The sequence below is a fragment of the Kitasatospora sp. NPDC050543 genome, assembly GCF_044457565.1.
Classification (GTDB): domain Bacteria; phylum Actinomycetota; class Actinomycetes; order Streptomycetales; family Streptomycetaceae; genus Kitasatospora.
Map to the genome: position 1 here is coordinate 114,864 of NZ_JBITGZ010000006.1, position 55,324 is coordinate 170,187.

Sequence of the window (55,324 nt, forward strand, 5' to 3'; positions counted from 1 at the left end):
TAGACGGCTTCGACGGTGATGTGGGAACCGTCCTGGTGGGTGGCCTTCACCGTGACGTGGACGTCGTCGATGAGGCTGTCGGTGCGGGCCTTCCACCCCGCGATCTCCTGGCGGCCGTGGAATGTGACGCCCACGCCCTGGTCGGTGTAGGTGCTGTCCGCGGTGAACAGGGTGCCGAGCGCCTGGGAGTCGGCGCCGTTCCATGCGGCGGCCCATGCGGCGACGGCCTTCGGCAGGCTCTGTGCGGCGGGCTGTGCGGCAGCGGCGGTGGCGCCGAGTACGGCGCAGGCGGCCGTGGCGCTGATCAGTGCGGTCAGGGTGCGGCGCGGGCTGGACTTCATGGTGGGGCTCCTTCAGGTAGTGGTGGGTCTATAGGTGGGTCCGTGAGATGGGCGCGCGTCAGGGGGTCAGGACGACCTTGCCGGAGACGGTGCCCGACTCGGCCAGGCGCAGGGCCTCGGCGGCCTCGGCGAGCGGCAGTTGGGCGGCGATGCGGGCGGTGACCTCGCCGCGGCGGACGGCGGCGAAGACCTCGGTGAGGTCGGCGCGCAGCCGGGCCCGGAAGCGGTCCTTGTTCAGCGCGCGGCCGGCCCAGATGTTGTAGAAGTGGGCGCGGCGTCCGTTGGGCAGGGTGTTCCAGAGCCAGGTACGGGCGAGGATCTTCAGGACGGGCCACTGCTTGGAGCCGGAGTCGTCGCGGGTGGAGGCGCTGCCGTAGGAGATGAGGGTGCCGCCGGGGGCGAGCAGGTGCCAGGAGTCGACGACGCTCCGGCCGCCGACGTGGTCGAAGACGGCGTCCACTCCGCCGGGTGCCAGTTCGCGGACCTGGGCGGGCACGTCACCGGCTCGGTAGTCGACCGGGAGGACGCCCAGGTCCCGCAGGGCGTCGTGGTGCCGGGCGGAGGCCGTGCCGATCACCTTCACGCCCGCCGCGCGGGCGAGTTGGACCAGGACCGAGCCGACGCCGCCGCCGGCGCCGTGCACCAGGACGGTCTGTCCGGCGCACACCCGGGCCTTGCGGTGCAGCATCTGCCAGGCCGTGATGCCGTTGACCACGACGGTCTCGGCCTCCGCCGCCGTGAGGCTCTCCGGGACTCGGACCGCGTCGTCGGCGTCGACGACGACGTGGCTGGCCCACCCGCCGACCTTCACCAGCGCGGCCACCCGCCGCCCGGCCAAGGCCGGGTCGACACCCGCGCCGGTGGCCAGCACCCGGCCGACCAGGTCGTAGCCGGGCACGAATGGGAAGGCCGGCTGGTCGTAGTACCGCCCGCGGCGCATCTGCTGCTCGGCGAACGAGACGCCGGTCGCCTCCATGGCGACCACGATCTGCCCCCGGCCCGCCTCCGGAACGGCGCTCTCGCGGATCTCCAGGCCCTCCGGCGCCACGATGCCCGGCAGGACGACCTCGATGCGACGTTCGGTGCTCATGATCGCCTCTTTCTCGTAGATGCTTTCGTGTTCGTTAGAAGTTATAGCGCTATCGGAATGTGAGAGTCAAGAGCGATAGTGATAGCCTCTAGCTAACAGTGGCTGGAGAGAGGAAGGCGGGTCATGGGCGAACCGGGTACGAGGACACCGAGGGGGCGCTACCGGGCGCAGGTGCAGGAGGAGATCAAGCAGCACGCCTGGGGGCAGATCGCCACCGCAGGGGCCTCCGCGTTGTCCCTCAACGCCATCGCCAAGCAGATGGGCATGAGCGGGCCGGCCCTCTACCGGTACTTCGCCAACCGCGACCAGCTGATCACCGAGCTCGTCAAGGACGCCTACCGCAGCCTGGCCGACACCTTCGCCGCCCGCACCGAGGCCGGCACCGACCTCGAAGGCCTGGCGCAGGCGCTGCGCCGGTGGGCCCTGGACGATCCCCAGCGGTACTTCCTCGTCTACGGCACTCCCGTGCCCGGGTACGAAGCGCCCGAGGACACCACGCGCATCGCCGCCGAGATCATGGCGCACCTCCTCGACGCCTGCGCCGCCGGGCAGCCGCCCGCCACGCCGCGCCCGCTCGACAGCCACCTCGCCGAGAACCGGGCCTGGGCCGGAGAACACCCGGCCCCGTCATCGGTGCTCCGCCGGGCCCTCACCTTCTGGACCCGCCTGCACGGCGTCCTCTCGCTCGAACTCGCCGGGCACTTCACCGGCATGGGATTCGACCCTGCTGAGCTCTACATCGACGAGGTGCGAGCGCTCGGGGCCAGTGGGGCTGACGCCGCGCTGCTGGCAGAGGAGAAGTAGCACCACGCCGGCGCCGACGGCGGCCGCCTTCGGAAGACGGCCTCATTCGCCTGGGAGGACCGGCTTGCGGCTCGTCGCCCCGGGAGGCGCTCTATGGGCTACCTACGACTGGTCGTGACCGTCGAGGGCGGTCGAGCCGTCAGCTCGGTGAATGCGACGCTCGGCGCGAGTCCGATTCTCGTCGCCCGCTCCATATGTAAAGGCCCAGCTGAGGGGCGTGATCCCCGAGCTGGGCCTTTTGCGTTTTGCTGGATCGGCACAATGGGCGGATGGACTTCGAGGGGGATCGCCCGGTTGCGCCGCGGTTGCTGTTGGTCGAGCGTGTCGAGTGGTTTCGGTTGGAACGGCCGGCCTTGATCGGGGCCGGCTGGCGGTTCTGGGTGGAGGGGCGGGTTCTGGTGGTCGAGGGGCCCGGGGGTGGGCAGTGCAGGTATGCCGGGGAGACCTGTCGATAGAGCCTGCGGTGGCCGTGCCGGTGGGGGCAACGGGGGTTCGGGTGTGGTGGGTTGGGGCGGGTCGGTCAGGCCGGGGTGGGGGTGAGGGGGGTGACGGCGCGTAGGGCCAGGTGGGTGCGGGTGAGGGCGGGTTTGCCGCAGCTGGGGGCGGTGGGCCGGGGGGCGGGGTGCTCGTCGACGTCCACCTGCCAGTGGCGGCCGTCGCGGTGGGCGACGGTGACCCGGGTGGTGTCCGGCCGTGCGGGCGCGCAGGAGAGCACGGTGAGGGCGTCGGCGTCGTACTCGTCGGCGTGGGTGCGGACGGCGGCCTCGGCGAGCTGGCCGGCGGGGGTCCAGGTCGAGCGGCCCCGGTAGCCGTCGATCGACACCTGCCCCTGCTCGGCCGCGCGGAGTGCCGCCAGTGCGGACGCCTCGTTCAGTGCGCCGTGCACCAGCCCGTACGGGAGCAGCAGCGTGGTGGGGGCGAACCGGTGACCGCCGAGGTGGGTGCACTCCCAGACCTCGGCGGTCGGTGCGTCCGCCGTCAGTGCAGCGGCGAGCGCGCGCCCGTCGATGGCGCAGCACCGATCCCGCCGGCCGTGCGCGCACACCAGCAACACCGTGCCGGGGTCCGGTTCGCCGAGCGGGCCCGGGGTCGGCCCGCGCAGTGCGGCGAGGTCCAGTTCCAGCAGCTGTTCGGGGTCGGTGAAGCGGATCCGGGTCAGCCAGCCGGCGCCGGGTGCGGTCGAGGCCAGCAGGGCGGTGCGGTGTGCCGCCGGTGCGCCGCCGGCTCGGCCGGGCCGGCGGATCAGCACCACCCGGGCGCCGAACTGTGCGGCCCGGCGCAGCAGTTCGGTGGGCAGACCGGGGACTTGCTTGGGCGCCACCGGGCCCCATGGCCCGGGGTGTTCGACGGCGATCCAGGCGGCGGCGGTGGGTGCCGTGCCGATGAGCGGTTCGGCGGCCGCGCGGGCCTGGAGCGAACAGCGCTCGGTCGGCGGTTCCGACGTCACCGCTGCTCCTGGTGGAAGCAGCAGCCGACGGCCGCGCCGTTGCCCATGCTGACCACGCCGACCTCCGGGTCGGCGGTGCCGCGCACCATGGCGCCGCCGAAGCCGTCGGTTCCGGTGGCAGCGGCGTCGACGAGGAAGACCCCCCAGTTGAGGACGAGGTCGCGGATCTGCGGACGGTCCAGGGCGGGGAACGGCTCGGCGAGCGGCCGGACCCGCTGCTGGAGGACGAACGGGCCGTCCAGGGCGTCGGACAGCCGGGCCGACCACTCCTGCGGGGAGACGGTCCAGCCCGGCACGACGCCGATGCCGCCGTGCATCAGGGTGGGCTTCAGTACGAGGTCGTCCTGGTGCTGCTCGGCGTGCCGGAGCAGGTCCACCTGCTCGCCGCCCGGGGCGGTGGCGGTGCGGCGGACATGGCGGGTCCAGGGCAGGAAGCGGTCGATGAAGTCGAGTTCGGCGGTGGTGAACGAAGCCCGGTGGCGGTCGTCGGAGAGCAGCGCCAGCGTCCCCTTGTTGCCGTAGAGCTCGGAGTCCATCGGGGCGAACAGCGCGACCGTGCCGCGCTCCGCCGCTGCCAGCACCGGTTCGACCAGCGCGGGGGCGTCCGGTCCGTCGATCAGGTCCTCGATCAGGAAGAAGCGGTACACGATGTCGACCGGGCGGCCGTGGATCTCCAGCCGGCCGCCCCGCTCGTGCAGTTCACCGACGTGGCAGGGCACCGCGTCGACACCCATGTCGGCCATCAGGTCGGCCATGAACCTCAGCCGGGGTTCCAGGGTTTCGTAGCTGCTGGGCCAGTCGGCGAGGGCGACCACCGGGCGCTCCGCGGTCACCTGCGGGCAGGCGGCGAGCATGGTGGCGACGAAGCCGCGCAGGGTGTCGGTGAAGGAGAGCTGCTCCTCGTCCGCGAAGTCCTGGAGCTCGGGCCGGGTGAGCATGGCGCGGTTGAGCTCGGCGTTCTCGAAGCCGCCGAGGGCGCTGCCCATGTTGAACTCCAGCAGCCGGAATCCCGTCCGGGTGCGGTAGAGGTCGGCGCGGGCGATCCTGACGGGCGCGGGGCCGGAGCTCCGCCCGACCGCCGCGACCTGGGCCGGGGCCATGCCGACCGCGCGGGCCAGGTCGGACCGGCTGCCGTCGAACAGCCGCTCGGGCAGTGAGGCGAGCAGGTCGTGGAGCAGGTTGAGGTCGGTCGCGAGCTGCGTGCGGTCGGCCGCGTCGAGGAAGACCGGGCGGGGCAGGAAGCGGTCGCCGTAGGCGGTGGTGAGCAGCTGGGAGCGACGCGATGCCTCCACCAGCACCGGTGGCGGGGTGCCCAGTTCGGAGAGCCGGGCCAGGTAGCGCTCGGCGTGGGTGCCGGTGGGGCGGTGGCCGGCCTGGGCCTCGGGCAGCGGGCTGCGGGTCTCAACAGACATGGCGGTGGTTGCTCCAGTGTGCAGGGCTGGGAACGGGGTGCGGGTGGGGATCTGGGTGCGGGGCGGGGAACGCGGGTCGTGACGCGGTGGTCAGGGTGACGTGAGCGGCGGGGGTGACAGGGGTGCGACGTCGGCCCGTACCCGCCGGGCGGCGGTGTCGGCCGCGGCCGTGCAGGAGGCGGCGTCGGGGCCGGTGACGACGAGCGCGGCCAGCCGGGGCAGCAGCCCGCGCGGAGGCAGCAGCAGCTGGTCGCCGGGCGCGGCGAGGGCGAAGGCGGCCTCCACCCCGGGAGTGCGCGTGGCCGCGGTGAGGTCGAGGGAACGGACGACCCCGTCGTGCTCGGGGTAGACGAACCTGATCTCCGCACACCGGTCCTGCGTCGCCGTCAGGTCGGGGGTGCGGCCCAGCGCGACCTCGGCCGCCGCGGCGACCAGGTCGATCCCGGTGGCGAGGTGGCCCAGCCGCGGGATGAGGTCGCCGCCGAGCCGGCCGTTCAGTTCGACCAGCCGCGGGCCGTCCGGGGTGAGCCGGAGTTCGGCGTGGGTGACACCGGTCTCGACTCCCAGCGCGGCATGCGCCCGGGTCACGGCGTCCACGACCGCGTCCGCCCAGGGTTCGTGCCGCCACGGGGAGACCAGGTGACCGACCTCCTCGAAGTACGGGGCGAAGCCCAAGCGCTTGCGGGCGACGTTCACACACCTCACGGCGCCACCGACGACCACGCTGTCGACACTGATCTCGGGGCCCCGCAGGAACTCCTCGATGATCACGCCCTCCCGCGCGTCGAGGCCGGGGAAGCTGGCCTGACCGGCGCGGGCGAACGCCTCGGCCAGCTCGGCCGGGTCCGCGGCCAGGGCGACCCCCAGGCTCCCGGCCAGCGAGCGGGGCTTGACCACGACGGGGTAGCCGATCGCGGCAGCCGCCGCCCGGGCCTGCGCGAGGTTGCGGACATGCCGGTACCGGGCGGAGGGCACTCCCGCCGCGGACAGCAGCCGCCGGGTCGCCAGCTTGTCGCGGCAGTTGGCGGCGGCGAGGGCCGACAGGTGCGGCGCCCCGAGGAGTTCGGCGGCTCGGGCGGTGACCTCCAGCGCCGTCTCGTCCCAGGTGAGCACGCCGGACGGGCCCGGAGCGGTGCCCAGCCACGCGTCGGCCGCCCGGGCGAGGGCCTGCGGATCGCGCGTGTCGATCTGGCGGGACTCGCGCAGGTGGGCGCGCTGCCAGTCGGCCTCGGCGGAGTGCAGCAGCAGGACGTCGGCCCGCCGGGCGAGCGAGGCGAAGGCGTACTCGCGGTACGGCCGGCCGCCGCTGCCGACCACGACGAGGCGGGGTCGGGCGGCCGGGTCCAGCGGGACGCAGTCGAGCCTGAACCGCTCGGCGGTGGCCCGCACCGCCGCCTCCACCTCGGCGCTGCTGCGGCCACGGAAGCGGAACCGGGCCCCGACGTGTTCATAGCCCCCCGCCGCCGCGACGATCCGCCCGGGCGCGGGCAGCACCTCGGCGTACGGGCCGGCGGGGAGCCCGAGCTGGGTGGGGGCGGAGCGTACCCGGGCCGGGCGGGTGGCCGGCGCCGGCACCAGGAGCCAGCCGCCGACCTCGCCGGGTCGTTCGGCGACGGTGCCCGCGGGCGGCGCCGCCGCCTCGGCTGCCCGGGGCAGCCCGGGCAGGCCGTCCAGCTGGAGGGCGCACGCGTGCGCCATCAGGTCCGTGCCGTGCACCTCGCGCCAGAGGAACGGGATCTCCGCGCCGCCGGTGCGTGCCGCCACCTCCAGGAAGACCAGCTCCGGTTCACGGCCTTCGCGCTCGTGCAGGAAGACTTCGAGGTGGAACACCCAGGGCCCGTCGGACATGGCCCGGGCCACCCGGTCGGTGAAGGCGCCGATCCGCTCGCCGAGGGCGTCGTCGTCGATCTCCACCGAGCCCAGCGTGCTTCCCCCGGTGAACTCCAGGCAGGTGCTCAGGTACCGCGAGGCCCGCCACGGGCCGAGGGCCGAGCCGGTCGCGACCCCGTCCACGTGCAGCACCGGGTGCGGGAGGTAGGGCTGGACCAGCATGGGCACGCCCGGCGGGAACACGTAGTGGTCCAGGTCCGCCGGCGAGTCCAGCCTGCTGACATGGGCGCTGGCGAACCCCGAACGGGGCTTGAGGATCAGTGGCCAGCCGTGCTGCGCGGCGAACTCGCGCACCGCGGCGTGGTCGGACGCCGCTCCGGTGGCCGGTACGGGGATGCCGGCGGCGGCCACCCGCCGGGCCATCGCCAGCTTGTCGCGGAACGGCCGCAGGTCGTCCGGCCGCTGACCGGGCAGGCCGAGCTCCACCCGCAGCTGCGCCGCCGCGTCGAGGTCGCCCTCGTGCAGGGCGACCAGCCGGGCGGGCGCGCCGTGCTCGCGGATCAGAGCGGCGGTCGCGGCGCGCAGCTGTGCCAGGTCGTCGGTGGTCTCCACCAGGGCGTGCCCGGCGGCCTTCGCCGGGACCGCCCGGTGTCCGCGACGGGTCGTCACGTAGGAGACGGTGAACGCGGCGTGGTCGAGGTAGGCCGCGTAGTCCGCGTAGCCGTCGGACCACCGGTTGATGACGATCACATGCTCGGTCACGGCTGCACCACGTCCTCGGGGGTGGAATCCGCCGGGCGGGAGAGCCCGTGGGAGAGCCCGTGAGAGAGCTCGGGGGCTAGCCCGGCGGAGAGCCCGGGGAGGCGCTCGCGGCCGAGCCCGAGGAAGCCGTGCAGCGCCCGCCGGCAGGCTTCGAGCGAGGCCCGGTCGACGACCTCGTACGGGCTGTGCGCCAGCTCGGGATCGCCCGGACCGAAGTTGACGGCCGGGATGCCGTGGCCGGCGAACCGTCCCACGTCGGTCCAGCCGAGCTTGGGGCGTACCGCGAGACCGGCCGGGTCGCGCAGCCGGCGCAGCAGCGGGTGGCCCAGCTCGGGCCGGGCCGGAGGGGAGGACAGCAGCGTACGGACCGCGGACGCCTCGGGGGCCAGGGCGGTGATCTCGGCGGTGGCCTGCTCGGTGCTGGTGCCGGGCGCGTGGCGGTAGTTGACGCGGATCACGCAGCGGTCCGGGACGACGTTGCCCTGCACGCCCCCCTCGACCTTCACCACCGAGAACGCCTGGCGGTAGGAGAGGCCGTCGATCAGCTGCGGCTGCGGCTGGAACGCCACGAGCCGGCCGAGCGACTCGGTGGCCAGGTGGATGGCGTTCTGCCCGCGCCAGGGGCGCGCGGTGTGGGCCCGGGCGCCGGAGAATTCGAGCTCCAACACCAGGTTGCCCTGGCAGCCGGCCTCCAGCAGGCCGCCGGTGGGTTCGAGCACGACGGCGAAGTCTCCGGCCATCAGCTCGCGGTGGTCGGCGAACAGGGTGTTCATCCCGCTCCGCCGGGAGCCGACCTCCTCCTGGTCGTAGAAGACGAACGTGCAGTCGCTGCGGCTGCGGTGCGCCTCCTCGGCGAGCAGCAGCATCAGGGCGATCCCGCCCTTCATGTCCACCGCGCCGAGCCCGTGGACCTCGTCCGCCGTGGCGCGGCGCAGGGGGTGCGCGGCGTCAGGCGCGAGCGGGACGGTGTCGAGGTGGCCGGCCAGCAGGACCCGCTGCGCCGCGCCGGCCTCGGTGCGGGCCACCACGTTGTTGCCGATGCGGTGGATCTTCAGGTGCGGCGCGCGCAGGCGCAGCCGCTGCTCGACCAGGTCGGCCAGCAGGCGCTCGTTGCCGCTGACCGACTCCGTCGCGACCAGGTGCCTGGTCAGGGTGAGCGGATCGGTCGCGGTGATCACACCGGAGGTGGCGTCCGTGGCGTCCGTGGGGTCCGGGACGTCCGGGGCGTTCGGGGCGTCCGGGACGGTGGCGGGGGCACCGGCGGTGCCGGCCGGTTCGGGTGTGCTGGTCATGCCTGGCCCTTCGCTGCCGTGGTGGACCGGGGGTCGAGAAGGTCGTCGGCTCCGGCGGTGGCCGGGTCGGCGATGGCGGCGGGCGCCTCGGTGGCGGTGGCAGAGGCTCCGGCGGGGGCGGGAGCCCCCGCGGTGGCCGGGTCCGCGGTGGTGATCCAGCGGCTCCGGGCGCCCGCGATCATCCGCAGCCCGACCAGCGTCATGACCACCGCGCCGAGGGCGTACACCGTCGGAGTGCCGTACGAGTGCGCGAGCGCCCCCGCGAGGCTGGCGCCGACCGGGATGCACCCCCAGGCGACCAGCCGGTACACGCTGTTGACCCGGCCCTGCAGGCCGTCCGGGATGAGCGTCTGGCGCAGGGCGACGACGACGATGTCCCAGCCGCACGACGCCGCTGCGCCCAGCGCCAGCGCGGCTCCCGCCAGCCAGGCCGATTCGGCCTGCCAGAGCACCAGGTTGACGATGATCTGGGCGCCCGCGACGGCGACCAGCGCCCACTCCCGGCCGATCCGGCGCACCAGCAGCGGCGCCGCCCGCGAGGCGAGGACGGCTCCCACCGCCTCGCACGCGAGCAGGACGCCGAAGCCGCGGTTGCCCAGGCCCAGCCGGTCGTGGGCGTACACGACCAGGACGGCCATCGCGCCGGCCCCGACGAGGTTGGTCAGGCCGGCGCCCAGCGCGAGGTTGCGCAGCAGCCGGTGCCGCGCGAGCCACTTCACGCCGGTGGCCATGTCCGCGCCGAGACCGCTGAGCAGGCGCGGGCGCTCGCCGCCGGCCCCACCCGGGCTCGGCACGGCCGGGGGCCGGGCGATCCGCAGACCGAACAGCATCACCGCCGAGAGCGCGAAGGTCAGTGCGTCGATACCGAACGGCAGGGTGGGCGCGAGGGCGAACAGCGCGGCCCCGCCGAGCGGGCCGACGAACTGGTTGGCCGCGGTCTGCGCGCCGATCAGCCGCCCGTTCGCCTCCACCAGCGACTCCCGCGGTACCACCGCGGGGACCAGGGACTGCGAGGCGTTGCGGAAGAAGGTCTCGCAGGTGCCGATGGCGAAGAAGCAGGCGTAGAGCGCCCACAGGCCGGCGTGTCCCAGCAGGAGCAGCAGGGTGAACGCCCCCACCAGGGCCGCCCGGAAGAGGTCGACCCAGGCCATCGCCCGGCGCCGGTCCACCCGGTCCACCAGCACGCCGGCCGGGATCCCGAAGAGTACGTAGGGCAGGGTCAGGGCGATGCTCACGCCGGCGATCAGCCGGGGGTCGTCGGTCAGCGCGGCGGCCATCAGCGGGGCGGCCGTGACGGCGAGCCCGTCCCCGATGGCGGAGGCGGTGGCGCCGGTCCACAGCTTGCCGAACTCCCGCCCGAGGCCGGCCCGGTCCGACCCGGCGGGGCGGCCCGACCGGACCGGACCTGGGGAGGGTGCGGTCATCGCTGCGCCGATCGCCGGAACGCGACCTTGTTGTAGCCGGCCCGGGAGCGCGCCTCGCGCAGCGGCACTCCGGCCAGCATCATCGTCAGTACCTGCTCCTCCATGACCGTGATCTGCTCGGCCGTGGCGGCGACGTCCGCCGCCACCGCCGACGGGACGACCACGACCCCGGACGCGTCGGCGCACACCAGGTCGCCGGGGTGGACGGTGGTGCCGCAGACCTCGACCGGCACCTGTACCGCCGCCAGCCGGACCCGGTTCTTGCCCGACTTCATGTAGCCGCCGCGGGCCCAGAGCGGGTAACCGCAGGCGGCGCTCTCGTCCAGATCCCGGCAGACTCCGTCGATCACGGTGCCGGCGAGGCCCCGTCCGGCCGCGAAGCGGGACAGCAGACCGCCCCACACCGTGCAGTGCAGGCGCCCGGCGTTGGCGATGACCACCACCGAGCCGGCCGGTACGTCGTCGATGAACTCCGCCGCCGGGGCCGGGTCTCCGGGCTCCACCTCGACGAACTGCAGGGTGAAGGCGGGACCGCTGACGGAGCGCTCCACCGTCACCGGGCGCAGGCCCTGCAGGCCACCGTCGATGCCGAGCAGGTCGAGGGCGTCGCTGGTCGCTCCGGTGCCGAAGCGGGCGAGCAGCCGGGACGGATCGGTGGGGTTCATGCCTGCTCTCCGGAGGTCGGGCCTGAAGGGGTGCGCCCTGAGGGCGCGGGAGCCGACGGTGTCGGGCCCGCGGGGGTGGGGCGGGCCCCGCCCAGCACCCGGACGGCGAGCTTCTGCCCGCCGGCGAACACGTTGACCTTGGCGTTCAGGCTGGCCTTCGAGCCGAAGCCCACCACCCGGCCGTCGAACACGAAGGTGTCCAGGCTCACCGGCATCGGCACCAGCCCGGTGCCGTCCTCGCGGAGCACGGGGTAGCTGGTCGGCCGGACGTACCGCTGCACCAGGTGGTGCTCGGCGCAGCCGCGCTCGACCGCCTCCTCCCACGTGCGGCGGTCGACCGCATGGCCGATGGTCACCCCGTCACCGCGGATGTCGTACTGCTCCTTGAGGACGTAGGAGTTCTGCCGGGCCAGCAGCTCCTCGCGCAGCGTCACCTCGCCGCCCTCGCGCTCGCCGCCGCCCTCGCCGCCCGGGCGTTCGGCCAGGGCGGTGGGCGACAGCCGGCGCGACCAGGGCGCCAGCTCCCGGGAGAGTTCGCGTTCCGCCGGGGTGAAGAGGTCGGCCAGCGCCGGCTCCTGCGGCAGGGCCATGGTGAGCTTGTTCTCCGCCACGTAGCGGGCCGAGAACGGGTTGACGTGCAGCAGCCCGCAGCGGCCGACCGCCGCGGCCCAGCGCGGGGCGAGCTCGGGGTCGGCGTCCAGCAGGTCCTGCCAGGCGGCGTTGTTGATCTTGTTCCAGCAGAGGTCGGGCACCCCGCGGCCGACCTCGACGGCACCGTCCCGAAAGCGCAGCGCCCTGGGGTCGGCCAGCCAGGCGTCGACCCCGCGGGTGCGCAGCTGCGCGACCAGCTCCTCGCTCTCCCGGTTGGCCCGGCCCTCGATCTGCAGCACGCAGACGCGGACCGGGCCGGGGCCGGTGGGCCGCGGCAGGTAGCCGAGGAGCAGGTCGGGGAACTCCTGACCGGACGCGAAGGCGGGCTCGGTCAGCTGCGCGCGGTAGCCCAGGGCCAGGCTGTCGGCGATGCCGTCGACGGCACGGTTGAGCCGCGGGGTGAACAGGGTGCCCGCCGGGGCGTCGGCGTTGTTCTCCAGGATCCGCAGCTTCTCGCTGCCCTGCTCCAGGTAGCCGTCGAGCCGGCAGACCCGCACCGCGCGGGAGCCGCCGGAGTCGGCGTCCGCGAGTATCGCCGCGTCGCCGCGCAGCCCGTAGTAGTCCCGCACCCGCGGCTCCGCGCGGTGCAGGCGGACCACCTTCTCCAGCAGCTCGACGTACTCCTCCAGGCGCCGGACGACCGGCGTGACCTGCTCGGCGTCGATCAGCAGCGGCAGCGGTGAGAGCGGGAAGTCGCGGTTGCGGAACACGGGCAGGCCCGGATCCGCGCCGGTCCTGGTGGTCAGGGCCGGGTCGGCCAGCAGCAGGGCGGCGTCCGTGGCGGCCGCCTTCCAGGAGATCACTGCGGTACCACTGATCCTTCCGGTTCGGGGCGCGCCGGGAGGCTGCGGACCTCCCGGAAGTAGGCGGCTGTCAGGGAGCGCGTCACCGGGCGGGTCTCCCAGCTGGTGCACTCACTCCCGTCGAACGAGCGGATCGGGGCGAACTCGATCCCGGTGCCGCAGAGGAACGCCTCCTGCGCGGCGGCCGTCTCGGCGGTCTCGACGGGTCGCTCGGACACCGGGATCCCCAGGGTCCGCGCCCGGTCGAGCACCCACTGCCGGGTGATGCTGGGCAGCACGTCCTCGTCCAGCGACGGGGTGACCAGCTCGCCGTCCAGCACCAGGAAGACGGCCGCGGTCGGCGCCTCCGCCAGCCGGCCCGCCCGGTTGACCAGCACGCAGCCGTCGAAGCCCGCCTCCAGCGCGGCGATCTGGGCCAGTCGCGGGCCGGCGTAGTTGGAGATGTTCTTGGCGGCCGGCGGGAACACCCGGGCGTCGGCGCGCTCCTGGCCGCTGACCGTGAGCGCCATCCCGATGTCCGAGGCGAGCCAGCGCTTGCGGCCCATGGCCGCGGCGGTGACGGTCAGCTGCGGGATGATCGCGTCGGTCAGGCCGCCCGGGTTGGCGGCGTTGACCGCGATGCGCAGATACGCGTCGTCGGTGATCTCGTTGCGCCGGACCAGCTCGTCGACGATCTCCGGCAGCCGGGCGAGACCGGGGTCGGGGACCATGGTCATGGCCAGCGAGCGCCGCAGCCGGTCGATGTGATCGGGGAGCAGGAAGGGGAGCGAGGGGCCGCCCCCCGACTGCCGGTACGCGCGGACGCCCTCGAACAGGGACACCCCGTACCTGGCCGTGATGCTGGACGTGTGCAGGACAGCGCCCTCCCACGTCGTCCACCCACCAGCGTGGTGGACGACGGGGAAGGATGCCAGCGGACGGATCACTGCTCGCCCTGGTAGCGGAACACCGGCTCGGACGGGTCGTAGTAGTCCCGCATCAGAGCGTCGAAGTGACGGTGGCGCAGCTCGATCGAGTGGGCCAGCGAGGTGCGCGCCAGGTCCCTGAGCTCCGGCGTGGTGCAGAACTCGCGCAGGATGGTGCGCACCGCCGCGGAGTGCTCGTCCTCCAGCTCGCTGACCGCCGCCTCGCTCGCGTCGGAGGACGCGTGGTGGACGAAGAAGTCGTAGCCCCAGTCCGGCAGGAGGTACTCGTCGCGCATCACCTTGAGCATGCTCTCGCCGGCCGCGTTGACGATCGGCGGCTGGCCCTCCATCAGCAGCAGCACGCCCGCGGCGCCCGCGGTGAAGTGCAGGTCGCTGTTGCACAGCCGCAGGTTGTTGTCGTGCAGCTCCTGGGTCTCCGGCAGGAACGGGGTGTTCTCCAGCTCCTCGCGGGTGACGCCCACGGAGCGCGCGAAGTCGGCGAACGACTCCACGTGCCGGCGGGAGTCGGAGAGCCGGCCGGTCTCCTCCTCGAACGCGTTCTCCACGAAGAGCACGCGCATGCGGTGGTCCTCCAGGCGGTGCGCGACGCCGAGGAGGTGACGCACCCACAGGTTCTTGATCGGCCAGCGGTGGATGGCGAAGCCCTGGAGCAGGCGCTGGGTGGCCTTGCCGCCGAGGATGGTCTGGTACAGCGGGCTGGTCATCTTGCGACGCTCGGCGATCATTGCGTCGAGTTCGTCGATGAATTCCTGGTTGCTCATCTACGGATCCGCTTTCAGGTAAGGGACTTGAGAGATACGTGGGAAGGTTCCGAGGCCCGGTCGAACAGCGAGATCAGGTCGCCGCCGGCCGAGTCCCGGGCCGACGCCGCGATGGCGTCGAGATTGTGGTCGAGCAGCCCGTGCACCACCGAGGACGCGCGGGCGGCCGAGTCGGTGGTCAGCCAGCCCTGTACGACCGCCGCCGTGGCCCGCGTGAGCGGTTGCAGGCGCAGCGGCAGGCCGTGGTGGAGCTTGAGGTAGGGGGCGATCAGCTCGGCCACGAGATTGCCGCCGCCCTTGCCGATGCCGCCCATCGAGGCGTCCAGGTACCGGGCGCCGGCCCGCAGCGCGGCCAGGCTGTTGGCGAACGCCAGGCTCAGCCCGTCATGGGCGTGGAACCCGACCGGCATCGGCGCCGCCCGCACGCACCGGCCGATCAGCTCGGCGACCTGCTCGGGGAAGAGACTGCTGTTGGAGTCGGCGATGTAGAGCGCGCTGACCCCGCTGCCGGCCACGGCCGCGACCATGCGCTCCAGCTCGGCGTCCGGGAGTTCGCTGACCCTGATGATGTTGAGGCAGGACTCCAGGCCCACGGCCCGGGCCTCGCGGACCAACTCCAGAGCCTGGGGCAGGTTGTCCGGCCGTACCGGCAGCCGGAGCATGCCGACGCCCAGCCCGGGGAGGCGGCCGACGTCCGCGGCGGTCACCTGACCGGGGTGCGCCATCACGGCCATCCGGGTGCCGGTCAGGCACGCGGCCAGCCGCTTCAGGTACCCGTCGGGGCACCAGGAGGACGGCGGGCGCAGCGCGTCCCCGGTCGCGGGCCGGTAGTAGCCGACCTCGGTCCAGTGCAGACCGCCCTCGTCGGCGGCCCGCACCACCGACTCCGCCTCCTCCGGGGTCCACGCGTGTCCGTTGGCGTAGCCGCCGTCGCGCAGTGTTACGTCGAGAAGGGTGATTCCGAAATCAGCGGAATGCGGTAATTCCGCTGCCAGAGAATGCTTGCCTGCCATATCAGGACTCCTCTGTCGCACCGCGGTGGGGGAAGGTGGCCCCCTTGTCGCCAGGGATCAAGGGATCGGTGGGGCTGCCGGAACTCGGAGGCTCTCGGCAGGCTGTGACCTGCGCAAGGACGCGATTCATCGTGCCCCAGGTCACTGGGGGAGCGTCAGCGGCCTATGGGATCATCTATTGGACTGTCCGGAACGCGCCAAGGGGGCAGAGCGTGTCAGACATACTCCAAAGGGCCCGAACCGGCGAGGCTTACCTCGCGGACGGGGACCGCCGGTTGTACGAGTACGTAGTGGAGAGCGGCCGCCGGGGGGTGAGCGCGATCGCGGCCGGCCTCGCGATCTCCCGTACGGAGGCCCAGGATTCGATCCGTCGTCTGGCGGCGCTGCGGCTCCTGAACGAGGACGGGTCCGGCCCGGAACTCGCCGTCACGGCCGTGAGCCCGGACTCCGCGGCGTTACTCGTCGCGATGCCGATCGAGAACAGGTTGCGGCAGCAGATGGAGGAGGTCGAGCGGCTGCGGCACGAGATCGAGGCGCTCCAGCCGCTCTTCGAGCACCGCGCCAAGCGCGGGCGGGAGAGCGAGGGGCTCCAGGTCCTGCCCGAACTCGACGACGTGCTGGCCATGCTGGAGCAGCAGGCGGCGGCCTGCCGCGAGGAGGTGCTGACCGCCCAGCCGGGCGGCCGGCGCAGCGTGGACGAGCTGACGGAGGCCGTCGAGCGGGACGAGGGGATGCTGCGCCGGGGAATCAGGATGCGCACGCTGTACCAGCACCCCGCGCGGTTCCACCAGGCGACCGCGGCGTACGTCGAGCGGCTGGCGGACCTGGGCGGGGAGGTCCGCACGACCAGTGCCACGCTGATGCGGCTCATCGTCTTCGACCGCAAGGTCGCGCTGATCTCGCTGGTCGACGCCCCCAGGGGCGCGGTGGTGGTCCGGGACAGCAGCGTGGTGGACTTCGCGGTCCAGGCGTTCGAGCACATCTGGCTCAAGGCCGACCAGTTCCCGGTCGACCACGATCGCGAACAGATCCAGACCGTGTCCGAGGACATGGATCAGACGCTGCTGCGCCTCCTGGTGAGCGGGGAGAGCGACCACGCGGTGGCACGCCGGCTGGGGATCTCGATGCGTACCCTGCAACGCCGGCTGGTCAAGATCACCGAAGGGCTCGGGGCGAGCAGCCGGCTCCAGGCCGGCTATCTGATCCATCGCCACGGCCTGCTCGACGAGCAGTGAGGCCACGGGTGTGGCGCACCACCAGCGGGCTGGTCACCGCCGTGGTGACCAGCGCCATCAGCACCAGGATGGTGAACCCCAGCGGGCTGACCAGCCGGTACTTGAGTCCGATGGAGGCGACGACCAGCTCGGTGATGCCACGGCAGTTCATCAGGATGCCGAGCCGGACGGCGTCGGTGCGCGGCAGGCCGCCGGCGCGCGCTCCCAGGGCGGTGCCGAGGAACTTCCCCGACACGGCCACGGCGAGCACCGCGCCGCACAGCAGCCAGGCGCCGGGTGAGCGTCCGAGCAGGCCCAGGGAGGTGCTCAGCCCGACACAGGCGAAGAACAGCGGCAGCAGCACGGCGAGGGTGAACCCGCGCAGCTGGGCGCCGGCCCGCTCCACGGCCGGGCGCTCGCGCGGCAGCAGAGCGCCGTAGAGGAACGCCCCGATCACCAGGTGCAGCCCGGCCAGCTGGGTCAGGAGCGCGAAGCCGATGGCCCCGGTGAGCAGCACCGGCAGCAGGAGCTGCTCACCCCTGGGCGTGCGCTCCAGCCGGCGGACGGCGAAGGCCAGGGCGGGGCGCACGACCAGCAGCGCGAAGCAGATCACGAAGACGGCCGATCCGGCGGCGGCCAGGCCGCCGCCGCTCACCCCGCCCATGGCGAGGATGCCCGCCAGGGCGATCCAGGCCACGGCGTCCCCGACCGCGGCGCACCCCACGGCCAGGGTCCCGGCGAGGGAGCCGTCCAGCCCGAGGTCCAGCAGGATCCGGGCGAGGACGGGCAGCGCGGTGATGGACAGCGCCAGGCCGAGGAAGAGCACGTACGCGGTCGAGTCGGTGCCGGTGCCGGCCAGCGCGGAGCGCCCGAGCAGGGCGACGCCCGAGCCGAGGAGGAACGGCAGCAGCAGGGAGCCCAGGCTGGTGAGGACCACCGTCCTGCGGTGCTCCCGGATGGTGTCGAGCCGCAGCTCGTACCCGAGCAGGAACATGAAGGCGACCAGGCCGAGTTGTGAGGCCTGCTGGAGGGCGCCGACGACCGCCGGGGTGAAGAGCAGCTCCTCGCCGCGCGGCCAGAGCAGGCCGAGGGCGGAGGGGCCCAGCAGCAGGCCGGCCAGGATCTCCCCGACCACCGGTGGCTGGGCCAGCCGGGCGAGCAGCGCGCCCAGCAGGTGGCAGACCAGGATGACCACGGCGACGGCGAGCAGGAAGCGGACCACCGGGTCGGCCCCCTGGTGGTGCACGGCGCCCCGGGCCGCCGCCGGGCCCCACAGGGCCACGGCGGCGGCCAGTGCCACCAGTCCCGCCAGCCCCGCCGCGGTGATCCGCCGGGCCGGCCGGGCCGTGCTGCCGACGGTGTTCTCGCTGCCGGTGGCCACCGGAGTCCCCCTCGTTCTGCTCGCGGAGCGTTGCTGATGGACGTCGCTGAGGGGCGTCGCCCATGGAGCCTTGTTCGTGGCGCCCCGTTCCGAGGCGCCGGATGGTGAAGACCGCTGCCCGGGGCCTCAGTCGGACTTGCGCAGCCCGAGCCGCGGGCCGGTGACCAGGTGCAGGCCGGTCTCCTCGTCGTAGAGGTCGGACGCCTCCAGCCGGAAGACGGCGAGTCCGGGCCGGCCGGCCCCGGCCGCGGCCCGGTCGGCGCCGAGCCTGGCGCGTTCGGCCTCCTCGCGCAGGGCCTGGACCTCCGCCCGGCCGGGGCGCTCCTCGGCGTCCCTGAGGTCGGTGAGCCCCGAGGTGAGCTCGGTGAACGCGTCGTTGGGCCGGGTGAAGCTCTCCCGCTCCTTCACCATCCGCTGGGCGAGCCAGAAGTAGCTGTCCTTGCCCTGGTACTGCTGGTAGACACCGGCTACCAGCACCAGCAACCGCGAGTAGGTGTGGCGGTAGGTGGCCTCGTAGAAGGCCAGTGCCTGGTCCTCGCCGACGTCGCCGTCCTCGACGGCCAGGATGCTCGCCGCCGCGAGCATCGCGCTGTACATCGCCAGGTGAACACCGGTGGAGAGCAGCGGGTCGAGGAAGCAGGCGGCGTCACCGACCATGAAGTGGCCCGGGCCGCAGAAGGTGTCGGCGACGTAGGAGAAGTCCTGCTCCACCCGGGTCGGGCCGCCGAACCGTGCCTCGGCGAGCAGCGAGCTGACCGTCTCCGACTCGCCGACCAGCTTCTCCAGCATCGCCTCGGTGGACGCGAAGGTCTTGCGACGCTCGACGAAGTTGCTCTGGTGGGTGACGAAGCCGACGCTCAGCCGGTCGTCCTTCAGGGGGATCACCCAGTACCAGCCGTCGGGCGCGGAGAGGATGTTGATCCCGCCCTCGGGGGTGTTCGGCAGGGTGTGGCCGCCCTCCCAGTACCCCCAGATCGCGACGTTGCGGAAGATCTCGTGCGGCTGGCGGTGCCGGAAGGTCTGGTTGGACAGCACACCCGCCCGGCCGGAGGCGTCGATCAGGAAGTCGCAGCCCGTGCGGATCACCGTGTCCGGCTCGCCGTTGCGGCGCCACTCGACGGCGACCGGGCGGTCGCCGTCGAAGACCACGTTCTTCACCGTGGCCTCGCAGATGACCTCCGCCCCCTGCGTGCCCGCGTTGTCGAGCAGGATCTTGTCGAACACGTCCCGGTCGACGTGCCAGGAGCTGACGTCCTCACCGAACAGCTTGGACCAGTCGATGGTCCAGTCCTCCTCGGCGCCCCAGCGCAGCAGCGCACCCCGTTTGATCGGGAAGTCGGCCGCGGCGACCGCCTCCAGGGCGCCGGACAGCTCCATGACGACCCGGCAGGAGGCCGCCAGTGACTCGCCGATGTGGTAGCGGGGGAAGCTCTCCCGCTCCAGCAGGAGTACCTCGACCCCGGCGCGGGCCAGCAGTGCCGCGGCGGTCGCGCCGCCGGGGCCGCCGCCGATCACGATCACCCTCTTGTGCGCCGGCTCGGTTGCGTTCAGCACGTGTGTACCTCTTTCAGCTCTGGCTTCGTTTGGTCAGGGAGCGCCCGGCGCGCGGGTGGAGCAGGGGCCGGGCGGCCGGTGCGACGAGACGCCCGCCGGCGGGGACGTCGGTGGTGACCAGCGCGTGCGCCCCGATCACCGCAGCGTCGCCGACGTCGATCGGGCCGAGCAGCGTCGATCCGGTGCCGAGCACCACTCCGTGCCCGACCCGGGGGTGTCTGCGCTCGCCGGGCGGGCGGCGGTTGTCGCGCCACCATCCGACGGCGCCCAGCGTCACCTGGTGGTAGATCGTCACGTCGTCACCGATCACGGCGCTCTCGCCGATCACGATCCCGGCGCCGTGATCGATGAACAGCCGCCGGCCGATCCGCGCCCCGGGGTGGATCTCCACTCCGGTCAGCAACCGGCCCAGCTGGGAGAGCAGCCGGGCGCCGATCCGGTGGCCGCGGGCGAAGAGCCGGTGTGCGAGCCGGTGGGTCCACACCGCCAGCAGCGGCGGGTGCAGGGCGGCCTCGCGCAGGGTGGCGACCGAGGGGTCGCGGTGCAGGACGGTGCGCAGGTCCTCCCGCACGGTCGGCAGCAGGCCGGCCACCTCAGGGCCGCAGGGTCGCGACACGGTCCCAGTCCTCCGGCGTGCCGGCGTCGGCGAACAAGGTCACCACGCTCTCGTCGCCGCCCAGGCCGGCCGCGATCTCCTGGGCCGTCAGCCAGTTGGCGGCGGACGACGCCCCGATCGCGATGCCGGTCAGGGCCCTGAACTCGCCCATCGCGGTCAGCGCCTGCCGGTACGACACCGTCCGGTGCACGACGCCCGGGAGCAGGCCGTCCAGGAACGGCTGCCGCAGGCCGTAGCCGATGCCGCCGGCGCCGGCGAACTTGGGGCCGCCGTTCGGTGGGCGGTCCGTGCCGTACGGCATCTCCAGCGGGGTCACGCCGACCACCCCGATCCGGGGGAGGCGGCGGCGCAGTGCCCGCCCCACCCCGGTGAGCGTGCCGCCCGTGCCCACGGCCGCCACCCAGTGCCCCGGGGTGCTCGCCCCCAGCTGCTCGGTGATCTCCGCGCCGGTCATGAACTCGTGGACGGCCGGGTTGCTCGTGTTGCGGTGCTGGTGCAGCAGGGTCCAGCTCGGGTCCTGCTCGGCGATGTCCGCGGCGCGGCGCATGATGCCGTACAGGAACCGGTCGGCGGGCACGAAGTCCAGCTCGGCGCCGGCGGCCCGCAGCGTGGCGAGCAGGCTGGCCGGGATGGAGTCCGGTACGGCGAGCCGCACCGGGATCCCGGTGAGCGCGGCGAGCCCGGCGAGCGCCCTGGCCAGGTTGCCGCCGGAGAAGTCCACCAGCTTGAGCGGGCGGGCGGCGTGGTCGTGGCGGTTGACCGCGTCGCAGAGCAGCGCGTACGCCGGGCGGTCCTTGACCGAGCCGAACGGGTTGGCGGACTCGACCTTCGCCAGGATCCGGGCGCCGCCGGCCGGCCCGGGCACCTCGATCAGCGGGGTGCTCCCGAGCCGGTCGCGGAACTCCCGTAGGGCGGGGTACCGGGCGAGGGCGAGCGTCTCGTCCGGCGGCGCCGGTGGCGGTCCCGACAGGGACAGGTCCAGGCCCGCCGGTGCCTCGGTGCTCATCGGCGGGCGCCGGCGAGGAAGTTGTCGCCGATCGCCCGCAGGGTGCGGAACTGGTCGATGTGGAGCTCGTCGACGCGGAGCTTCTGCCCGGTGATCCGGCCGAGCAGGAAGGTGAGCTCGACGAAGGAGAGCGAGGTGAGCAGTCCTCCCTCGATCAGGTCGGTGTCCGGGCCGACCCCGGACACGCCTTCGTTGCGGGCGAGGATCCACTCCTCGACCTCGGCCAGTGCGCTGCTCGCTTGAACCATGGTGACCTCGTTGCCCGATGGGATGTGAAAGGTGGGTCGGCGTGGGAGCCGGTCTCAGCGCAGGGACACCGCGCGGGAGCGTTCGACGGCGGCGAGGATCCGGTCCCAGTCACCGCCGTGCGCCTCGCCGAGTGCGTGGACCCAGCGTTCGAGGCCGAAGGCCACACAGCTGGTGGAGATCCTGGCGCCCGAGCCGGCCAGGGAGATCGCGCAGCGGTCGCCGAAGTAGGTCCGGTGCGCGTTGACCGAGGCCACGGCGAGGTCGCCGCCGTGGACGAACTCGTGCTTGACGGGGCTGAGCCGCTGCCAGGCGGCCTGCGGCCCCTCCGCGTCGTAGAACGGATCGGTCGCCACCGTGGCCTCCAGCTCCAGGCCGGCCTGCTCCGCGAACCGCAGGATGACGTCGCGGAACCGGGCCAGGTGCCGCTGGGTGTGCTCCGGGGAGCCGAGCGCGACGATCTCGCGCATCCGGAAGGCCCGCAGGCGGCGCAGTCCGTCGAAGCGCGTCTCGTTGCGGTAGCAGCCGGCGACGGCGGTGACGACACTCCCGTCGGGGATCTCCTGTCCCTTCAGGTCCAGGTACACGCCGTAGCAGGTCGCCGAGGGGAGGGCGAGCTGCGCGGCCTCCAGCAGGGTCGCGGGGATCTCCCCGGGCAGCGCGCCCGCCTCGGCGACCTCCTCGGCCCGCAGCGCGGAGGCGACCATCGCCAGCTGCGGGAAGTTCCGGTAGACCCCGAGCGCCTCCAGCTCGGCGACCGGCAGGAGCGGCGGCAGGGTCTTCTCGACCGCGCCCGCCTGCACCGCCCAGGCCAGGAACACCTCGTCCAGTGCGGCGACCAGGCGGGTCGCCTCGGGGCCCAGTGTGGCCAGGCCCGCATCGGTCCTCACCCCGCCGGGCGGCACGGTCCGGGTCGTCGTCACCGCGCCGTCACCTCCTCGAAGACGCCGAGCCTGCGGAAGAAGGACACGGGCTTGCGGGCGGTGGAGCGGTCGATCTCCTGCCGCCGCGGGTCCTCGATCAGCCTGCGGCGGAAGGCCAGCGGGTCGGCGATCCCGGCGTCCTCGTACGCGTCCAGGCTGTAGAAGGAGTGCAGGCTGAACCGCAGGTACTCCTGGAGCCCGGCCCCGATCGAGCGCAGCTCCGCCGCGGTGTGCCGGCGCCGCAGCCGCGCGTGGAGCATGGTGACCAGCTCACGGCCGGCCGCGATGTGCCGGGACTCGTCCTTGTGGTGGATCCGGTTGATCTCGCGGACCGTGGGGTGCAGCGACTCGTCCACGGCCATGTGCGCGTTGTAGTGGTCCACGATCTCCTCGAAGATCAGGATCCGGCTGAAGACCAGGAAGCTCTCGACGTCCGGGTCCTGGATCGGTGCGGTCGAGGTGCGCAGCCGTGGGAACCGGTACATCCTCCCGCCGTAACGGCGGCAGAACTCGGCGAAGAACCACATGTGTTCGTTCTCCTCGCCGATGAAGTGGTGGAAGAACTCGGAGGCGATCTCGAAGCCGGGGGTGTGTACCCGGTTGATCACCTCGGTCAGCAGCTCCCGGATGCCGTGGACGTTGAGGCTGTAAAAGTTGACGCTCTCCCAGCGGCTCAGCGCCAGCAGCTGCTGCTCGTCGAGCTCCCCCTGGGCCGAGGTGCCGTGCACGCTCAGCAGGGCGGGGCTCATCCAGGGCCGGTCGGTGGGGAGCGAGTCGGGCCACTCGAACATCCGGTAGGGGTTGTAGTAGCTCTCGACCGCCATCCGGCCGAGCCGGTCGAGCACCGAGACGAGGCGCTGGGTGTCGCCGTCCGCGGCAGTGGTCATCGGGTGCCTCCTTGTCCTGTGCGTGCCGGGTCCTGTGCGTGCCGGGTCCCGTGCGTACTGCGGGTGCGTCGGGCGCTCAGCGCGCCGGCCGCAGCAGCTGTCCGAAGCGGGCGAGCCCCTCGGCCAGCACGTCCTGGGGGCGGGCGTAGGTCAGCCGCACACCGTGCTCGGCGCCGAACACCTCGGCCGGCATCACCAGGACCCGGTGCTCCGCGAGCAGCCGCTCGGCGAGGGCGGTGGAATCGGTCCGCCCGGGCAGCCGGAGCCAGGCGAACGGCGTCCCCTCCGGTGCCACCAGGGAGATCGCGTCGGCGTGCTCGGCGGCGAATCCGTCGAGCAGGGTGCGTCCGGCGGCCAGCAGCTCGCGATAGCGGGCGAGGTGGCGCTCCCGCTCGGCCAGGACGTCCACCGCGATGCGCTCGCTCAGCGGCGAGTTGCACATCGTGGTGTACCGCTTGTAGTTGACCATCAGTTCGAGCAGCTCGACTGCCTCGGGCGAGGCGCCGGCGGCCCAGCCCAGGCGAAGTCCGGGCAGTCCGTAGGTCTTGGACAGGCCGGACACCGAGATCGCCCGGTCGTAGCCGTTGATCACCGAGCCGTCGAGATCGAGGGCGAACTCCTCGTCGCTGAGGATCCAGCTGCCGTTGGCGGCCGCGAGCTCGGTGATCCGGGCCCACTCCTCGGGCCGGATCAGGCATCCGGACGGGTTCCCGGGGCTGTTCAGCACGATCAGCCTGGTGTCCGGGCGGATCAGCTCCGCCAGGCGCCGCGGGTCGAACGCCTCCCCGGGCGTCCAGGCCAGCAGCGACACGTCACACCCGATGTGCCGGGGCACGGCCCAGGACTGCTGCCAGCCGGGCACGGTGGCGATGACGTGGTCACCCGGGGAGAGGAGCGTGCGGTAGCAGAGGTAGAGGGCCTCCTGCGCCCCGTGGGCGATGAGCACCCCGGAGTCCGGGCGGACGGCACCGCCGTACAGCCGGGCCACGGCCTCCCGCAGCTCGGGCAGCCCGCGGTCCAGGCTGTAGTTCAGTGGCCACTCGTCGGCGATCCGTACGTCGCCGGTGTGCAGGAACTGGACCCCGCTGGCGGCGAGATCGATGTCGTACCTGCCGTTCGCTGATTCGAACAGCCACTTCTGGATGGAATAGGTCTCGACCACGGCTCTCACATCTCGTTCGTGCGGCGTGGCGCCGGTGGGTTCGCCGGGTCGGCCGAACGGGCCGGCCGGGCCCCGACGATGCTTCCCGGTCCGGCGGGGTGATCTCCAGCCGAGGTCGTGGCGGCTCCTCGACTGGCTCGTTGCCGTCAGGCGGACAAATCGTCCACGGGCGGCAAACCGTCAGGATCCTTCGTCTGCACGCACCCTTGGCAGCGCGGTCCGCGTGGCCTACCTTGCGTCCAGGGGTCCCAGCGCGTGCCGATGCCGTCGCTGTGGGTGAATGCCCGGTATGGCGATGGTTTGACCACTTGTCGCATCCCGCCTGACGGAAACGTGCGCAGGGTCGTCCCTTGATTCGTATCTGAAGTCGGCGAGAATTGAGGCGTAAACGCACGGCCGCCACCCCACCGGCGGCCGCCTCGTTCTTAGGATCCGGTTATGTCTGCTCAGATTCACACCGTCCGCCGTCCCGTGCTCGCTCTGCTCCTCGGCGGATGTCTGCTTTCCGCGACTTTCGGGGTCGTACAGGCCTCTGCCGCGCCGACCGCCGGCGCCTCCGTCGTGAGTGCCGCCGCTGGAACCACGATCGATCTCCCGGGTGACACCGGCTGGGGCGTTCCGCAGATGGACACCGGCTGGGGCCGAAGCTGAACCCCTGAGCACGTGCCCGGCAATCGACGACTGCCGGGCACGTGCATTTTTGTGTCCGTTGCCCGGCCGTCCGATCGGGGGCGGTCCTACACGCTGAGGAATCGTTAATTCATGGACTGGCAAGCCGTACTAGCTCTGCTGGCGGTGGCCGCGATGGCCGGGTGGATCGACGCGGTGGTGGGTGGCGGGGGCTTGCTCCAGCTCCCGGCACTGCTGCTCGCGGGAGGCTCGCTCCCGGTCGCCTCGGTGCTGGGCACCAACAAGCTGGCCGCGACGCTGGGCACCCTGGCCGCCGCCCTGGCCTACCGGCGCAAGCACCCCATCTCCCGCAAGGTGGCGGTGATCGGCGGCGGCGCGGCGGTCGTCGGCTCGGCCACCGGCGCGGTCGTCGCCACGGCGGTCTCCTCCGACTTCCTGCGGCCCGTCATCCTGGTGCTGCTGGTGGGCGTGGCCGTCTTCGTGCTGCTGCGGCCGCAGTTCGGCTCGGGCAGCCCGAAGGGCGAGGGCCCGGACGCCCAGCGGCAGGCCCCCGAGCGGCGGCGGGTCGCCTGGCTGGTGCTGCTGGCCGGCGGCGGGATCGGCTTCTACGACGGCCTGGTGGGTCCCGGCACCGGGACCTTCCTCATCATCACCTTCACCACCGTGCTCGGCCTGGAGTTCATCCGAGCCCTCTCCACCGTCAAGACGATCAACGTGGGCACCAACCTGGGCGCGCTGCTGGTGTTCGCGCTCCAGGGCAACGTGCTGTGGGTGCTGGGGCTGGGGATGTCCCTGTTCAACGTGCTGGGCGCGCTGATCGGCGCCCGGATGACGATGTCCCGCGGCAGCGGCTTCGTCCGGGCCGTCCTGCTGGTCGTGGTGGCGGTCATGGTGGTGCGGTTGGGGTACGCAGAGTTCGCCTGAGGTGGCGCAGCGCCCGTTCGTCCGATTTGGCTGATTGCGCACGGAGTGTTCCGGTGGCGACAAACGGACAGTCTGCGGAGCGACGGTTTAGCGCCTGGCATTGCGGTGCATGGGCGGCAACGATGGTTCACCGGGGGCGGGAAGAGCCTCGTCCCGGGAAATCAGGTAGACCAGAGGAAGTCATAATGCCGAAGTCGCCCGACAGTGTTCTTTCCTGCTACGACGTCAACAACGACCTGCTGCCCGACAGCGTCCTCAAGTACGCATTCCGCCAGCTGCTGGGAAACAACGGCTATGTCCAGATCGTCAATGTCCCGGACAGCTTCGACCACGTGGCATTCCTCAAGGAGCTCGGTGATTTCCAGCCGACGCCCACCGGCACCGTGATCGGCGACCTCAAGCCCGAGGCCGACATGGACGACATCTACCATGCGCAGAACCGCCGACCACTGGTGCCGCACACCGAGGGGTACGAGTTCCGCGGCACCCCGCCGCGTTACATGGCCCTGTGGTGCGTGAAGCCGGCTTCGGGCCTGGGCGGTGAGACGACCATGCTCGACGGCAACCGGATCCTGCGCGAATTCACCGAGGACGAGCGCAAGCACTTCACCGACACCACCTACGCGTGGAAGTCGACGGAGGGCCTGGCCCGCCGTGGCGTGCAGCACAACGCGGAGCACCCGGTGCTGGAGGAGATCGACGGCGAGCTGGTCTTCCGCTTCTCCTACAACAACCTGGTGGTGCCCGAGGGCGACGAGCTGGCGGCCCGGCTGCTGGAGCTCGGCAAGGAGATCTACGACGAGAGCCACGTCGCCGTGGAGTACCAGGAGCGCGACATGATCATCTGGGACAACTGGCGGATGCTGCACTCCCGCAACGCGTTCGAGGACCCGACCAGGCACCTGAAGCGCGTTCAGATCGCCGCCCCGATCAGCGCATAGCATCGACCGGTGCCCTGCCGCCGCCCCGCGCGGGCCGGCAGGGCACCGCCGCCACAGACCCGGCGGTGATCGGACGGAAGGGGAGCTACACGTGTTTCGGGTCGCCGTCATCGATGACTACCAGGGGCCGGCCGCCGCGCTCGACTGCTGGCAGCAGCTGTCCGAGCAGGCCGAGGTCTCCTTCTTCCCGGACCACCTGACGGACCCCGCCGCGCTGGTGGAGCGTTTGCAGGAGTTCGACGCGGTGATCGCCACGCGCGAGCGCACGCCGTTCCCGGCCGCCCTGCTGGAACGGCTGCCCAAGCTCCGCCTGTTGATCACCACCGGGATGGCCAACGCCGCCATCGACGTGGCGGCGGCGCGCTCGCTGGGCATCACCGTCTGCGGCACCGCCATGCTGCCCCACCCGGCGGCCGAGCTGACCTGGGCGCTGATCCTGGAACTGGCCAAGCACACCGGCGCGGAGCAGGACGCCCTGCGCGCGGGCCGGTGGCAGAGCACCGTGGGCCTGGACCTCGCCGGCGCGACCCTCGGCGTGGTCGGCCTCGGCAGACTGGGCCGCAGGGTCGCCGCGGTCGGTGCCGCGTTCGGGATGAACGTCCTGGCGTGGAGCCAGAACCTGACCCCCGAGCAGGGCGCCGAGGCGGGCGTGGAAGCGGTCTCCAAGGAGGACCTGTTCCGGCGCTCCGACTACGTCTCGATCCATCTCCGGTACAGCGAGCGGACCAGGAGCGTGGTCGGCGAGGCGGAGCTGCGGCTGATGAAGCCGAGCGCCTACCTCGTCAACACCTCCCGCTCCCCGATCGTGGACATGGACGCGCTGCTCACCGCCCTGCACGGCGGTTGGATCGCCGGCGCCGGCCTGGACGTCCACCCGGTGGAGCCGATCCCGGCCTCCGACCCGATCCTGCGCGCCCCCAACACCGTCCTGACGCCGCACATCGGCTACGCGACCCGGGGCAACTTCGAACTGAGCTACTCGGACGCCGTCGAGTGCGTCGGCGCCTTCCTCGCGGGCCGGCCGGTCCGCGTGCTCTAGCCACCGGGAAGGACGAGATCCCCGTGCACATATTCCTGGACCTACCGGGCCGGACGGTGGCGTTGCTGGCGCTGGTGTCCCTGCTCGCGGGTCTGGTCGACGCCATCGTCGGTGGCGGGGGCCTCGTCCAGCTGCCCTTCCTGCTCGCCGTGCTTCCGGGACTCGGCACCGCCACCCCGCTGGGCATCAACAAGGCGGTGTCCGCGCTCGGGAACATCTCCTCCGCGGCCGTGTACTGGCGGCGCAACCCGGGCACCAGACTCAACCGCCAACTGCTGGCGTGGTCCGGCACGGTGGCGGTGCTCTGCGCGATGGCGGGCGCGTTGCTGGCCTCCGGTCTGCCGATCGGGCTCTTCCGGCCGATCGTCATCGTCGTGCTGGTGGCGATCCTCTGGCTGGTGGTCAGGGGACGCCTGGCCCGGCCCGCGGCGGCCGCCGCGCCGTCGTCCACGCCCGGGGCGTCCTCCGCCGGGGCGTCCTCCGCCGGGGCGTCCTCGCCCGGTGGCGGGGTGAACCTGCCGCTCGCCGCCTCCTCCGGGATGATCGGCCTGTACGACGGGATCATCGGCCCCGCGGCCGGCAGCTTCCTGCTGCTCTCCCACCAGCGCATCCTGCGCCGCTCGCTGGTCGACTCGCTCGGTACGGCGAAGGTGATCCAGTGCTGCATGAACATCGGCGGCGCGGCCGTGCTGATCTCCAGGGGCCCCACGAGCTGGCCGTTGATCGCCCTGCTCGGGGTGGCCAACATCGCCGGCTCCGCTATCGGCGCCCGGCTGACCCTGCGCGGCGGGGACGTCTTCGTCCGGGCCGTGCTGGTGCTGGCCGTCCTCGCGACCGTGGGGAAGCTGGCACACGACCAGTGGCTCTGAGCTCGCCTCCGGCCCCCGCTCCGGCCTCCGCCCGGACCGTACCGGCCGCGGCCGTCGGCGCTCCTACCATCCGATCCGCCTCCTTCTCCGACCCAGGGAGCACCTCGCCATGACGCTCATCTCCTCGGCCGACCTGGACCGTGCCCGGGCGAACATCGCCGGTAGCGTGGTGCGAACGCCGCTGGTCCAGGTGCCGGGCATGACGCATCCGCTCTGGCTCAAGCCGGAGAACCTTCAGGTCACCGGTGCGTTCAAGGTCCGCGGCGCGCACCACCGGATCGCGTCGATGACGGAGGCGGAGCGTGCCCTGGGGGTCGTCACCCACTCCAGCGGCAACCACGCCCAGGCGGTCGCCCGTTCGGCGAAGGCCTTCGGCATCCCGGCCGTGGTCGTCATGCCGGACACCGCCGCCCAGGTCAAGATCGACGCCACCCGGGCGCTGGGAGCCGAGGTGGTCACCGTGGCCCCGGACCTGTACCGGGCGCGGGCCGTCGAGCTGAGCGCCGAGCGCGGCTGCGTCCTCGTACCGCCCTTCGACGACCCGTACGTCATCGCGGGGCAGGGCACCGTCGGTCTCGAAGTGCTGGACGACCTGCCGGGCGACCTCACCGTCCTGGTGCCGGTCGGCGGCGGCGGGCTCATCTCGGGTGTCGCGGCGGCGGTGAAGCAACGGCGCCCCGGCAGCCGGGTGATCGGGGTGGAGCCCGAACTCGCCGGGGACGCGGCCGAGAGCCTGCGCACCGGGCGGATCAGCCGCTGGACGGCGGCGCTGGCCGGCCGCACGGTGGCCGACGGCCTGCGCACCCCGGCGCTGGGGGACCTGACGTGGCAGCACATCCGCGCGTACGTGGACGACATCGTCACCGTCACCGAGGAGGAGATCCGGGAGTCCGTACGCTTCCTCGCCACCCGGGCCCACCTGGTCGCGGAGGCCTCCGGCGCGGTGGCCACCGCCGGCTACCTGTTCCACCGCGAGCGGCTCTCCCCGGAGCTGCCCTGCGTCGCGGTGATCAGCGGTGGCAACATCCACCCCGGCGACCTCGCGGACATGCTTCGCCCCGCCGCCTGACGCCTGACGCCTGACGTTTGAGGCCCCTCGCCTCCCGGCATCCGCCCCGGCACCCCACCCCCGCCTCTCCCGACGCCCCGACCGACGACAGGAACCCACCGAGCATGTCCGAAGCAGCCGTCCTCCACCCCGTCACCAGCCCGGAGATCCAGGTGCTCGGGCCGTACTCGCCCGCGGTGCGGGTCGGCGGCCTGGTGTTCCTCTCCGCCCAGACCGGCGTCGACCCGCAGACCGGCGCGGTGCCCGACGGGCCGTTCGAGGCGGAGTGCCGCCAGGCGTTCACCAACCTCGAACGGGTGCTGCGGGTGGCGGACAGCCGGCTCGACCTGGTCGCCAAGGTCACCGTCCTCTACACCGACCTGGCCGACCTCGGCACCCTGAACGCCGTCTTCGCGGAGGTCTTCCCGGAGAACCCGCCGGCGCGCACCGCGGCGGTCGTCACGCTGCCGGGCGGGCGGCGGATCAGCGTGGACGCCATCGCCGCGGCCGGCCCGGGCGCGCAGGGCTGAGCCTCGTGCGCCCGGGCCGGCCGGGGTGTCATCCCCGCGGTGGGTGCGAGCCACGGCGCCGGTGGGCGTCGAAGGCCTGCCAGGCCTTGTCGCGCAGGAACGGCGCCTCGGTGAAGCGGATGCCGGTGGCGTCGCGCAGGGCGTTGGCGAAGGCCGGCGGGACGGGTTGAACGGGCTCTCGCTCATCGACCTTGGCGCCCAGCGGTCCGATGGCGTCGGAGGTCCGGGTGAAGTGCACCTCGGTGCGCGGTACGTCGGCGTACACGAGTGGAGGCGCACACCGGTGATCCCCCCTCGCCTTGGAGGATCAACCAGCCGGACGGACCCCGTGCACCTCGCACCTGCCAGGAACCTGAGGTCTGGTTCCTGGCAACTGAGAGGAGCCGCCGTGTTGCGGCCCCGGCCGGGATCCGCTCAACGGCCCGGCTCCCGGACGTGGTCGCGCGAGGCGGCCGCGCCGGTCATCGGCGGGACGGCCGTGATCCCGCCGGCGAGTTCTCCGGCCGTGTCGATGTCGCCGGGTCCCGTTCGACGTATGGGTAGAGGCTGGTTCCGGGAGGGCCTGCCGAGGATCCGGAGACGGAAGAGGACAAGACGATGCGATTCATGATGCTGGTCAGGGCGGACGACGACACCGAGGCGGGCGTGCTCCCGACCAAGGAGATGATCGACGCGATGGACAAGTACAACGACGAGCTGGTCAAGGCCGGGGTGCTGCTCGCCGCCGACGGGCTGCACCCGAGCTCCAAGGGCGCCAGCGTCTCCTACTCCGGCGGCCGGCCGACCGTCACCGACGGCCCCTTCGCCGAGGCCAAGGAGCTGATCGCCGGGTACTGGCTGATCCAGGCCTCGTCGAAGGAGGAGGCCGTCCAGTGGGCGACCCGGGTGCCCTTCGACGAGGGCACGGTCGAGGTGCGGCAGGTGTTCGACGCGGCGGACTTCCCGCCCGAGATCCTCTCGCCGGAGATCGCGGCGAAGGAGCAGGCCTGGCAGGAGCAGCAGCTGCGCAACGCGCCCAAGGCGTGACGCCGCGCGGCGCCGGGGCCGGGCGGCCGTGACGTCGTGAAGCCGTAACCCAGCTGGGCGCGCGCCGGATTGGCCCGGCGCGCGCCCAGCTGTTCTGATGTGGCCGTGACGGCTTCCGGCGAGGACGAGTACGACCGCACCGAGACCTCCGGCGGTCCCGGCGGTCCCGGCGGTCCCGGCGGTCCCGGCGGTCCCGACGATGCCGGGGCACCCGCTTGCGCCCCGGCCCCTGAGGCCGCCCCGCCCGCCGACGCCCCGCCCGCCGACGCCCCGCCCGCCGACGCGTCGGACGCCGCCGAGGCGGCGCGGCGCGCGATCGACGCGGTCTGGCGGATCGAATCGGCCCGCCTGATCGCGGGTCTGGCCCGGCTGGTGCGCGATGTCGGCCTCGCCGAGGAGCTCGCCCAGGACGCCCTGGTCGCCGCGTTGGAGCAGTGGCCGCAGACCGGCGTCCCGCGCAGTCCCGGCGCCTGGCTGATGGCCACCGCCAAGCACCGCGCCATCGACCAGCTGCGCCGGCGCGAGGTGCTGCGGCGCAAGGTCCGGGAACTCGGCCACGAGCTGGCCGTCGAGGGCGAGGCGGCCGAGCCCGACCTCGACGCCGCGCTGGACGACGACATCGGCGACGACCTGCTGCGGCTGCTGTTCACCGCCTGCCACCCGGTGCTCTCCACCGAGGCCCGGGTCGCGCTCACGCTGCGCCTGCTGGGCGGCCTGACCACCAGGGAGATCGCGCGGGCCTACCTCGCCCCCGAGTCGACCGTCGCGCAGCGGATCGTCCGTGCCAAGCGGACCCTGGCCGAGGCGAAGATCCCGTTCGAGGTGCCGCAGGGGCCCGAGCTGGCCGAGCGGCTGGCCTCCGTACTGGAGGTCGTCTACCTGATCTTCAACGAGGGCTACGCGGCCACGGCGGGCGACGACTGGATGCGCCCGGCGCTCTGTGAGGAGGCGCTGCGGCTCGGGCGGATCCTGGCCGAGCTCGCGCCGGCGGAGCCGGAGGTGCACGGGCTGGTCGCGCTGATGGAGATCCAGGCCTCCCGCTCGGGCGCCAGGACCGGCCCGTCGGGGGAGCCGGTCCTGCTGCTGGAGCAGGACCGGGCGCGCTGGGACCAGGTCCTGATCCGGCGGGGGCTGGCGGCACTGGCGCGCGCCGAGGCGCTCGGCGCGCCGCGCGGTCCGTACCGCCTCCAGGGCGAGATCGCCGCCTGCCACGCGCGGGCGCGCACGCCGGAGGCTACCGACTGGGTACGGATCGCGGCGCTGTACGCGGCGCTCGCCCGGGCGACGCCCTCACCGGTGGTGGAGCTGAACCGGGCGGTCGCGCTGGCGATGGCCTTCGGCCCGGCCGTCGGGCTCGCCCTCGTCGACGAACTCACCTCGGAGCCCGCGCTCCGGGAGTACCACCTGCTGCCGAGTGTGCGCGGGGACCTGCTGGACAGGCTCGGCCGGCCGGCGCAGGCCCGGGCGGAGTTCGAGCGCGCGGCCGCGCTGACCCGCAACGAGCGTGAGCGCACCCTGCTGCTCCGGCGCGCGGCGGCAGCGGCCGAGGCGGAGACGGCGGCAGCCACGGCGTCCGAGCCCACCGAGCCCGCCGAGCCCACCGAGGACCCCGGCGGCGGTCCGTCCCCGACCGGGTAGCACACCCCGGCACCCGGGCGTCGGAGCGCGCTCGGAAGCATCCACTACGCTGGCTGACCGTGCAGAGCCGATGAGTCATGGGGGGATCGCATGAGCGGATTCACCGTCAAGCCCGATGAGCTGGACGGCGCCGCCACGTCCGGCCACGCGGTGGCCGAGGCGATCCGTCAGGAGGTGCCCCAGGTCGCGGGCCCCTCCACCGGGCTGGAGGAGGCGCTGTACGGGCTGCGCATCGGCTCGGCCGCCGAGCACTGCGCCACCGCCTGGCAGAAGCACCTGGGCGACCTCGCGGCCTCCCTCGACGTCGTCGCGCAGAACCTCACCACCACCGCGACCGAGTACCGCCGCGCCGAGGAGGGCAACAGCATGCGGCTCGACGCCATCAAGCCGGGCAGCTGATGCAGGACAAGAACCTGCTCTGGCTGGTCGGCGCCGCCGAGCCGGCGAAGCTGCACGCGGCCGCCGACGCCTGGGACGCGCTCGCCGAGAAGTACTTCGCGCACTCCCGCGACTGGGCCGCCAACACCCAGCAGCGGGTGCTCAACTCGGGCTGGACGGGTGAGGCGGCCGAGGCGGCCAGGACCGAGCTGGAGAAGTGGGAGGGCCAGCTCAAGGCCTGCCAGCGCGAGCTGGACACCATCGGCACGACCATGCGCACCGCCGCCGACCGCCTCACCATGTTCAAGCTCCAGCGCCAGGCGATCCACGACCAGGCGCGCGCCGACGAGCTCACCATCAACGAGCTGGTCGACGGCCCGCCGCACGTCACCATCGACCTGGCGGCGTACGGCGAGGAGAGTCCGCAGCTGCGCCACGACCCGGACTACCAGGACGGGATGACCAAGGGGGCGGCCAGGCGCAGGGAGCTCCTCAGCCGGATCGAGGAGTTCGAGAAGGCGGTCCGGGAGGCCGACGACGACTACGCCGGCACGCTGGAGGCCGCGGCGGACACCGCCCGCCTGGCCGTCGTCGACGACCGCTACAGCAGCTACCAGCAGGAGCAGGCGCAGAAGGAGCGCCGGAGCGTCCTGCCGGACGCCGTCGTCACCAACAGCGACCCGAAGGCCGTCAAGCAGTGGTGGGACTCGCTGCCCCCGGAGGTTCGCCAGCAGCTGCTCAAGGACTACCCGGAGCTGGGCAACACCGACGGCATCCCGGCTCAGGACCGCGACACCGCCAACCGGCTCCACCTGCCCGAAGTGCGGGCCGAGATGGAGCGCGAGCTGGCCGCCCCGCAGCCGGCCCAGTGGGCCAGCCGCACCAAGCTGGACTCACTCGTCTCGCTCCAGGAGCAGCTGGACTCTCCCTCCACGCCGCCCCGGATGCTGCTCGGCCTGGGTGACCCGGCCGGCACCGGCTCGGCCACCAACGTGCCTGCGTTCAACGCCATCGTCGCGTACGGCAACCCCGACAAGGCGAAGAACGTCGCGGCGTACGTGCCGCCGAGCGGCGGGCTGGACAAGGAGTTCGTCAGCGGCGACCTGGAGTTCGGCAAGCGGCTCAACGTCGCCGCGAACCAGGCCGACCCCAAGTCGCCCACCGCGACGGTGGTGTGGATGAACTACGACGCACCGCCCCGGGTCGCGAGCACCTCGATCAGCATGACCGGCGGGGGCGCCTCCTCCCCCAACGGCCAGGGCTTCAACCAGTTCCTGAACGGCGTCAGGACCACGCACGACGACGGGCCGCCGCCGCGCCTGACCGCGATCGGTACCGGCGCCTACGAGGGCACCATCCACAACGCGCTGGACACCAACGAGGGCTGCCCGGCCACCAGCGTCGTGATCAACAAGGATCCGGACTTCGAGGACCGGGTCTCCGACGGCTTCCCGAAGGGCCAGTCGCTGGCAGCCGACCCCAACGACCCCGCCTACTTCAAGGCCGCCGCCAATGTGGTGACCGGCCACGGCGACCGCAACAACCCGGTGGTCCCGCAGTGAGCACCACCCCGGGCGGCGGGCCGCCGTGGCTCGACCAGGCGGGCGCGGCCGAACGCTGCGAGGCGCTGCTCCAGCACACCCTGGAGGCCGTCCGCCCGGAGCTGGTCTGGCGGCACGGCGTGCCGAGCTCCGGCGCCCGCCTGGCCGCGCCCGGCACCCCGGCCGGCGCGGACCTCGGCTGGTACGTCAGCCGCAACCGCAACGTCATGACGATCGTCTCGCCGGCCCGCCGCGGCGCCCTGCTGGGGGTGGTGGAGCGGCACTGGCGCAGGTTCGGCTGCACGATCACCTCCGTCAACGCGGACCCCGTGCTGCCGGCGATCTACGCCGTCACCGCCGGGGGCTTCCGGCTGGCACTGGACTTCGGGACGGCCGGGAACGCCTACTTCACCGCCGCCTCACCGGCGGTGGCCCGCTCGGCGTACCTGGAGTACCCGCCGGGCACCCCCGGCTCGCCCGAGCACCCGGGCAGCGTGGAGGACATGGCGCCGCTGCCGTACGTGCGCTGCCCGTTCTGGTCGGCGCTGTAGGCCCTTGCGGGGTGGGGCACATCGGGGTCGGTGTCAGAGCGGGTCGGCCGGGATCTCGGCGTACGCCGCCCGCAGCAGGCCGGTGACCGGATCGTCGACCGCCAGCGCGACGCCGTCCACCGATGCGATCGCCCGTACGCCGACGGCCGCGTTCGTGGCGAACGCCGCCCGGTACCCGGCCACCTCGGCCAGCGGTACGGCGGCCGTCCCCGAGGTGTCCCACACCTGCCGCAGCAGCGCCATGGTCACCCCGGGCAGGCACTCGGCGTCCGGCCAGACCAGCCGCTCGCCGTCGTGGAACGCGGCGTTCCAGGTGCCGCCCTCCGAGACGCAGCCGCGCCCGTCGGTGAACAGCGCGTCGTCGTACCCGGCGCGCTGGGCGGCGGCGCGGTGCGCGAGCAGCCCGAAGAGCCCGACGTGCTTCACGGCCGGGAACTCCCGCGCGTACGGCACCGAGCGCACCCGCAGCGGCGGCAGCGGCAGGGCGGGGGCCGGACGGATCGTCACCAGGACGGCGGGTTCGGCGCCGGTGGCGCCCGGCTGGCCGACCTCCAGCGCCGGGTCGAAGACCGTCACCCGGGCCACCAGCGGCCCCGCGGCCGCCCCGACGGCGCGGCGGAGCAGCGCCCGGACCCGCTCCGGGTCCAGCTCGGCGGCGAAGACGGTCCGGCAGTCGCGCACCAGCCGGTCCAGGTGCAGGGCGAGCCCGCGGGCGCGGCGGTCCTCCACCCGGAGGGTGGTGAAGTGGCCGTAGTTGGTCAGCGCGAGGGCGGCCAGGGCCTCGGGGGAGACGGGCCGGCCGTTCAGTTCAGCCATGCCGGCCAGTCTGGCACCGCGGGCCGCCCGTCGGTGGTACCCGCCCGCCCGTCGGTGGTACCCGCCCGCCCGGCGGCGGTACCCGCCCTCCCGGCGGGCGGCGGGTGGCGGCTCAGCGCAGCAGACGGCGTTCCTTGGCGGTGGCGACCGCGCCCGCCCTGGTGTCCACGCCCAGCTTGTCGTAGATCCGGCCCAGGTGGGTCTTCACCGTGGCCTCGCTGATGAACAGCGCGCGGGCGATCTCGCGGTTGCCCAGGCCCTGGGCGAGCTGGGCGAGGATGTCCTGCTCGCGGTCGGTGAGCTGCCGCGCGGGCGCGCGCACCTGGGCCATCACCCGGGACGCGACCGGCGGCGAGAGCGTGGTGCGGCCCTGGGCGGCGGCGTGCACGGCGGCGAACAGCTCCTCGGGCCGTTCGGCCTTGAGCAGGTAGCCGGTCGCGCCGGCGCCGATGGCGCGGGTGATGTCGGCGTCGGTGTCATAGGTCGTCAGGACCAGCACGTGGGGCGCGTCGGGGCCGGCGGTGATCCGCCGGGTGGCCTCCACACCGTCGATGCCGTCGCCGAGCTGGAGGTCCATCAGCACCACCTGCGGCCGCAGCCTGGCCGCCAGTGCCACGGCCTCCTCGCCGCTGCTGGCCTCGCCCACCACCTCGATGTCGCCCGCGCTGGCGAGCAGCGCGAGCAGGCCGGCCCGGACCACGGCGTGGTCGTCGCAGACCAGCAGCCGGACGGGCGGGGCCGGGGTGGCCGGGGGCGGGTTCATCGGACCTCCAGGGGGATCACGGCGGAGACGACGGTGCCCTCTCCGGGGGTGCTCTCGACGGTGAGGGTGCCGCCGAGCTGGCGCAGCCGGGCTCGCATCGCGGGCAGCCCGTGTCCCCGGCCGGGGCCGTCGGGGCCGCCGGGTGATTTGGCTGCGGCGGGGTCGGCGGGGGCACCCGGGGCGAAGCCGCGTCCGTCGTCCGCGATGTCCAGTACCGCCTGGTCGCCCAGGTGGGAGAGGGTCAGGGCGGCGGCCGAGGCCCCCGCGTGCTCCCGGACGTTGGCCAGCGCGCCCTGGGCGATCCGCAGCAGCGCGGCCTGGGCGGCGGCGGGCAGCGCCACGTTCGGGCCGTCCAGGTGGAAGCGGACGGGCAGCCCGCTCTCCGCGGACTCCCGCTCGGCGAGTGCCCGCAGGGCCTGGCCGAGCCCGCGCCCGTCGGCGAGTTCGGCGGGCGCCAGGTCGTGGACGAACCGGCGGGCCTCCGCCAGGTTCCGGGCGGCCACCGACGCGGCCGTACGGACGTGGGTACGGGCGGTCGGCGGGTCGGTGTCCCAGGTGCGGTCGGCGGCCTGGAGCAGCATCCGCTGGCTGGACAGGCCCTGGGCGAGGGTGTCGTGGATCTCCATCGCCAGCCGTTCCCGCTCGGCGAGGGTGCCCTCGCGCCGCTCGGTGGCGGCCAGCTCGCGCCGGGTGCGGACCAGATCGTCGATCAGCGCCCGCTGCCGGGCGGCCTGCCGCTCCATGTACAGGAAGACGGCGGTCGCCAGCGCGGCCACGGCGGGCGGCACCAGCAGCAGATTGGGGTCCAGGCCGTGCGCGAGCCGTACCTCGGCCACCACGACGAGCGCGGTGAGCGCGGCCACCAGCGGGATCGCGGCCCGGGCCGGCAGGGTGCGCAGCGCGGTGTACACCAGCGGTACGGCGCACCAGGCGAAGCTGGGGGCGAGCAGGACCAGCACCACCCAGATCCCGACCACCGCCGCCAGCGGCCACCGGGCGGGCCGGCCCGTCGCGCCCACGCCGTCCTGCGCGCCGACCCCGTCCTGCGTGCCGACCCCGTCCGGCGCTCCGGTGGACGGCCGGGGGGACGCTGCGGCGGAGGGCCCGGTGGACCGCCCCGCGCCCGGCAGCCGGCGGGCGGCCAGCTGGACGACGGCGAGCGCGATGCTCAGCCCGATCACCCACGGCACCCGGGGGTTGCCCGGGTGGTGGGTCAGGTAGCGGGTGAGGGAGGCGGCGAGCAGCAGCAGGAAGGCGGAGTCCAGCACCGCGGCCAGCCGGCCCGCGTCCGGGTCGGTGGGGTGGCGGCTGGGGTGGTGCACGGCTCGCTCCTCGTCCTGACCAGGTCTGATCCCACGATCGTGACCCGCCCGGCCCCCCTGCGCATCAACCGATCGGCTGACCGGTCCGTCCTCCATCATGCCTGCGGGAGCGGGCCGGACCGCCGACCCGGTACGGGCGCTGGCGGCCCGAGGATCGAAGCAGGGCGGAGCCGGACGGCTCCGGCCCGGATCCGACGAGGAGCTGGACCCATGAAGAAGCTGAGCATCCGCACCCGGGTACTGACCGGTGCCGTCGCCGCCGCCGCACTCGGCGCTGGCACCCTCGGGGTGGCCTCCGCCAGCGCCGGGCAGACCGACACCCCGGCCGCGCCGGCCGCCGTCCAGGCCGACACCCAGAACCGGAACCTCGCCCAGACGACCGTCCTCACCACCGAGGCGGCGACCAGGGCCGCGCAGGCCGCGCTGGACGCCGCCACCAAGGCCGGCCAGCGCGTCACCGTCGCGGTGGTCGACCGCGACGGCATCACCCGGGTGCTGCTCAAGGGCGACGGCGCCGGCCCGCAGTCGCCGCAGTCGGCCGAGCGCAAGGCCTTCACCGCCGTCTCCTGGAACGCCCCGACCTCCGAGCTGGTCAAGCGCCTGGCGCAGACCCCGAACCTGAAGGACATCCCCGGCACCCTCTTCCTCGCCGGCGGTGCCCCCGTACAGGCCAAGGGCGCGCCGATCGCGGGCATCGGGGTCGCGGGCGCGCCCAGCGGCGACCTGGACGAGCAGTTCGCGCAGGCGGGCGTCGCGGCACTCGGCAAGTAGGCCGGCGGCCGGGCGGCGGCAACCAGGCGGGTCCGGGGCCGGTGTGCGGGCGGCCGGTGGGCACCCGGTGCGCTCCCCACGGGCCCCCGATGAGCCCCCGATGAGCCCCCGGCGGCCCGGCCGGGTCCCGGCCCACACGAGGAGTCCGGCGTATCCCCGGGCCGCGGGCCGGTGGATCCAGCAGGATGGGGCCATGGCAACGAACATGACCGAAGCCGAGTGGCGCGCGTTCCTGGCCGCCGGCACCCGTACCGCCAAGCTCGCCACCAGCCGGGCCGACGGCCGCCCGCACCTCGCGCCGGTCTGGTTCCTGCTGGAGGGCGACGAGATCCTCTTCAACACCGGCCGGGACACCGTCAAGGGCCGCAACCTGGCCCGCGACGGCCGGGTGATGATCTGCGTCGACGACGACCGGCCGCCGTTCTCCTACGTGCTGGTGCAGGGCACGGTCGAGCTCAGCGAGGACCTGCCGCAGGTGCGGAGCTGGGCGACCCGGATCGCCGCCCGCTACGTGGGCGAGGACCTCGCCGAGCAGTACGGGGCGCGCAACGGGGTGCCGGGAGAGCTGCTCGTCCGGGTGAAGATCGACAGGGTCACCGCCGAGCGCGGCATCGCCGACTGAGCGCGGCCGGGCCGGGCACCCGCTCGCCCGGGTGCGCGCCCGTCCGCGTGCCCCGGTCCGTCGTCGGTGCCGCCGGTTTGTCAGTGCCGCGTGGCAGGCTTCCGGCCATGACGCCGTGGACCCTCACCGACATCGAACGTGCGATCCGCTCATCCTGGGGTGTCGACACCTGTGCCCCCGAGGACCTCGGCCGCTGGCATCCCGGCAATCCGGCGCGCGGGCAGTGCGGGGTGGTCGCCATGGTGCTGAACGACCTGCTGGGCGGCGAGCTGATGATGGGCGAGGTGCACGTCGACGGCGTCCGCACGGATCTGCACTGGTGGAACCGCTTCGCCCCCGGCGTCGAGGTCGACCTCACCCGCGAGCAGTTCGGGCCGGGGGAGCTGGTCGGCCCCGGCCGCCCGGTCGCCAGGCCCGAGCGCCCCGGCCGGCTCCAGGCCGAGTACGAACTTCTCCGCGGCCGGGTGCTCGCGGCGCTCGGGGCCGGAGTGCCGATTTGACGTACAGTCAGCATCCCTGTTCCCGCTGGCGAGGAGTGAGCGATGGCTGCGATGGACGTCGGATTCGTGGGCCTCGGCGCGATGGGCCGGGGCATGGCGGCCCGTCTGCTGGAGGCCGGCCACCGGGTACGGGCCTGGAACCGCTCGCCCGAGCCGGTCCGCGCCCTCGTCGGCCAGGGCGCGGCGGTGGCCACCTCGCTCGCCGAGGCCTACGGCGGCCGGGTGGTCGTCTCCATGCTCGCCGACGACGAGGCGGTCGAGACCCTCCTGCTCGACCCGGCGCTGCTCGCGAGCGCCCGCGCGGTCGTGCACGTCAACATGGCCACGGTCTCGCCCGTGCTGGCCGAACGCGCCGCCGCCCTGCACGCCGAGCACGGTATCGGGTACGTCTCCGCGCCCGTACTCGGCCGCCCTCCGGCCGCGGCGGCCGGCGAGCTCAACATCCTCGCCGCCGGGGAGGCGGAGCTGCTGGCCGAGGTCGAGCCGCTGTTCGCCGCGATGGGCCGACGGGTCTGGCCGTTCGGCGAGCGCCCGGCGCAGGCCAACGTCGCGAAGATCGCCACCAACTTCCTGCTGGCCTGTGCCATCGAGTCGCTCGCCGAGGCGTGCAGCCTCGCCGAGGCGAACGGCGTCCGGCCCGCCGACCTGGTCGGGATGCTGACGGGCACGCTCTTCCCCGGTCCGGCCTACTCCGGCTACGGCCCGATGGTCGCCGAGCGCCGCTTCGAGCCGGCCGGGTTCAAGCTCCGGCACGGCCTGAAGGACGTCAACCTGGCGCTCAGTGCCGCGTCCGCCGTCAATGTCCCGCTGCCCTTCGCAGACGTGCTCCAGGAGGCCCTGCTGGACGCCCTGGCGCACGGCGACGCCGACAAGGACTGGGCCGCCGTCGCCGCGGTCTCCCGCCGGCGCTCCGGCCTGCCCGCCTGACCTGCCCCGCACATCCAGCCGCAGGGCGGGGCGCTGCGCTGCGCTGCGCTGCGCTGCGCTGCGCTCCGCTCCGATCCGAACCGACGTACGGTGACCCGTGCACGCCCGTGCCGACCGCGAGCCGCCGCCCCACGCCCCGCCGCCCGCCGGAGCCTGAGGACTGACGGGACATCCGGACGAGGAGCGTCGAATTCCGGCCATTGCCGCGTCGACCAGGGGTGATGCTCCGGTGCCCGTCCGATGGGGGTATTGTCGGGCTGCGGTCATGTCAACGACGGCACAAAAGCCGCTCCAGATGACGGAGTTGGATCAATCGGGCGCCGAGTCGGGGGTGGCGGTCCGCCAGTCGGCACCCGCCTTCCCGAATGGCTGGATCATTCGGTAGTCTCCGTCGGACTTTTCAGCTTCGCGGAGGATGGCCACTGCTCTCGCAGTCCGCCCTGCCGCGCCCTTCCGGGCCGCGCCCGGACCTTCTCCGTGAGGTCTTCGTGTCCATTCGTCGCAGTCTTGCCCTCGCCGGTGCCGCCGCGCTCGCGTCCTCGATGGTGCTGGCCGGTGCCCAGGGCGCCGTGGCCGTCGGTGCCGCGTCCTCCCCGACCGCCGCCGCGGCCGCCCAGAACAAGGGCGCCCACCAGAACCTGGACCTGGCGGTCAAGGGTGTTCCGAACGAGTTCTTCGCCGGCGGTGACGCCCGCGAGTTCACGTTCAAGATCGACAACTCCACCGCGCACGACTTCGTGCTCTTCCCGCTGCTGAAGCTCAAGAGCGCCGACGGCAAGCTGCGCGCCGCCGACTTCAAGCTGGAGTACCAGCTCCCGAAGAGCAGCAGCTGGCTGACCGCCGGTGCGGCGGCCGGCGGCGGTGACGGCGAGGACGACGCCGCGCTGATGCTGCTCGGTGACGGCGACGAGAGCGGCCCGGCCGACACCGCCCTGCTGCGGGTCAACAAGGGCGGCAGCCTGACCATCAAGGTCCGGCTCTCCTTCACCCAGAAGTCGCCGCTCGGCAAGGCCGGCGTCGTGCCGGTCGCGTACTTCGCGCAGCTCGACGACCAGACCCACGAGCCGGTCGGCGAGGGCGAGTTCTCCTGCGACCGGATCAAGGGCGCGGGCTTCACCATCCGCGCGCCGAAGCCGGGCACCCCGAGCCCGACCGCCTCCCCGTCGCACACCGGCAAGCCGACCCCGACCGCGACGCCGACCCAGACGGCCACGGCGACCCCGACCAGCACGGCCACGGCGACCCCGACCACGACGGCCACCGCGACCCCGACCAGCACGGCCACGGCGACCCCGACCAGCACGGCCACGGCGACCCCGACCACCACGGCCACCGCGACCCCGACCACCACGGCCAAGCCGACCGAGACCGCCAAGCCCACCGCCACCCCGTCGGCCTCCACGAGCACCTCGGCGGCCCCGGCGCCGGCCACCAGCACCAGCGACGCCGCCGTGCAGCCGGTCGACTTCCCGGTCGCCAACCCGACCGTCACCCCGCCGAAGATCACGCCCGCCGCCGTGGCCAAGGCCGTCACCAGCGACGCCACCACCGCCGGCAAGGACCTCGCCCAGACCGGTGGCGGCAGCAACACCACGCCGATCGCCCTCGCGGGCGGCGCCGTGCTGGCCGCCGGTATCGGCACCCTCGTGGTGGTCCGCCGCCGCAAGTCCGCCCAGCAGGGCTGACATCTCCCGGCCTGACCGGAGTCCGACCTGACGCGACCCCTCGGGACAGCGGCCCACCCGCCGCCACCCGAGGGGTTCCGCGTTCCCGCCACCCGCCGCCCGCGGCCCCGCCTGACGTCCACCCACCGCCCGTGCGCCGACCCGCCGGACGCCCTTGCGCCGCCCGTCGGTCGCTCACGCGCCTTGCCCGTACTCCGCGATCACATAGGATGACCGGCCGAGGGGGCGCCAGATCGGGAAGAGGTGCAGGTGCGCGCAGCGCGGTCAGCTCGGGCGGCCACCGACTACAACGCAGCGACCGGCCGGATCGCCGGCCTGCCGATCCGCAGACACCACGTCCTGCTGGTCGCATGGACGATCCTGTGGTTCCTGCTCGTCGAGCCGAGCGGCGGGGTCTCCTGGCACTACCTGCGCCAGGGCGAGCAGTTGCTCTTCGGCGCGGAGTCCGGCGGCGGACTCTCCCTCTACGCCCACCACCCCGAACTGCAGATCGGCCCGGTCAGCCTGGCCGCCGCCCGGCTGTTCGCGCCCTTCTCCGACCACACCGGCCAGGTGCTGGCCGAGGCGACGATGTCGGCGCTCGGCCTGGTGATGCTGGTGGTGGTCGGCCGCACCGCCGCCTGGTACTACCTGGGCACCGGCACCAACCACCGCCGCCTGCAACAGCGGCTCCTGGTCGCCGGCCTGGCGTTCATCCCGATGTGGGTCGAGCTCTCGGTGCGGTTCGCGCACCTGGACGACGTGCTGGCGCTGTTCTTCACCACCCTCGCCGCGTACTCGCTCAGCCGGGGCCGGGCGACGGCGGTGGGCGTCTACCTGGCGCTGGCGGTGGACTCCAAGCCGTGGGCGCTGTCCTTCGTCCCCCTGCTCCTCGCGCTGCCGCGCCCGGAGTGGCGACGGGCGATCCTGTGGTGCTGCGGCCTGGTGGCCGTCGCCTGGCTGCCGTTCTACCTGGGCAACCTAGACTCGCTCGCCGCGGCCAAGTTCACCATCCCCAACCAGCCGGCCTCCTCGCTGCGCTGGTTCGGCGTCTCGGACCCGACCACCCCCTGGTGGGACCGCCCCGCACAGGCGGCCCTGGGGCTGGGCCTGGGCGCCCTCGCGGTGTGGCGCGGCCGCTGGCCCGCCGTCGTGCTGCTCGGCGCCAACGCCCGCATCCTGCTGGACCCCAGCGTCTACACCTACTACACGGCGTCCATCCTGCTGGGCACCCTGCTCTGGGACGCCGTCGGGCAGAAGCGCCTGGTGCCGTGGTGGAGCTGGATCGCACTGGTGATGCTGTACGGCGGCACGCTGCTGATCCCGTCGGACTCCGTGCGCGGGCTGGTCCGGCTGGCCTTCGTGCTGCTGTCCACGGCGTACGTCCTGCTCTGGCCCACCAAGCAGCCGCGCCGCGGTGGCCGGCCACCCATCGGCGGCACCTCGGCGGCCCCTGGCGGCGCCGCCGAGGTGCCGGTGGGCGCGGGGTACTGAACACCCGTGCTGCGGCCCGGCGTGCCGGTCCACTCAGCCGGTCACTCAGCCGGTGACCAGCTTGCGGGCGTCGTCCGGCACCGCGGGTACCGCCGGCTCGGCCGCGCCCGCCGCCGTGGGCCGGCCGAACAGCAGCGCCACCAGCACCACCCCGAGTGCGGCGCCGACCGCCTGGGAGAACACGAAGGCCGGCACCGAGGCGGGCGAGATCCCCGTGTAGCTGTCGGTGAAAGCCCGGCCGAGCGTCACGGCGGGGTTGGCGAAGCTCCCGGAGGAGGTCGCCCAGCAGGCCGCGCCGATCCACAGACCCACGGCCATCGGGACGATGCGTCCGCGCCCGCTGCGCGGCAGCCCGAAGACCAGCAGGACGAGCACGCCGGTGGCCACCGCCTCGGCCAGCCACAGGCCGGAGCCGGTGCGCTGGTGTGCCGAGACCTGGACGAACGGCCGCTCGAACATCGCGTTCGCCAGCCCCGTTCCGCCGACCGCCCCGGCCACCTGCGCGGCGGTGTACGCGCCGACCTCGCGCAGTGTCATGGGGATGAGGACGCCACGGCGCTCCGCCCACCAGGTGACGAGCGAGACGAGCGGGTTGAAGTGCCCGCCGGAGACCGGCCCGAGCAGCTCGATCAGGACCACCAGGGTGAGCGCGGAGGCCGCGACGTTCGCCAGGAACCGGACCCCGCCGTCGTGGCTGAGACCGGTCGCCTGGATGCCGGAGCCGACCACGACGGCCGCCAGGACGGCGGTGCCGACCGCCTCGGCGGCCAGTCGTCGGGCCAGGGGCGGAGGAGTCGTGGTCATGGGCCACATCGTCGCCGCGGGCGCCGGGGCCCGGCAATTGGCGGCTTCGTCGAACGGCCGGCCCCCGCCCGGCCGCCCGCTCGGAGACTCGCACGGCGCTGTCGCCGCCCGGGGCCTGTGGGGCGCCCCGAAGCTGGGCTTGACTCTCACGCGACGTGAGGCCGGAGGGTTGGGACCAGCAGGAAGGGAGCCCGCAAGGTGAGCAACGGATACTCGGTGGGGCAGGTCGCGAAGGCCGCGAAGGTGACCGTCCGCGCCCTGCACCACTACGACGAGATCGGGCTGCTGTCCCCGCTGGGCCGCACCGCCGCCGGCTACCGCCGGTACAGCGACGCGGACCTGGACCGGTTGCAGCAGATCCTGTTCTACCGCGAGCTCGGGTTCCCGCTGGAGGAGATCGCGGCCATCCTGGACGACGGCTCGGTGAGCCCGACCGAACACCTCAGGCGCCAGCACGAGCTGCTCAGCGCCCGGATCGGACACCTCCAGGAGCTGGCCGCGGCGGTCGAACGAGCCATGGAGGCACAGAAGATGGGCATTCAGCTGACACCCGAGGAGAAGTTCGAGGTCTTCGGGGAGGACTACCGGGAGGACTGGGAGGCGGAGGCCGAGCAGCGGTGGGGCGAGACCGAGGCCTGGAAGCAGTCCCAGCGGCGGACCGGCGGGTACAGCAAGGACGACTGGCGCCGGATCAAGGCCGAGGCCGACGCGTTCAACGAGCGCCTGGCCGCCGCCCTCCTGGCCGGCCTCGCCGCCGACACCGCCGAGGCGATGGACCTCGCGGAGGAGCACCGCCGGCACATCGTGGACAACTTCTACGACTGCACCTACGAGATCCACCGCTGCCTCGCCGCGATGTACGTGGCCGACCACCGCTTCACCGACACCTACGAGAAGCTCGCCCCGGGCCTCGCCCAGTGGCTCCACGACGCGATCATCGCCAACGCGGACCAGCGGGCCGGCGCGTAGCGGGTGGTGCGGCGGGGTGGAAGGTCGGACCGGCCGACCTTCCACCCCGCCGTGCGCTGCGTCAGCGAAGGGGATCGAGCTCGGCCCACGCCGTGGCGGTGGTGTTGCCGAACCGGTCGGCGCGGTTGAGCAGATCGAGCAGGGCCACGATCCGGTCGGAGTCCAGCCCGGCGGGCGTGCGGATGGCCAACCGGTAGCCGCCGCTCGCCGTCCGCTGGATGTACGCGTGCTCCCCGGTGAGGCGGAGCAGGTCGATGGCGAGCAGGGTCACCCGGTCCGGCGGAGCGACGGGGAGGGGAGGCGGAGCGAGCGCGGCACGGTCGGCGATCCGCTCGGCGAGCCGTTGCAGTGACCGCGACCGGGAGCGGGTACGGAAGGGCAGCGGCCGGCGCATCATCGGCCCACCCGGCTCGCGGCGGACGCGTCGACGGCCGGCCCGACGTGCTCCGGCGCGGCGGTCCACTCGATCCCGCCACCCTCGGGCCGCAGGTACAGCCGTCCACCGACGACATCCATGACCACCCCGTCCCGCCGCCGAAGGTGATCCCGGACCACCTCCCCGACACGCGGCGTGTACGGCTTCGAATCAGCGCTCATGGCGCCTCCCTCTCCCAGCTCCCGACGGCGCGGGCAGGCGCGACCGCGCCCCCAACTCGCCTCAGGAGCAGGTTTGATGACGTTCCGTAGGCCAATCGTTGCTCTTCGGCGTTACCGTGGGAAGGAGCGGCATGTCCGCAACGTCCTTGCGGATGGCAGGAGGTCTGCACGTATGGCAGCACGGGAGCGCGAACTCTCTCCGCAGCGGTCGGCCAGGGATCTGTTCGGGGCCGAGGTGCGACGGCTGAGGCAGCTACGCGGGCTGTCCCTGGTGGCCCTGTCCCACGAACTCCGCTACAGCAAGACCCACCTGGGGAACATCGAGACCGCCGACCGCTCCGTCCCACCGGACCTGCCGGCCCGCCTGGACGAGGTGTTGCAGACGGATGGGATCTTCACCCGCCTGTACCCTCTGGTCTGCCGCGAGAGCTTCCCCGACTGGTCCCGCCGGTTCATGGAACTCGAAGCCTTGGCGGCGAGCATGCGGAAGTACGCCGCCGGATCCTTCCCGGGCCTGTGGCAGACCCCCGCGTACGGGCGCGCCCTGCTGAGACTCGGTCTGCCAAGAGCGGATGACAGTGAGATCGAGGTGGTGTGGGCCGCCCGAGCGGCTCGGCAGGCCTTGCTCGGTGGTGACCAGCCTCCGCACGTCTGGGTCGTGCTGGACGAGAGCGTGATCCGTCGGGCGGTGGGAGGCCCGGAGGTGATGAGACAACAGATCCAGCATGTTCTCAGTCTGTGCAGCGGACGGGACGCCGTAGTTCAGGTAATGCCGTTCAGCGCCGGAGGCCACGGCGCGATGGGAAGTTCGATTACTCTGCTCGACTTCCTGGATGCCCCGCGGGCCGCCTATGCCGAGGGCTACGTCACTGGCCAACTTCTCGAATCCGCAGAGGATGTTCTGGGCGCATCGCTGACCTACGATCTTGTCCAGGCGGCAGCACTGTCGCCGGAGGAGTCGGACGGTTGGCTCCGACGGGCAATGGAGGAGCTTTGATGAGCAACGTGCAGCAGCCGATCGTTGCAGACCGTGACGCCGCCGGCGCCGAGTGGTTCAAGAGCAGCTACAGCGATGCCCAGGGCCAGGGCGACTGCGTCCGGGTCTCCACGAGCTTCGTAGCCTCCCACTGTGCTGTCCTGGTCGGGGACACCAAGACGCCGGGCGTCCACCTCGCCGTGTCGCCCGCTGCGTGGAGGGACTTCGTCGCCGCCGCTGCCGCGGGCGAGTTCGGCGGCTAGGCCGCGCCGCTGCCGAAGGTCTTGCGGTAGGCCGTCGGGGACGTCCGCATGGTGCGGCCGAAGTGGTGGCGGTACGTGGCTGCGCTCTCGAAGCCGACGGCGGTGGCGATCTCCTCGACCGTGCCGTCCGGCGACTCCAGCAGGGGCAGGCTGGCCGCGATGCGCTGGGTGATGACCCAGCGCATCGGGCTGGTGCCGTTGCGGGCGGTGAAGTGCCGCAGGTACGAGCGGTCGGACATCCGGGCGGCGCGGGCCAGCATCGTGACCGTCAACGGGGACGACAGGTGGTCCAGCGCCCACTGCATGCTGCGGGTCACGCCGTCGTCCTCCTCCTCCACCGGCAGCACGGCCGCCTCGATGAACTGGGCCTGCCCGCCGTCGCGGTGCGGCGGCACCACGAAGCGCCGAGCGACGTTGTTGGCGACCTTGGCGCCGTGGTCGCTGCGGACCAGGTACAGGCACAGGTCGATGCCGGCCGCGCTGCCCGCGCTGGTCAGCACGTTCCCGCAGTCCACGTACAGGACGTCCGGGTTGACCTGCACCAACGGGTAGCGCTGTTGCAGGAGTTCGGCGTACCGCCAGTGGGTGGTGGCCTCGCGGCCGTCCAGCAGTCCGGCGGCGGCCAGGGCGAAGGCGCCGGAGCAGATCGAGACGATCCGCGCTCCGCGGTCGTGTGCCGTCCGCAGGGCGGTGACCAGGCCGGGGGAGACCTCACCGCTGAAGGTGTTGGCCACCCCGACGACGATCACGGTGTCGGCCGCGGCCAGCTCGTCCAGGCCGTGGTGGGCGGTCATCGAGAATCCGCCGACGGCGGCGAGCGGCGTGCCCGGGTGGTCGGCGCACACCTTGAGCCCGTACCAGGGCGCGGCGAGCAGGCCGCCCAGTTCGGGGCGGGCCAGGCCGAACACCTCCACCACCACGCCGAGTTCGAACGGGGTCATGCCGTCGAAGGCGTAGACGGCGATGTCGTGGACGGGCTCGGGCCGGCGTCCGATGGTGACGGCGACCGGGCCGGTCGGCTGCTGCTCGGCCATGGGCGGCCACCTCCTGGGGAGTACGTGCCTGGGTTGGCGGAATCTTGGCGAGTGTAGTCGTTCACGCCACTGTCGGCGCCCCTGGGCCGGGCCGGAGGATCTAGTCATCGCAAGGGACCACCCCCGACCGCCAGGAGACCGAAGATGACCGCCACCGCGACCACCACCGCCACCGCGGCCACCACCGCCACCGCGGCCACCGCCGCCACCGCGAACACCGCCACCTCGCCGGTCACCGAGATCCCCGCCCTCGCGCCGGAGCGCGCCTTCGCCTTCTTCGCGGAGCGCCTCGGCTGCCAGGCCGACCCGGCCGACGTCTGGTACGCGATGCGCGACGGTGTGCAGGACTTCACGCTCCTCGATGTCCGCGCCGAGGGAGCGCACCGCAAGACCCACCTGCCCGGCGCGATCAGCCTGCCGATCGCCGAGATCACCCCCGAGCGGGTCGCGGAGCTCCCGCCTGGCCTGCTGGTCGTCTACTGCTGGGGCCCGGCCTGCAACGGCTCCACCAAGGGCGCGATGAAGCTGGCGGCGCTCGGCCGCGAGGTCAAGGAGATGATCGGCGGCCTGGAGTACTGGATCCGCGAGGGCTGGCCGACCGAGGGCCGCCGCCCGGTCGACCCCAGGACGGCCACCCCGGCCGACCTTGGTCTGGTCTGCTGACGCCCCGTCCGCCGGCGACCTGCTCGCCCGTGATCGATCACCCGCGACCGACCATCCGTCAGATCCGTTCAGGCGCCGCCCACTGCAACCTGTGGGTGGCGCCTCTGCGTTCCGCAGAACTTCTGGCGGCCGGCCTGCAACCTCGGCCGGGGTCGGACGTCCATGGAGAGGGGGGCAGAACGCGGCGGGCTCCGGCAGCGCTGGCACAATCGCCCCGATCTCGAACTTGATCATCTGCCGACAGGCGGTGGTGCAGCCATCGTCGCCCGTCCCGGGGGAAAGCGAACACGTACATGTCCATGGCCATCGGGCCGACAGCAGTACCTGCCGGGGGGCGGGGTTTCACCCTGAGGGGGCTGTTGCAGCTTCTCTTCGGCGCGCAGCAGGCCGGGGCGGCGGTCGCCGGCCCCGGCCCGGAGTCGGAGCAGGCGGCGGTGACCGAGAAGCGGTCGGGCTTCCGGCTGTTGCGCGGGGGGCGCAAGCCTGCGGAGGACCGGCCGACCCTGACCGACCTCTACCATGCCCATCGTCTCGGCCTGGTACGGATGGCCGTCCTCCTGGTCGACCATCAGGACCTCGCCGAGGACGTGGTGCAGGAGGCATTCACCGCTCTGTACCAGCGGCACGGTGAGCAGCTGGACGACCTCGACAACGCCCTTGGCTACCTGCGCACCTCGGTGGTCAACGGCGCTCGCTCGATGCTGCGCCGCCGCAAGACGGCGCGCGAGTACGTCCCGCCGCACGAGGCGGACGCGCCGTCCGCCGAGGACCACGCGGTGCTGAACGACGAGCACTGGCGGGTGGTGGTGGCACTGCAGGAGCTGACGTCACGTCAACGAGAGGTGCTGGTACTGCGGTACTGGTCCGATATGTCGGAGGCACAGATAGCCGAGACCCTGGGGCTCTCCCGGGGTGCCGTGAAGTCCACGGCCAGCCGGGCATTGGACGCCCTGGAGAAGCAGCTGGAGAAGGTTCGATGATCGAGAAGCATCCGGGTGGAACGGGTGGGGACGGCCCCGAAGAGAGTCCCATGGAACAACTGCTCCGGGAGGCGCTGAGCGCCCGCGCGTCCCAGATCTCCGCGCACGACCTGCGCCCTGCGGCGCCGCCGAACCGCCGGGTCCGCCGGCTCCGGCCGGTGTACGTGGCGGCCGTGCCGCTGTTCGGCCTGGCGGCCGCGCTGGCCTTCAGCGTGCTGGGGTTCAAGGGCGACTCGGTCGCCAACCGCAACGACGCCCCGCCGGCGGCGACCCTCACGGCCACCCCCAGCCCGACCTTCACGCCCTCGGCGAGCCCGAGCGCGCCCACACCGAGCACGAGCACGAGCACGAGCCCGAGCGCGACCACCGAGCCGGCCGACGACGGCGAGGACGACGGCAGCACCGTCCCCCCGGCGGCGGGGACCCGCAGCGGAACGCCGACGACGGCGACCGTCGGCGGTAAGGCGACGCCCTACACCTTCCGGAGCCTGAAGTTCCAGGTCCCGGCGGGGTGGACGGTCGTGCCCCCGGCGGCGGACTCCACCACGTTGTGTGTGCTGAGTCCCGGTGCACCCTCGACGGGTTCCTCGTCCTCCCCGCCGTCGGCGTCCGCCTCGGCCGGTGTGGCGAACTGGCATCCGGGGCTGTGCGCCCCCTACGGCGTGAGTCTGACGAGCTACAACACTCCGGTGGAGGTCGAGCAAGCGGTCTGGCCGACGCTGGCCGACATGGACTCGGACTCGGCGTTCATCCGCAACCCCGAGTGCCCCGCCTGGGCCAATCCGCACCCGATGTCGGACGATGAGCGGGCCGGTTCCCACGCCACCACGGGCGTCCAGTCGGCGGACATCGTGGCGGGCCGGGCAATCTACAAGGTCCAGCAGCAGGTGACCTGCAACGCCAAGGACAGCTATACCTCGCAGCTGTGGGCTCTGCCCAAGGACCAGGTGTTCGTGCTGGCGAACGGACTCAAGGCCGACTACCAGGCGGGTCTGGTGTCGATCCTGGACACTCTGGACCTGAGTGGGCGTCAGGCACCTGTGCTCAAGGCGCACCAGAACGACATCGTCGTCACCTTCGAGGGCCTCAGCGTGGGGCAGCAGGTGTCCAACAGCGGCACCTCTGTACCGTTCTCGGTCACCTGGAAGAACACCAGCCAGACCAAATACGCCTCGGTCCAGCCCGTGGTGTTCGCCGAGGGGTACGCCGGCAACGCGGCTGATGCGCTCGGAAAGACCGCAGGAACACTGGAGTTCCAGGACGGGGACACCTGGAAGACGCTCGACCTCGGCATGCTCGGCGGTGCCGATGACTACCTCGCGCGGCGGGTCAACGCGGCGTTCCCGCTCGCACCGGGCCAGAGCAAGACGGTGAACTACCGGATGAAGCTCACCACGAAGGACGGCGCGGGCGTACTTCCCATCACTGCTCGGTCGTTGCTGCCGTACGACGGGACGGGGGAGATGACAGTGGTGGGCGAGAAGACCATCCCGGTGCGGGTGGCCGCGAAGTAGCGAACCCCCGGAAGACGCAGCGGGGCCGGCTCCTGGCGTACAGGAGCCGGCCCCGCTTCGTGCTGCCGTCAGCCCGCGAGGGTGGCCATCCAGGCCTCGACGTCCTCGGCGCGGCGGGGCAGGCCCGCCGAGAGGTTCTCGTTGCCCTCGGCGGTCACCAGGATGTCGTCCTCGATGCGGATGCCGATGCCGCGGTACTCCTCGGGGACGGTCAGGTCGTCCTGCTGGAAGTACAGGCCCGGCTCGACGGTCAGCACCATGCCGGGCTCCAGCAGAGCGTCCACGTGCACCTCGCGGCGCGAGTGCGCGCAGTCGTGGACGTCCAGGCCGAGCATGTGGCCGGTGCCGTGCAGGGTCCAGCGGCGCTGGAGGCCGAGCTCCAGGACCTTCTCCACGTCGTAGACGGACGCGTCGAGCAGGCCCCAGGCGAGCAGCCGCTCGGCGAGCACCCGCTGCGAGGCGTCGTGGAAGTCGCGGAACCGCCCGCCGGGGCGGACGGCCGCGATGCCGGCCTCCTGGGCGTCGTACACGGCCTGGTAGATCTTGCGCTGGAGCTCGTTGAAGCGCCCGTTGATCGGCAGGGTGCGGGTGACGTCGGCGGTGTAGAGGGTGTGGGTTTCCACGCCGGCGTCCAGCAGCAGCAGCTCGCCGGGGCGGACGTCGCCGTCGTTGCGCACCCAGTGCAGGGTGGTGGCGTGCGGGCCGGCGGCGCAGATCGAGCCGTAGCCGACGTCGTTGCCCTCGACCCGGGCGCGGCGCCAGAAGGTGCCCTCGATCCAGCGCTCCGAGGTGGCGACGGCCTGGCTCAACTCCCGTACGGCGTCGGTGAATCCGTTGACCGTTGCGGCGCAGGCGGCGCGCAGCTCGCCGATCTCGAACTCGTCCTTGACCAGGCGCAGCCCGCTGAGGAACTCCTTGAACTCGGCGTCCTTCTCCTCGTCCAGGACGTCGGCGAGCGCGGCCTCCAGGCCGGCGTCGTAGCCGCGCACGAGGCGGGTGGGCGCGGGGGTGGCGGCGGTGAGCTCCTCGGCGGCCTTGCGCACGTCCCGGGCGGGCAGGCCGAGCAGCTGCTCGGCCTCGCCCAGGCTGTGCCGGCGGCCGACCCACAGCTCGCCGTAGCCGTCGAGCCAGAACTCGCCGTTCTCGCGGTTGGAGCGGGGGCGCAGGTAGAGGCCGAAGTCGTGGCCGGTGGCGCCGGTGGGCTCGGCGACGAGCACCGCGTCCTCGGTCTGGTCACCGGTGAGGTGGACGTACTCGCTGGCCGCGCGGAAGTTGTACTCGGTGTCGTTGGCCCGCACCCGCAGGTTGCCGGCCGGGATCACCAGCCGCTCGCCGGGGTACGCCGCGGACAGCCTGGCCCGGCGCGCGGCGGCGTACGGGCTCTGGGGGAGCGGCTCAAGGCCGCGCAGCTCGGTGTCGGCCCAGCCGGACTTCATCGACGCCGCGAGCTCGTCGGACACCTCGGAGTAGAGGCCGTTCTTGCGGCCCTTGAACTGCTCCTGCGCGCCGGTGTCGGCGGCCTCGGGGTTCTCGGCCACCGCCGGGGTACGGTCCTCGGTCACGTACGTCGCCTCCTTGCGAGTCTTGCCGCCCCGGACGCGTCGGATCGCGACACGCGTGGGCGGCCGTGCGTCCCATGGTACGGACGGCCGGGCGATCACCTGTTCGGGGCCGCCGGGCGGTGGGGGGCCGGGCGGTGGGGGGCCGGGCGGCGGGCGAGGACAGGCGGGCGAGGAGGCGGGTGCGGGACACGGCCCGGCGGCAGCGAGGGCCCGGCCGGCTGCGGCGCGGCTACTCGAAGTGCATGGCCAGCAGCACCAGGTCGTCGGTCGGGGCCGAGGTGCCGGTGCCCGGGGCGGCGCAGCCGGCCAGCAGGTGCGCGCAGAGCAGGTCCGGGTCGATCCGTACGTCGCGTGGGGCGTCCGCGGCGGCCCGCCGCAGCGCGGACTGGCCGGCGTGCAGGGTCGCGCCGCAGCGCCGCGCCAGGCCCTCGGTGTAGAGCACCAGCATGTCCCCGCGCTCGGCGGAGAGCTCGATGCCGGGTGCCTCCCAGCAGCTGAGCATGCCCAGCGGCGCGGAGAGCGAGGTCTCGACGAAGTTCGCGCCGTACCGGGTGATCAGCAGTGGCGGGCAGTGACCGGCGCCGGCCAGCGTGATCCGGCGCTCGGCCGGCTCCACCCAGGTGTAGACGGCGGTGGCGCTGCGGGCCGGCTCGGTGGTCTTGAGCAGCAGCTCCAGATCGCCCAGGACGGAGACCGGGTCCTCGCCCTCCAGCACCGCGTACGCCCGCAGGGCTGCCCGGATCCGGCCCATCGCGGCGGCTGCGCCGGGGGCGGAGCCCGGGCCCGCGCCGGGGCCGTCGCCGGAGACGCTGCCCACGGTGAGCGCGAGGGTGCCGTCCGGCAGGGCGATGGCGTCGTACCAGTCGCTGCCGGCGGACCGGTCCAGGCCGGCCGGTACGCAGCGGGCGGCCAGCCGCAGGCCGGGCAGGTACGGCAGGCGGTCGGGCAGCAGGCCCCGGCGCAGCGCCTCGGTGGCGCGCCGGCTCCGTTCGGCCTCCAGCTGGGTGGCCAGCAGCGGTGCGGCGACCTCGCAGTACCGCCGGGCCAGCTCGCGGCGGCGGGGGCCGGGCTCGGCGGGTTCGTCGTAGAACCAGACGGCGGCGGCCAGCGGGCCGTCCTCGTCGGTGGCCAGCGGGAGGCCGTAGCAGGCGCCCAGGCCCAGCTGGAGGGCCACGTCGCGCAGCCGGGGCCCGACGGCCGGGTCGGTGGCCAGATCGGCGTGCAGCAGCTCCCCGGGCCGCGCGTGGGCCCGCAGCAGCCCGGCGAACGGGCCCTGCTCGGCCGGTACGGTCTCCAGCGCGCCGAGGCTGGCCCGGTCCAGGCCGAGGCCGACGGGCTGGCTCGCCCCGCCGGGCGCCGCGGTGACCAGCAGACCGCGGCGGGCGCCGAGCAGGGTGGCGCCGGAGCTCAGTACGGCGGTCAGGGTGGCGGTGAGCCCGCGGGCCCGGGCGAGCAGGCCGGTGTGTTCGTGCAGGCTGGTGGCATCGGACAGCAGTGCGGCCAAACGGTCCTGCACGGCCCGGGCGGCCCGCGCGGGGGTGGCGGGCCGGGCGAGTACGCCCGCCGGGTCCGGCAGCGGCTGCGTGGGTGGGAGGTCGAGCACGGAGAGCCGGGCCTCCACGCCGTCCGGGCCGCCGAGGGCCTCCAGGGCGCCCACAGCGCCTGCGGGGCCGGGAGTGCCCAGGGCGCTCCCGGCGGCGCCCCGGCCGGCCTCGGCCGCCAGGGCCGCGGGTACTGCCGTCGGTGCCTGGGCCGCTT

54 protein-coding genes and 1 pseudogene (2 of these 55 only partly in view) are annotated in these 55,324 nt (G+C 73.3%); 25 read left to right on the forward strand and 30 right to left on the reverse strand.

Annotation, left to right across the window (positions count from 1 at the left end; genetic code table 11):
- Both ACIBH3_RS09815 and ACIBH3_RS09820 read right to left on the reverse strand, forming a co-directional pair.
- Positions 1 to 341, reverse strand: partial view of a nuclear transport factor 2 family protein gene (locus ACIBH3_RS09815; RefSeq protein ID WP_396311405.1) — the 5' portion only. The gene continues 166 nt to the left of window position 1, outside the view; the window shows 341 of its 507 coding nt (coding positions 1-341); its start codon is at positions 339 to 341; its stop codon lies beyond the left edge, outside the window.
- Positions 342 to 399: 58 nt separating this feature from the next.
- Positions 400 to 1,431, reverse strand: coding sequence for a medium chain dehydrogenase/reductase family protein (locus ACIBH3_RS09820; protein ID WP_396311406.1), 1,032 nt, complete (start codon positions 1,429 to 1,431; stop codon positions 400 to 402).
- A 123-nt stretch (positions 1,432 to 1,554) separates the two neighbouring features.
- On the opposite strand from ACIBH3_RS09820, the gene ACIBH3_RS09825 reads away from it, so the two are divergent.
- On the forward strand, positions 1,555 to 2,235 hold the full coding sequence (locus tag ACIBH3_RS09825) for a TetR/AcrR family transcriptional regulator (protein WP_396311407.1): 681 nt from the start codon (positions 1,555 to 1,557) through the stop codon (positions 2,233 to 2,235).
- A gap of 520 nt (positions 2,236 to 2,755) precedes the next feature.
- Here the strand turns inward: ACIBH3_RS09825 and ACIBH3_RS09830 are convergent.
- The 10 genes from ACIBH3_RS09830 to ACIBH3_RS09875 all read right to left on the reverse strand — a co-directional run bounded on the left by ACIBH3_RS09830 (position 2,756) and on the right by ACIBH3_RS09875 (position 15,221).
- Complete coding sequence (locus tag ACIBH3_RS09830) at positions 2,756 to 3,682, reverse strand: sucrase ferredoxin (protein ID WP_396311408.1); 927 nt, start codon at positions 3,680 to 3,682, stop codon at positions 2,756 to 2,758.
- A complete protein-coding gene (locus ACIBH3_RS09835) occupies positions 3,679 to 5,094 on the reverse strand; it encodes a hypothetical protein (RefSeq protein ID WP_396311409.1) in 1,416 nt (471 codons plus the stop codon). The genes ACIBH3_RS09830 and ACIBH3_RS09835 overlap by 4 nt, the downstream gene beginning before the upstream one ends.
- Before the next feature lie 90 nt (positions 5,095 to 5,184).
- Positions 5,185 to 7,686 (reverse strand): acetyl-CoA carboxylase biotin carboxylase subunit family protein, encoded by a 2,502-nt coding sequence (locus ACIBH3_RS09840; RefSeq protein ID WP_396311410.1) that lies wholly within the window; start codon positions 7,684 to 7,686, stop codon positions 5,185 to 5,187.
- Positions 7,683 to 8,978, reverse strand: coding sequence for a succinyl-diaminopimelate desuccinylase (dapE, locus tag ACIBH3_RS09845; RefSeq protein ID WP_396311411.1), 1,296 nt, complete (start codon positions 8,976 to 8,978; stop codon positions 7,683 to 7,685). The genes ACIBH3_RS09840 and dapE overlap by 4 nt, the downstream gene beginning before the upstream one ends.
- Positions 8,975 to 10,402 (reverse strand): MFS transporter, encoded by a 1,428-nt coding sequence (locus ACIBH3_RS09850; RefSeq protein WP_396311412.1) that lies wholly within the window; start codon positions 10,400 to 10,402, stop codon positions 8,975 to 8,977. Before ACIBH3_RS09850 ends, dapE begins: the two co-directional genes overlap by 4 nt.
- The gene (locus ACIBH3_RS09855; protein WP_396311413.1) at positions 10,399 to 11,067 is read right to left on the reverse strand and encodes an RraA family protein; all 669 of its coding nucleotides are present in this window, start codon (positions 11,065 to 11,067) and stop codon (positions 10,399 to 10,401) included. Before ACIBH3_RS09855 ends, ACIBH3_RS09850 begins: the two co-directional genes overlap by 4 nt.
- Positions 11,064 to 12,521: a hypothetical protein gene (locus ACIBH3_RS09860; protein WP_396311414.1), complete on the reverse strand. Its 1,458-nt coding sequence runs from the start codon at positions 12,519 to 12,521 to the stop codon at positions 11,064 to 11,066. The genes ACIBH3_RS09855 and ACIBH3_RS09860 overlap by 4 nt, the downstream gene beginning before the upstream one ends.
- Complete coding sequence (locus ACIBH3_RS09865; RefSeq protein ID WP_396311415.1) at positions 12,518 to 13,447, reverse strand: aminotransferase class IV; 930 nt, start codon at positions 13,445 to 13,447, stop codon at positions 12,518 to 12,520. The genes ACIBH3_RS09860 and ACIBH3_RS09865 overlap by 4 nt, the downstream gene beginning before the upstream one ends.
- On the reverse strand, positions 13,444 to 14,208 hold the full coding sequence (locus tag ACIBH3_RS09870) for a TenA family transcriptional regulator (protein WP_396311416.1): 765 nt from the start codon (positions 14,206 to 14,208) through the stop codon (positions 13,444 to 13,446). The genes ACIBH3_RS09865 and ACIBH3_RS09870 overlap by 4 nt, the downstream gene beginning before the upstream one ends.
- Before the next feature lie 14 nt (positions 14,209 to 14,222).
- A complete protein-coding gene (locus ACIBH3_RS09875) occupies positions 14,223 to 15,221 on the reverse strand; it encodes a hypothetical protein (protein ID WP_396311417.1) in 999 nt (332 codons plus the stop codon).
- Between the two features lie 275 nt (positions 15,222 to 15,496).
- Here ACIBH3_RS09875 and ACIBH3_RS09880 point away from each other — a divergent pair, with 275 nt between their 5' ends.
- Positions 15,497 to 16,456, forward strand: a complete 960-nt coding sequence (locus ACIBH3_RS09880) for a helix-turn-helix transcriptional regulator (protein WP_396311418.1) — start codon at positions 15,497 to 15,499, stop codon at positions 16,454 to 16,456.
- Here ACIBH3_RS09880 and ACIBH3_RS09885 read toward each other — a convergent pair.
- From ACIBH3_RS09885 to ACIBH3_RS09920, 8 genes are all read right to left on the reverse strand, one after another.
- Positions 16,377 to 17,816 (reverse strand): cation:proton antiporter, encoded by a 1,440-nt coding sequence (locus ACIBH3_RS09885; protein WP_396311419.1) that lies wholly within the window; start codon positions 17,814 to 17,816, stop codon positions 16,377 to 16,379. The genes ACIBH3_RS09880 and ACIBH3_RS09885 overlap by 80 nt on opposite strands.
- A 126-nt stretch (positions 17,817 to 17,942) precedes the next feature.
- Positions 17,943 to 19,370, reverse strand: a complete 1,428-nt coding sequence (locus tag ACIBH3_RS09890) for an NAD(P)/FAD-dependent oxidoreductase (protein ID WP_396311420.1) — start codon at positions 19,368 to 19,370, stop codon at positions 17,943 to 17,945.
- A 13-nt stretch (positions 19,371 to 19,383) separates the two neighbouring features.
- Positions 19,384 to 19,986 (reverse strand): serine O-acetyltransferase EpsC, encoded by a 603-nt coding sequence (epsC, locus tag ACIBH3_RS09895; protein WP_396311421.1) that lies wholly within the window; start codon positions 19,984 to 19,986, stop codon positions 19,384 to 19,386.
- Entirely contained in the window at positions 19,964 to 20,992 is a 1,029-nt protein-coding gene (locus ACIBH3_RS09900) for a pyridoxal-phosphate dependent enzyme (protein WP_396311422.1), read from the reverse strand. The genes epsC and ACIBH3_RS09900 overlap by 23 nt, the downstream gene beginning before the upstream one ends.
- A complete protein-coding gene (locus ACIBH3_RS09905; RefSeq protein WP_396311423.1) occupies positions 20,989 to 21,240 on the reverse strand; it encodes an acyl carrier protein in 252 nt (83 codons plus the stop codon). The genes ACIBH3_RS09900 and ACIBH3_RS09905 overlap by 4 nt, the downstream gene beginning before the upstream one ends.
- A 54-nt stretch (positions 21,241 to 21,294) precedes the next feature.
- Entirely contained in the window at positions 21,295 to 22,161 is an 867-nt protein-coding gene (locus ACIBH3_RS09910; protein WP_396311424.1) for a hypothetical protein, read from the reverse strand.
- Positions 22,158 to 23,048: a diiron oxygenase gene (locus ACIBH3_RS09915; protein WP_396311425.1), complete on the reverse strand. Its 891-nt coding sequence runs from the start codon at positions 23,046 to 23,048 to the stop codon at positions 22,158 to 22,160. The genes ACIBH3_RS09910 and ACIBH3_RS09915 overlap by 4 nt, the downstream gene beginning before the upstream one ends.
- A gap of 76 nt (positions 23,049 to 23,124) precedes the next feature.
- Positions 23,125 to 24,210, reverse strand: coding sequence for a pyridoxal phosphate-dependent aminotransferase (locus tag ACIBH3_RS09920; protein ID WP_396311426.1), 1,086 nt, complete (start codon positions 24,208 to 24,210; stop codon positions 23,125 to 23,127).
- A gap of 762 nt (positions 24,211 to 24,972) precedes the next feature.
- Between ACIBH3_RS09920 and ACIBH3_RS09925 the strand changes: the two genes are divergently transcribed.
- From ACIBH3_RS09925 to ACIBH3_RS09950, 6 genes are all read left to right on the forward strand, one after another.
- Entirely contained in the window at positions 24,973 to 25,764 is a 792-nt protein-coding gene (locus ACIBH3_RS09925; protein WP_396311427.1) for a sulfite exporter TauE/SafE family protein, read from the forward strand.
- A 185-nt stretch (positions 25,765 to 25,949) separates the two neighbouring features.
- The gene (locus ACIBH3_RS09930) at positions 25,950 to 26,705 is read left to right on the forward strand and encodes a TauD/TfdA family dioxygenase (RefSeq protein WP_396311428.1); all 756 of its coding nucleotides are present in this window, start codon (positions 25,950 to 25,952) and stop codon (positions 26,703 to 26,705) included.
- A gap of 91 nt (positions 26,706 to 26,796) precedes the next feature.
- Positions 26,797 to 27,744 (forward strand): D-2-hydroxyacid dehydrogenase family protein, encoded by a 948-nt coding sequence (locus ACIBH3_RS09935; protein ID WP_396311429.1) that lies wholly within the window; start codon positions 26,797 to 26,799, stop codon positions 27,742 to 27,744.
- 23 nt (positions 27,745 to 27,767) lie between these two features.
- The gene (locus ACIBH3_RS09940) at positions 27,768 to 28,613 is read left to right on the forward strand and encodes a sulfite exporter TauE/SafE family protein (protein ID WP_396311430.1); all 846 of its coding nucleotides are present in this window, start codon (positions 27,768 to 27,770) and stop codon (positions 28,611 to 28,613) included.
- A 109-nt stretch (positions 28,614 to 28,722) separates the two neighbouring features.
- Complete coding sequence (locus ACIBH3_RS09945; RefSeq protein ID WP_396311431.1) at positions 28,723 to 29,682, forward strand: threonine/serine dehydratase; 960 nt, start codon at positions 28,723 to 28,725, stop codon at positions 29,680 to 29,682.
- Between the two features lie 104 nt (positions 29,683 to 29,786).
- Positions 29,787 to 30,191 (forward strand): RidA family protein, encoded by a 405-nt coding sequence (locus ACIBH3_RS09950; RefSeq protein WP_396311432.1) that lies wholly within the window; start codon positions 29,787 to 29,789, stop codon positions 30,189 to 30,191.
- 28 nt (positions 30,192 to 30,219) lie between these two features.
- Here ACIBH3_RS09950 and ACIBH3_RS09955 read toward each other — a convergent pair.
- Positions 30,220 to 30,453: pseudogene (locus ACIBH3_RS09955) on the reverse strand (hypothetical protein); the annotation flags it as partial.
- Positions 30,454 to 30,788: 335 nt separating this feature from the next.
- On the opposite strand from ACIBH3_RS09955, the gene ACIBH3_RS09960 reads away from it, so the two are divergent.
- The 5 genes from ACIBH3_RS09960 to ACIBH3_RS09980 all read left to right on the forward strand — a co-directional run bounded on the left by ACIBH3_RS09960 (position 30,789) and on the right by ACIBH3_RS09980 (position 35,325).
- Positions 30,789 to 31,217, forward strand: coding sequence for a YciI family protein (locus ACIBH3_RS09960; protein ID WP_396311433.1), 429 nt, complete (start codon positions 30,789 to 30,791; stop codon positions 31,215 to 31,217).
- A 315-nt stretch (positions 31,218 to 31,532) separates the two neighbouring features.
- Positions 31,533 to 32,855 (forward strand): RNA polymerase sigma factor, encoded by a 1,323-nt coding sequence (locus ACIBH3_RS09965; RefSeq protein WP_396311589.1) that lies wholly within the window; start codon positions 31,533 to 31,535, stop codon positions 32,853 to 32,855.
- 90 nt (positions 32,856 to 32,945) lie between these two features.
- Positions 32,946 to 33,254, forward strand: a complete 309-nt coding sequence (locus tag ACIBH3_RS09970) for a type VII secretion target (RefSeq protein WP_396311434.1) — start codon at positions 32,946 to 32,948, stop codon at positions 33,252 to 33,254.
- On the forward strand, positions 33,254 to 34,795 hold the full coding sequence (locus ACIBH3_RS09975; RefSeq protein ID WP_396311435.1) for an alpha/beta hydrolase: 1,542 nt from the start codon (positions 33,254 to 33,256) through the stop codon (positions 34,793 to 34,795). The genes ACIBH3_RS09970 and ACIBH3_RS09975 overlap by 1 nt, the downstream gene beginning before the upstream one ends.
- A complete protein-coding gene (locus tag ACIBH3_RS09980; protein WP_396311436.1) occupies positions 34,792 to 35,325 on the forward strand; it encodes a hypothetical protein in 534 nt (177 codons plus the stop codon). The genes ACIBH3_RS09975 and ACIBH3_RS09980 overlap by 4 nt, the downstream gene beginning before the upstream one ends.
- Positions 35,326 to 35,358: 33 nt before the next feature.
- Here the strand turns inward: ACIBH3_RS09980 and ACIBH3_RS09985 are convergent, their stop codons facing one another.
- The 3 genes from ACIBH3_RS09985 to ACIBH3_RS09995 all read right to left on the reverse strand — a co-directional run bounded on the left by ACIBH3_RS09985 (position 35,359) and on the right by ACIBH3_RS09995 (position 38,322).
- The gene (locus tag ACIBH3_RS09985) at positions 35,359 to 36,141 is read right to left on the reverse strand and encodes an aminotransferase class IV family protein (RefSeq protein WP_396311437.1); all 783 of its coding nucleotides are present in this window, start codon (positions 36,139 to 36,141) and stop codon (positions 35,359 to 35,361) included.
- Between the two features lie 112 nt (positions 36,142 to 36,253).
- Entirely contained in the window at positions 36,254 to 36,904 is a 651-nt protein-coding gene (locus ACIBH3_RS09990) for a response regulator (protein WP_396311438.1), read from the reverse strand.
- Entirely contained in the window at positions 36,901 to 38,322 is a 1,422-nt protein-coding gene (locus ACIBH3_RS09995; protein WP_396311439.1) for a sensor histidine kinase, read from the reverse strand. Before ACIBH3_RS09995 ends, ACIBH3_RS09990 begins: the two co-directional genes overlap by 4 nt.
- A 114-nt stretch (positions 38,323 to 38,436) precedes the next feature.
- Here ACIBH3_RS09995 and ACIBH3_RS10000 point away from each other — a divergent pair, with 114 nt between their 5' ends.
- The 6 genes from ACIBH3_RS10000 (at position 38,437) to ACIBH3_RS10025 (ending at position 44,204) form a co-directional block, all read left to right on the forward strand.
- Positions 38,437 to 38,997, forward strand: a complete 561-nt coding sequence (locus tag ACIBH3_RS10000; RefSeq protein WP_396311440.1) for a heme-binding protein — start codon at positions 38,437 to 38,439, stop codon at positions 38,995 to 38,997.
- A 193-nt stretch (positions 38,998 to 39,190) separates the two neighbouring features.
- Positions 39,191 to 39,619, forward strand: coding sequence for a PPOX class F420-dependent oxidoreductase (locus ACIBH3_RS10005; RefSeq protein ID WP_396311441.1), 429 nt, complete (start codon positions 39,191 to 39,193; stop codon positions 39,617 to 39,619).
- A gap of 107 nt (positions 39,620 to 39,726) precedes the next feature.
- Complete coding sequence (locus ACIBH3_RS10010; protein ID WP_396311442.1) at positions 39,727 to 40,119, forward strand: hypothetical protein; 393 nt, start codon at positions 39,727 to 39,729, stop codon at positions 40,117 to 40,119.
- Between the two features lie 42 nt (positions 40,120 to 40,161).
- Positions 40,162 to 41,046 (forward strand): NAD(P)-dependent oxidoreductase, encoded by an 885-nt coding sequence (locus ACIBH3_RS10015; RefSeq protein WP_396311443.1) that lies wholly within the window; start codon positions 40,162 to 40,164, stop codon positions 41,044 to 41,046.
- 488 nt (positions 41,047 to 41,534) lie between these two features.
- Complete coding sequence (locus ACIBH3_RS10020) at positions 41,535 to 42,731, forward strand: LPXTG cell wall anchor domain-containing protein (protein ID WP_396311444.1); 1,197 nt, start codon at positions 41,535 to 41,537, stop codon at positions 42,729 to 42,731.
- 249 nt (positions 42,732 to 42,980) lie between these two features.
- Entirely contained in the window at positions 42,981 to 44,204 is a 1,224-nt protein-coding gene (locus ACIBH3_RS10025; RefSeq protein WP_396311445.1) for a hypothetical protein, read from the forward strand.
- Between the two features lie 45 nt (positions 44,205 to 44,249).
- On the opposite strand, the gene ACIBH3_RS10030 is transcribed toward ACIBH3_RS10025, so the two are convergent.
- Positions 44,250 to 45,008 carry an aquaporin gene (locus ACIBH3_RS10030; RefSeq protein ID WP_396311446.1) on the reverse strand — a complete coding sequence of 253 codons (759 nt, stop codon included), beginning with the start codon at positions 45,006 to 45,008 and terminating at the stop codon, positions 44,250 to 44,252.
- Between the two features lie 198 nt (positions 45,009 to 45,206).
- Here ACIBH3_RS10030 and ACIBH3_RS10035 point away from each other — a divergent pair, with 198 nt between their 5' ends.
- On the forward strand, positions 45,207 to 45,977 hold the full coding sequence (locus ACIBH3_RS10035) for a MerR family transcriptional regulator (protein ID WP_396311447.1): 771 nt from the start codon (positions 45,207 to 45,209) through the stop codon (positions 45,975 to 45,977).
- A gap of 61 nt (positions 45,978 to 46,038) precedes the next feature.
- Here the strand turns inward: ACIBH3_RS10035 and ACIBH3_RS10040 are convergent, their stop codons facing one another.
- Both ACIBH3_RS10040 and ACIBH3_RS10045 read right to left on the reverse strand, forming a co-directional pair.
- Positions 46,039 to 46,374: a hypothetical protein gene (locus tag ACIBH3_RS10040; RefSeq protein ID WP_396311448.1), complete on the reverse strand. Its 336-nt coding sequence runs from the start codon at positions 46,372 to 46,374 to the stop codon at positions 46,039 to 46,041.
- Positions 46,371 to 46,574: a hypothetical protein gene (locus tag ACIBH3_RS10045; protein WP_396311449.1), complete on the reverse strand. Its 204-nt coding sequence runs from the start codon at positions 46,572 to 46,574 to the stop codon at positions 46,371 to 46,373. The genes ACIBH3_RS10040 and ACIBH3_RS10045 overlap by 4 nt, the downstream gene beginning before the upstream one ends.
- Positions 46,575 to 46,746: 172 nt before the next feature.
- Between ACIBH3_RS10045 and ACIBH3_RS10050 the strand changes: the two genes are divergently transcribed.
- Positions 46,747 to 47,571 (forward strand): helix-turn-helix domain-containing protein, encoded by an 825-nt coding sequence (locus tag ACIBH3_RS10050; RefSeq protein ID WP_396311450.1) that lies wholly within the window; start codon positions 46,747 to 46,749, stop codon positions 47,569 to 47,571.
- Positions 47,571 to 47,813: a DUF397 domain-containing protein gene (locus ACIBH3_RS10055; RefSeq protein WP_396311451.1), complete on the forward strand. Its 243-nt coding sequence runs from the start codon at positions 47,571 to 47,573 to the stop codon at positions 47,811 to 47,813. Before ACIBH3_RS10050 ends, ACIBH3_RS10055 begins: the two co-directional genes overlap by 1 nt.
- Here the strand turns inward: ACIBH3_RS10055 and ACIBH3_RS10060 are convergent.
- The gene (locus ACIBH3_RS10060) at positions 47,810 to 48,847 is read right to left on the reverse strand and encodes a helix-turn-helix domain-containing protein (protein WP_396311452.1); all 1,038 of its coding nucleotides are present in this window, start codon (positions 48,845 to 48,847) and stop codon (positions 47,810 to 47,812) included. The two genes, ACIBH3_RS10055 and ACIBH3_RS10060, sit on opposite strands and share 4 nt — an antisense overlap.
- A gap of 144 nt (positions 48,848 to 48,991) precedes the next feature.
- On the opposite strand from ACIBH3_RS10060, the gene ACIBH3_RS10065 reads away from it, so the two are divergent.
- The 3 genes from ACIBH3_RS10065 (at position 48,992) to ACIBH3_RS10075 (ending at position 52,004) form a co-directional block, all read left to right on the forward strand.
- Entirely contained in the window at positions 48,992 to 49,510 is a 519-nt protein-coding gene (locus ACIBH3_RS10065) for a rhodanese-like domain-containing protein (RefSeq protein WP_396311453.1), read from the forward strand.
- A gap of 359 nt (positions 49,511 to 49,869) precedes the next feature.
- Positions 49,870 to 50,490: an RNA polymerase sigma factor gene (locus ACIBH3_RS10070; RefSeq protein ID WP_396311454.1), complete on the forward strand. Its 621-nt coding sequence runs from the start codon at positions 49,870 to 49,872 to the stop codon at positions 50,488 to 50,490.
- 50 nt (positions 50,491 to 50,540) lie between these two features.
- Positions 50,541 to 52,004, forward strand: a complete 1,464-nt coding sequence (locus ACIBH3_RS10075; RefSeq protein WP_396311455.1) for a hypothetical protein — start codon at positions 50,541 to 50,543, stop codon at positions 52,002 to 52,004.
- A gap of 68 nt (positions 52,005 to 52,072) precedes the next feature.
- On the opposite strand, the gene ACIBH3_RS10080 is transcribed toward ACIBH3_RS10075, so the two are convergent.
- Positions 52,073 to 53,566, reverse strand: coding sequence for an aminopeptidase P family protein (locus ACIBH3_RS10080; protein WP_396311456.1), 1,494 nt, complete (start codon positions 53,564 to 53,566; stop codon positions 52,073 to 52,075).
- 229 nt (positions 53,567 to 53,795) lie between these two features.
- On the reverse strand, positions 53,796 to 55,324 hold the 3' portion of the coding sequence (locus ACIBH3_RS10085; protein ID WP_396311457.1) for a PP2C family protein-serine/threonine phosphatase. The gene runs 25 nt beyond the window's last position; 1,529 of the gene's 1,554 nt are visible here — the last part of the coding sequence; its start codon lies off the right edge, out of view — the gene reads right to left on this strand; it ends in the stop codon at positions 53,796 to 53,798.

Excerpts from the sequence above, each read along its gene's own strand:
- ACIBH3_RS09820 (WP_396311406.1), bottom strand. The coding sequence starts at position 1,431 with ATGAGCACCGAACGTCGCATCGAGGTCGTCCTGCCGGGCATCGTGGCG.
- ACIBH3_RS09825 (WP_396311407.1), top strand. The coding sequence starts at position 1,555 with ATGGGCGAACCGGGTACGAGGACACCGAGGGGGCGCTACCGGGCGCAG.
- ACIBH3_RS09835 (WP_396311409.1), bottom strand. The coding sequence starts at position 5,094 with ATGTCTGTTGAGACCCGCAGCCCGCTGCCCGAGGCCCAGGCCGGCCAC.
- dapE (WP_396311411.1), bottom strand. The coding sequence starts at position 8,978 with ATGACCAGCACACCCGAACCGGCCGGCACCGCCGGTGCCCCCGCCACC.
- ACIBH3_RS09850 (WP_396311412.1), bottom strand. The coding sequence starts at position 10,402 with ATGACCGCACCCTCCCCAGGTCCGGTCCGGTCGGGCCGCCCCGCCGGG.
- ACIBH3_RS09855 (WP_396311413.1), bottom strand. The coding sequence starts at position 11,067 with ATGAACCCCACCGATCCGTCCCGGCTGCTCGCCCGCTTCGGCACCGGA.
- ACIBH3_RS09870 (WP_396311416.1), bottom strand. The coding sequence starts at position 14,208 with ATGAGCAACCAGGAATTCATCGACGAACTCGACGCAATGATCGCCGAG.
- ACIBH3_RS09875 (WP_396311417.1), bottom strand. The coding sequence starts at position 15,221 with ATGGCAGGCAAGCATTCTCTGGCAGCGGAATTACCGCATTCCGCTGAT.
- ACIBH3_RS09900 (WP_396311422.1), bottom strand. The coding sequence starts at position 20,992 with ATGAGCACCGAGGCACCGGCGGGCCTGGACCTGTCCCTGTCGGGACCG.
- ACIBH3_RS09905 (WP_396311423.1), bottom strand. The coding sequence starts at position 21,240 with ATGGTTCAAGCGAGCAGCGCACTGGCCGAGGTCGAGGAGTGGATCCTC.
- ACIBH3_RS09915 (WP_396311425.1), bottom strand. The coding sequence starts at position 23,048 with ATGACCACTGCCGCGGACGGCGACACCCAGCGCCTCGTCTCGGTGCTC.
- ACIBH3_RS09925 (WP_396311427.1), top strand. The coding sequence starts at position 24,973 with ATGGACTGGCAAGCCGTACTAGCTCTGCTGGCGGTGGCCGCGATGGCC.
- ACIBH3_RS09930 (WP_396311428.1), top strand. The coding sequence starts at position 25,950 with ATGCCGAAGTCGCCCGACAGTGTTCTTTCCTGCTACGACGTCAACAAC.
- ACIBH3_RS09945 (WP_396311431.1), top strand. The coding sequence starts at position 28,723 with ATGACGCTCATCTCCTCGGCCGACCTGGACCGTGCCCGGGCGAACATC.
- ACIBH3_RS09950 (WP_396311432.1), top strand. The coding sequence starts at position 29,787 with ATGTCCGAAGCAGCCGTCCTCCACCCCGTCACCAGCCCGGAGATCCAG.
- ACIBH3_RS09960 (WP_396311433.1), top strand. The coding sequence starts at position 30,789 with ATGCGATTCATGATGCTGGTCAGGGCGGACGACGACACCGAGGCGGGC.
- ACIBH3_RS09970 (WP_396311434.1), top strand. The coding sequence starts at position 32,946 with ATGAGCGGATTCACCGTCAAGCCCGATGAGCTGGACGGCGCCGCCACG.
- ACIBH3_RS09975 (WP_396311435.1), top strand. The coding sequence starts at position 33,254 with ATGCAGGACAAGAACCTGCTCTGGCTGGTCGGCGCCGCCGAGCCGGCG.
- ACIBH3_RS09985 (WP_396311437.1), bottom strand. The coding sequence starts at position 36,141 with ATGGCTGAACTGAACGGCCGGCCCGTCTCCCCCGAGGCCCTGGCCGCC.
- ACIBH3_RS09990 (WP_396311438.1), bottom strand. The coding sequence starts at position 36,904 with ATGAACCCGCCCCCGGCCACCCCGGCCCCGCCCGTCCGGCTGCTGGTC.
- ACIBH3_RS09995 (WP_396311439.1), bottom strand. The coding sequence starts at position 38,322 with ATGGAGGACGGACCGGTCAGCCGATCGGTTGATGCGCAGGGGGGCCGG.
- ACIBH3_RS10000 (WP_396311440.1), top strand. The coding sequence starts at position 38,437 with ATGAAGAAGCTGAGCATCCGCACCCGGGTACTGACCGGTGCCGTCGCC.
- ACIBH3_RS10005 (WP_396311441.1), top strand. The coding sequence starts at position 39,191 with ATGGCAACGAACATGACCGAAGCCGAGTGGCGCGCGTTCCTGGCCGCC.
- ACIBH3_RS10010 (WP_396311442.1), top strand. The coding sequence starts at position 39,727 with ATGACGCCGTGGACCCTCACCGACATCGAACGTGCGATCCGCTCATCC.
- ACIBH3_RS10015 (WP_396311443.1), top strand. The coding sequence starts at position 40,162 with ATGGCTGCGATGGACGTCGGATTCGTGGGCCTCGGCGCGATGGGCCGG.
- ACIBH3_RS10030 (WP_396311446.1), bottom strand. The coding sequence starts at position 45,008 with ATGACCACGACTCCTCCGCCCCTGGCCCGACGACTGGCCGCCGAGGCG.
- ACIBH3_RS10040 (WP_396311448.1), bottom strand. The coding sequence starts at position 46,374 with ATGATGCGCCGGCCGCTGCCCTTCCGTACCCGCTCCCGGTCGCGGTCA.
- ACIBH3_RS10045 (WP_396311449.1), bottom strand. The coding sequence starts at position 46,574 with ATGAGCGCTGATTCGAAGCCGTACACGCCGCGTGTCGGGGAGGTGGTC.
- ACIBH3_RS10050 (WP_396311450.1), top strand. The coding sequence starts at position 46,747 with ATGGCAGCACGGGAGCGCGAACTCTCTCCGCAGCGGTCGGCCAGGGAT.
- ACIBH3_RS10055 (WP_396311451.1), top strand. The coding sequence starts at position 47,571 with ATGAGCAACGTGCAGCAGCCGATCGTTGCAGACCGTGACGCCGCCGGC.
- ACIBH3_RS10060 (WP_396311452.1), bottom strand. The coding sequence starts at position 48,847 with ATGGCCGAGCAGCAGCCGACCGGCCCGGTCGCCGTCACCATCGGACGC.
- ACIBH3_RS10065 (WP_396311453.1), top strand. The coding sequence starts at position 48,992 with ATGACCGCCACCGCGACCACCACCGCCACCGCGGCCACCACCGCCACC.
- ACIBH3_RS10075 (WP_396311455.1), top strand. The coding sequence starts at position 50,541 with ATGGAACAACTGCTCCGGGAGGCGCTGAGCGCCCGCGCGTCCCAGATC.